The following is a 47,051-nucleotide window of genomic DNA, read 5'->3' on the forward strand; positions in this document are numbered from 1 at the left end:
GCAGGCTGGATCTGGCCGAATTCGACGAACGCAGTGCGGCGGTATCGACAGCCACCACCAAGACTGAGCTCGCCGAGTTGTTTGCCGATCTCCCTGGCAGTATGCCGCCGCCCGCACCCGCCCCGGTGCCGAACCCGCTGCGGACGCTCGTCGTGACCGCCGGGGCGATCGCCGCCTTCGTCCTTGTCCTCGCCCTCGTCACCGGCGATTGGTGGTGGCTGCTCGTGGCCCTCGGCGCTCCAGCGCTTTTCGTGCTCGCCCGACGAAAAGGCGTGCTGCGCACCTAGAACCGGGTCTGCGGCCGGACGTGGTTGGCCAGATCGACCAGCCGGTACCGATGCAAGCGGTGTGGTGCGATGCGCGCCAGCGCCCGCAGGCTCGTTTCCAGCCCGCCCTGCAAGCCCAGCTCCGTGAGCGGAAACCCGAGGACCGTCGAATCGGGGCCCGCCGGTTGCCCACCCGCACGGAGCCACTCCAGCGCCGCCCCGACGACGATCACCTGTAGTTGCAGGGCCCTCGGCTCGTCCGGTGCGGCATCCAACCTGGTGGCCGCCTCGGTGAGATCGCCCTCGGTGATGTCGGCGACCGGCCGCGACACCAGCAGCAGACAGCCGGTCATGCGCGCCACGCTGTGATACCGCGATGCCTCAGGGACCTGGTCGAGTACCGCGACGGCTTCGAGCAATGCACCGTCGGCCGCGAGCCTGCGGGCCAGGCCGAATGCCGCACTCACCATACCGTGATTGGTCTTCCACACCGTCCCGTAGTAGTCCGCCGCGACCCGATGCCAGCGCTGGGCATCGGCGGGCGTTTCGAGGTGCTGCAGTGCGAGTTCCGCGGTGGCGGCCAGCGCGAGGGCGGGGGCGAGCTCACCGGGCAGCATGCTGTGCACGAGGTCGAAGTATTCGTAGGCCCGCGAGTACTGACCGTCCAGCAAGGCGGCGGCGGCGGAGTACCAGTCCAGGCGCCAGTCGGCGTTGTAGTTCGGTCGCAAGTCGGCAAGCCGGTCGGAGGCCAGCACCACATCACCCAGGTCGAGATGGGCGCGGATCGCGGTCAACGTCCCCTCCAGCTCGAACGACTCCGGTTCCGGGATCGTCCCGGACACGATGCGGTCGGCAGCGCGTCGCAGCGCGTCGAGGGCGTGCCTCGGGTCGCCGTGCAACAGCGTGGACAGCAGCTCGGCACTCGGGTCCTCGTTGTCCATCATCGGAACCGGTAGCGCCGCAACCACACTCGGCGCGTCGAGGGCCGGTAGGCGGTGTCGGCCGTCGGTCATGCCGTCGGTCTGCCCGATGAGCGTTTCGATGCCGAAATCGCCACGCATGGACCCGAATTCGATCGATGCCTGCGGGTGCTCCAGACCGGTTTCGGCCGCCAGCACCATCCGGAGCACGCCTGCGAGCTGGCTGTACATCGAATAGGCAGAAGGAAAGCGACGCTGCGGATCCAGATCGGTGGCCCGCTGCAACAACCGGTACAGCGCCGGGTTGCGCCGCAGCAAGGGCTGCTCCTCCGGGGTCGGCAGGCCAGGCAGGTAGTGGCCCTCGCGATCCTTGGGAAGTTCGAGTATCAGCGCGGCCAATGTTCGTCCGACCGTGTAGATGTCGGAGGCCACGGTGGGGCCGGTCTCGGTGATCTCGGGCGCCTGGTATCCGGGGGTTCCGTAGATGCTTCCGTAGGACTCCATCGCGGCGACCGCACCGAGGTCGATCAGTTTGACCTCGTCCTCGCTGACCATGATGTTGTCGGGCTTGAGGTCGTTGTAGGCCAGTCCGAACGAGTGCAGATAGTCGAGCGCGGGCAGGATCTCCATCATGAAGGCGATGGCGTCCGGAACCGAAATACGTTCCGGGGCACGCAGATCGAGCATCTTCTTCAGTGATCGTCCGCCGACGTACTCCATGACGATGTAGCCGTCGGCGACGTCGCGCGTCGACCGGTGCTTGACGAAGTTGTGGATCTTGACGATCCCGGGATAGGCCACCTCGGAAAGGAATTGGCGTTCGGCAAGGGCGACGACATGCGCCTCGAAGTCGAGCGGGTTCTGCAGCCCCTTCAACACCACCCAGCGATCGCTCACATTGCGATCGATGGCGAGGTAGATCCAGCCGAGTCCACCGTGTGCGAGGCTCCCCTGCACCTCGTACTGGCCCGCCACCATCTCCCCCGGCTGCAGCGCCGGTCGAAAGTTGAACGGCGAAGCGCAGCGGTCACATTCGCCGACCACCGCACCCGGCCCGGCCTCGGTGGTTCGGCCGACCGGTTGCTGACACTTCCAGCAGAACCGCTTGTGCTCGGGCACTTCCGGACGCTCGAGCACCGAGGTCCGCGGATCGAGCGGGCTCACCTGCGGCATGGCGACCAACCCGTCGCCGAGCCGTCGCACGCTCGGCCGCGACCGTGCGCTGCGGCCCGAAGCGGGTTCGTCGAGCTGGGCGAGTAGCGCACGCTCGGAGTCGGTCGTGCGCTGAGAGGCCGAGGTACGCGAAACCGTATCGGGCGAAACGTCATTCGGGATCGGCTCGGGCTGCGGACGACTCCGAGGTTTCGACCAAGGGTGCAACAGGACGGGCACCTCGGTCTTGGACGGTCGACGAGACGCCCATGGGTGCGGCATCCGCCGCGGCACTTCGGTGCCGCGCATCCGCCGATTCGCCCATGGGTGTGGTATCGGACGGTCGGATGCGCCAAGGTGCTCCGGCATGCGAACCTCTCAAACCCACCGTGCAAACGGGGTTTCATTCTGGTCCGCCACCTGTCGATGCGCGCAAGCATTGTTCTCAACATTGGGAATAGGTCCGCCCCGGGCGTGTCGCCCGGGGCGGATACTGGCTTACTCTTCGTCGGGCTTATCGAGAATTACCACGGTGTCGTTGTGCGAACGACTGGCAGGACGCTCGGCGAGCACCGGGAACTGACCGGTGTAACCCTCCCGGATCGTCGCGATGCGCAACACCTGCTTGCGAGCGAGGAACCAGCCACCCACCATCGCGGGAACCACGATGACGACCATGGCGATCACCGCGCCGCGCTGCAACTCGTCATCGCTGAATGCCATCAGCGCGACCACCGTCGCGAGGAAGACCAGCGTCGCGTAGCTCGTGTACGGCGCGCCGATCAGCCGGAAGGACGGCCGCTCCACCTTGCCCTCTTGCGACCAGCGGTACAGCTTGAGCTGGCAGACCACGATCGCGGTCCACGCGACGATGGTGCCGAGAGCCGACATGTTCAGCACGATCTCGAAGGCCTTCTCGGGCACCATCGCGTTCAAGCCGACACCGAACAGCGCGATCGCACCGGTCGCCAGAATCCCGACGTAGGGCACACCGCCCTTCGACATCCGCGACGCGATCGTGGGCGCGCTGCCGTTCATCGACATCGACCGCAAGATCCGGCCGGTCGAGTACAAACCGGCGTTCAGGCTGGAGAACGCCGCGGTCAACACGACCATATTCATGACCGAGCCGGCGCCGTCGATACCGACGCGCGAGAAGAAGGTGACGAAGGGGCTCTCACCGGACTTGAAAGCGGTGTAGGGCAGCAGCAGACCGAGCAGCACGAGCGATCCGACATAGAACAGCGCGATGCGGGCGATGACGGAGTTGATCGCGCGCGGCATGATCTTCTCGGGATTCTCTGCCTCGCCTGCCGCTGTGCCGACCAGTTCGACTGCGGCATAGGCGAATACGACACCGGTGGTGACGAGCACCAGCGGCAGGATGCCGCTCGGGAACAGTCCGCCGTTGTCGGAGATCACGCTGGGGCCGGTGGCCTGGCCGTCGATCTTGAACCGGCCACCGAGGAAGACGACGCCGACAATCAGGAAGGCGACCAGCGCGACAACCTTGATCATCGCGGCCCAGAACTCCAACTCACCGAACCACTTGACCGACACCATATTGATGGCGACCACGATGGCCAGCGCGATCAGCGCGATCAGCCACTGCGGAATCGCCTCGAAGGCTCCCCAGAAGTGGACATAGGTGGCGATGGCCGTGATGTCTACGATCCCGGTCATGCACCAGTGGAAGAAGTACATCCACCCGACGGCGAAGGCCAGCTTCTCACCGTAGAACTCACGGGCATAGGAGACGAACGACCCCGAGGAGGGGCGATGCAGCACCAGCTCGCCGAGCGCACGCAGGATGAAGAAGACGAAGACGCCACAGATGGCGTACACCAGAAACAGCCCGGGTCCCGCGTGGGCCAGCCTGCCGCCCGCGCCGAGGAACAGGCCGGTGCCGATGGCGCCGCCGATCGCGATCATCTGCAGCTGGCGAGGGCGCAGCGACTTGTGATAGCCCGCGTCCTCGTCGTGGAGCGAGTCCGCCGGAGCGGCCTGCTCCGAGGGAGGTCGAACTGTGGTCATGGCGACGGCCTTTCAAGTGACGGCGATCATATCTGCGATCAATGTACCGTTAAGTAGCGGCACGTTCAATAGCGGACACTCGACGTAACATGATGGCAACTGGGAACTTTCGCGGGAATGCCCGCTAAGCAGGGAAAATCGTCGCAAACATCATTGAGCGAGCCGCTATATATCGGTACGCTCAGTAGAAAAATCGGCTGATGGAGCGGACATGGCGTGGTTCGAAAGGGAGTTCATTGCGGTCCCCGAGGACCGCAAGAACCAATTGGTCTACAAGTGGCCGGACGTCAACATCCGCCGCTACAGCCGGGTAATCGTCAACGCGGACGAGATGGCGCTGTTCGTCAAGTCCGGACAGGTAATGGCTGCCATGGGCCCTGGCCGCCACCGTGTCGACGCGGATGAGCTGCCGGTACTCGGCGCCCTCGTCGATCGGGCCACAGGCGGGAACTTCTATCGCGCCGAGCTGTATTTCGTGTCCACCAGGGAGGCCCCCGGCATCAAGTTCGGCGGTCGGCTGGCCGACATCTTCGACCCGGTCAGCGAGCAAGTGGTGACCCTGCGTGCTTTCGGCGAGTTCGCGCTTTCGGTGCGCGATCCCCGCGAAATGCTCACCTCCTTGACCGGCACCGCCGATCTCACGGATCCAGCCAGGGTGCAGAGCTGGAGTGGCGACCTGCTGCTCAAGTCCATGAAAGTTGCTGTCACCCAGGGCATTTCAGCGGGCAACTGGCAAGTTCTCGGGTTGTCGGCGCAGCTGCAGCCGATCGAGTCCGCCGTCATGAAGCAGACCAATGTCGCGCTCTACGAATACGGACTGCGGATCCCGAGGATGGGCAATTTCGACATCTCCCTCGACCCGGAAGACGCCGAGCGCATCAAGCGACTTGCCAAGGACGTCAAGTACATTCAGCTGGCCGGCGACTTTCAACGTTATGCCGCAGGTGAACTCGCACTCGGCGCGAGCCAGGGGTTCGCGCACGGCGGACACGGCGGTCACGGCGGTCACGGCATGGACGGCGGATTCCTCGGGGCCGCACTGGGTTTGGGAGCCATCCAGCAGCAGACGGGCGCCCACACGAGTCCCTGGCAACGGCCGTCATCCGCCGCGACTCCCGCCGAGCTGCCGGCCGCCGCCGATGCGCAGCCGGTGTGCGCCCACTGCCACACCACCAATCCGGTGGGTGCTCGATTCTGCACGAACTGCGGCAACCCGCTGACGCCGCCGGCGCCGCGGCACTGCGCCAACTGCGGCGCGGAAACCGCGCCCGCGGCGAAGTTCTGCGGCAGCTGCGGAACGCAAGTGTCCGGAGGCTGACGCGCTCGCGTCGAACCTCCGGACACTCGTGGCGATGTCAGCCGGTGACGGTCGGTGCGACCGCGGTGGACTCGCCACCGCTCACCATGCTGCGTACCTGCCGCGCCGCCACCGACAGCGTCGCGAGGTCATAGCTGCCGACGTCGAAGATCTGCCCGAGCGAGGTGCTCGCCCTGGCCAGGCGGGACCGGTTGGTTGATTCCCAGTACGCGATCTTCTCCGCGGCACTCTCGTCCGGTTCGGTGGCGCTCAGCACATCCAATGTCAGTGAGCGCAGCGAATCGTACAGATCATCGCGGACCGCGAGCCTGGCCAGCGTGCGCCACCGGTCGCCGCGCTCGAGGTTGCCGACCGCGGTCAGCAGCCGCTCGATCTCGAAGTGTTCGTTGAGCGCGGAGTGCAGCACCCCGACCTCCACCGCGTCACGCTCGGTGATATCGGCGATGTCGATCACGTCGAGCAGCGGGAACAGGTGGATGAGGCCGAACGCCTCCTCGGCCAGATCCTGCGGTGCGCCGCGTTCGATCGTGCCGTGCGAGCGCGCGATGAGATCGTCGGCGAGGTAGCCGGTCAGCCAGGCGGGCGCCTTGCCCGTGAGGGCGCGGACACCGTCACGGTAGCGGGCGATATCCGCACCGATCGCGATCGGCTGCGGCCGGTTGGCCAGCAGCCACCTGGAGGCCCGGTCCAGGGTGCGCTTGGTCTCGAGTTCGAGCTCGTTGCGCACCGCGGTAGCCATCGGAGTGGTCCGGATCCGCTGCCACAGCCCGTGCAGATCGAAGATCTCGACCGCGGCGGTGAAGGCGCGCACCGCATCGTCGGTGGTGGCGCCGGCCTCCTCGGCAAGGCGGAACGCGTAGGTGATCCCGCCGTAGTCGACCACATCGTTGATCACCACGGTCGCCACGATCTCCCGACGCAGCGGGTGCCTGCGAATTGCGGTGGCGAACCGCTCGCGCAGCGGTGACGGGAAGTAGTTCGGCAGCACCGAGGCAAAGGCCGGACTATCGGGAAGGTCACCGGCAAGCAGATCGGCCTTGAGCGAAAGCTTCACGTGCGCCATGAGATTCGCCAACTCCGGCGAGGTCAGCCCACGCCCCTCCGCGGCACGCTGTTCCAGCTCCGCGTCCGTCGGCAATGCTTCGAGCCTGCGGTCGAGACCACGGCGTGCTTCGAGATCGGCAAGCAACCTGCGGTGCACACCCGACATCGCCACCGCGTCGGCACGCGACATGCCCATGCGGAAGTTCTGCGAGATGTTGTCGCGCAGTACCAGTTCGGAGACCTCGTCGGTCATGGAGGCGAGCAGCGGATTGCGCTCGGCTACCGCGAGATCTCCGCTGGAGACGAGGGCGTCCAACAGCACCTTGATGTTGACCTCGTGGTCGGAGCAGTCGACGCCCGCCGAGTTGTCCATCGCGTCGGTATTCATCCGGCCACCGCCGCGGCTGTACTCGATGCGGCCGAGCGCGGTCGCGCCGAGGTTACCGCCCTCGCCGATCACCTTGACCCGCAGGGCATTCGCGTTGACTCGGACCGCGTCGTTGGACTTGTCGCCCACCTCGGCGTCGGTCTCGGAGGCAGCCTTGATGTAGGTGCCGATGCCGCCGTTCCACAGCAGATCGACCGGTGCGAGCAGGATGGCCTTGATGATCTCCGGCGGCGACAACTTGGTCACCTCCGGTGCGAGACCGAGCGCCGCACGGACCTCCGGGCTGACCGGAACGGCCTTGGCGGACCGGTCGTAGACGCCGCCGCCCTTACTGATCAGGGATGCGTCGTAGTCGGCCCATGAAGAGCGCGGCAGCGCGAACATCCGCTGCCTTTCCCGGAATGACCTGGCTGCGACGGGATTCGGGTCGAGGAAGATGTGCCGGTGGTCGAACGCGGCGACCAGGCGGATGTGCTTGGACAGCAGCATGCCGTTACCGAACACATCACCGCTCATGTCACCGACACCGACGACGGTGAATTCCTGTGTCTGGGTGTCGACGTTCAGTTCGGCGAAGTGGCGCTTGACACTCTCCCATGCGCCCTTCGCGGTGATGCCCATCGCCTTGTGGTCATAACCCGCCGAACCACCGGACGCGAAGGCATCGCCCAACCAGAAACCGTACTGCTGGGCAACACCATTGGCGATATCGGAGAACGTCGCGGTGCCCTTATCCGCGGCAACCACCAGATACGTGTCGTCGCCATCGCGGCGCACCACCCGTACGGGCGGCACCACGGCGCCGGTGGTGTGCTCGACGTTGTCGGTGAGGTCGAGCAGGCCGGAGATGAAAGTGCGATAGCAGGCCACGCCCTCGGCAAGCATCGCCTGGCGGTCCACACCGGGATCACCGGTTGCCGCGGGCGACTGCTTCACCACGAAACCACCCTTCGCGCCGACCGGGACGATGACAGCGTTCTTCACCGCCTGCGCCTTCACCAGGCCGAGGATCTCGGTGCGGAAATCCTCCAGGCGGTCCGACCAGCGCAACCCGCCGCGCGCGACCGCGCCGAAGCGCAGATGCACGCCCTCGACCCGAGGCGAGTACACGAAGATCTCGAACTGCGGCCTCGGCTTGGGCAATTCGGCGATGGCGTGTGGATTCAGCTTGAAAGACAAGTATTGCAGCGGGTTGCCCGCATCGTCGCGACGGTAGTAGTTGGTGCGCAAGGTCGCCTGGATCAGACCGAGGAACGCGCGCAGAATCCGGTCGGTGTCCAGGCTGACGACGGCGTCGATCTCGGCCTGCACCCGATCCGCGATACCCGCGGCCAGCACCTCGGCCTCCGGGCCGGTGCCCTCGGGATCGAAGTAGGCGCCGAACAATTCGGTGCACGAGCGCGCCGTCGCCGGATGGCTCAGCAGTACTCTCGTGATGTTGCCCAGGGTGTAGGCGAAGCCGGCCTGCTGCAAGTACTTCGCGTAGGCCCGCAGCATCGCGATCTGCCGCCAGTGCAGGCCCGCGCGCAGCACCAGCTCGTTGAGTCCGTCGACCTCGGCGTTGCCGAACCACATCGCGGCGACGGCCTCCGGAAAGCGCTTGCGCACACTGGTTTCCGGCAGCGACTCGATATCGGCGGACGCCGCCAGATCGGCCTCGATATCGGAGTCGAGCGAACCGCGCAGCAGCGCGGCCGGGACCCGAAGCCCGAAATCGTAGATCCAGCGCTGCGCGCCGTCCCACAGGGTAATGCGGTAGGGCTGCTCGTCGACCACTTCCACACCGAGGCTGTGCACGACCGGAAGCACCCGACTCAGGGACACCCCGTCACCAGCCACATAGAGGGTGAAACGCCACTCCCCCGAAGGTGATTCGGGGTTCCGGTACAGATTGGTATCGATGGCGCCATCGGTCAGTCGTTCGAGCCGCTGCACATCCGCGAGGGCGCGGGCGGGCTGGTACTCCTGCTGATAGCTCGCCGGAAACGCGGATGCGTAATCCTGTGCGACCGTTGGCGATACATCGGCCACACCCGCGGCCTCGGCCACCAGGCGGTCGGCCCAGGTCCGTGTCGTCGCGAACAGCAGCTCCTGAATGCGCTCTCGATTGGATTCGGAGATGTCGGCCGGTTCCGCATCGGGCTTGCGGTGCACCGTGAAGTACACGACGGCCAGCTCCGATTCGGTGGCGCGGGCCGAGTACGCGAGTTGCTCGGCATCGAACTCCGTCCGCAGCAACTCACCCATCTGCACCCGAACCTCGGTCGAGTAGCGATCGCGCGGCATGTAGACCAGGCAATAGACCGTGCCGCTTCGGGTATCGCGGCGGAGGAAGAGGCGGACCTGGCGTCGCACGCCCAGATTCATTACGCCGGAGACGGTTTCGAACAGCCTGCGCGCGTCGGTGGAGAACAGTTCGACCCGGGGGAAGGACTGCATCATCTCGAGCATCGCCTGGCCGGAGAAGGAATTCAGCGCGAACCCGGACCACTCGATGACCTGGAGTACGCGCCGCGAGATGACCGGGATGTCGAGGATGTTCTCGTGCAGACCCGTCACCGTGAACGTGCCGACGAACACATGCTCGCCCTTGACCATGGCGACGGTGGCTCCGGCAGGACCCGCGCTGTTCGCATGGCCGGTGCCGTAGTCGGCGACACTGACGTAGTAGAGGTCGCGCGAGCCGGGCAGCAGGGAATCCACCGAGCCGTTGGCCAGGCGCAGCACGGGCCGTTTCGCGCCGAGCACGGGGGCGCTGACGTCGGCGACCGATCCGTTGTGGAGTACGCCGAGACCGGTTCCGGGGATCTGCCACGGTTCCATGGGGGCATCGGGGCGCGGGGCGGAGCGGCGGAAACGGTAGTAGCCGTAGCCGAGGGTGGTGAAGTGGCCGTCGGCCATCCAGCGCAAAAGGTCTGCGGCTTCGGGGATTTCGGGATCGCCCGCCCACTGCGCGGCGTTCTCGAGCCCGTCCGCGACCGTGTTCATCGCACCGACCATGGTGGACGTGTCGTCCGCGACGCGGCGCAGATCGTTCAGCAGCGGCTCGAGCGCCTGTTCGATCCGATCCACCTGCTCATCGGCGAGGCCATGGCCGAACTGAACGTGGATCCACGATTCGGCGACCGCCGCGGGCCCGGGGTCCGCCTCACCGTCCCGAGCGACAATGGTCAGGATCCTGCCGTCCGCATCACGGGTGACGTCGAAGACCGGATGGATGACCTCGGTGACTGTGGCACCGAGTCGGCGCAAGGCGGCGGTAACCGAATCGACCAGCAGCGGCATATCGTCATTGACGATTTGGACGGCGGCCCCAAGCCCACTGCTGTCGTCGGGCCGGTACACCTTGGTCGTCGCCGACCCCGCAGCGCGGACCGCAGCCAGCTCTAAATGCTGACGGAAGATCCGCTCGGCCCGATCCGTGATCGCCGACGCCGACGCGCCCGGTTGGATCCAGCGGAAGTAGGCCGCCTCCAGATCGGTCGGATCGTTGCGGACCCGCCCCGAAGTAATCGTCTGCTGCGTGGTTGCCACCATGGAACCGCTGCCTTCCCGAGAACTGACCTCGTAACGTACGGTTTCCATACGTTACCTGATTAACGTACCGTTGTATAGCGGTACATTCAACGATGCGACATGGATGTATGTCGCGTGTACTGCAGATTTGATCCGGATCAGAACCTTGCCGACTCGGATAGCTGAACCGTCAACGGACCAGACCGGCTCGCGTCAAGAAGGTCTGGGCGGCCGCCTTGCCGGTGAAAGTTCCGGTTTCCAGGCGTAGGCCCGACCGAGTGTCGGCGTACCAGACGGTTGCCGAAGGGCCGATCGCGGTGAAAACGGGGCCGTCCGCCAGGACAGTGGTTCCGCCCGCGGCCCGCCATCGTCTTATGGTGTCGCTCAAGCTCGCAGGCAAGGACACTTGCGTGGAGAACGTCAACTCCTTGCCGCCGGCGATTCCGCCGGCCAGCAGTGGATGACTGGCCCCGATGACACACTTCTGGCCCATCTCCGTGGCGCTGAGTTGTGCACAGGATGCGCCGGAGCGCAGTGCCTCGGGCAGCGCGCTGACGGCGGTCTGCTCCGGCACCACGGAGAACGACGGCAACGACGACACCGAACACGAGCGGGCCACCACGACTCCGAGTCCGACCACAACCGCGATGAGCACGCCGAGGGCTCGCCATTGCCAGCGCGGAAACCCCGCAACAACTTTGACCGCGGTCTCCGCCGCCCCTGCTGTCTTCTCCACCACGTGCGCGGTGGATTCGACGGCCGCCGACGCCTTGTGCACAGCAGCACGCAACGGCGCTCCGCAGTGGGTACAGCGCGAGATCGCGCCGCCGATATTGCGGTGCGAACAGTACTGGCAGATCAACTCGGACATCGCGCTCAACGTCCGGTGATCACAACCGAGGAGATGGCGGTGACGTTGATCGTGGGATCGCCTTTCGATTCCAAGACCGTCAGCACGATCTTGGACGCGCTCACCGGTGGCTCGATCTTGGTGACCACCATGGTGCGCTGATCCAGGGTCGGCTGCGTGTACACAGTCGTGTTGCCGTCGTTGAACTGATACGAAACTCGGCTGACCGTACGGTACTTGGCCCACTGATCGGTGCCATCAGCACCGATGTTGTCCCAGCCGGGGACGATGCCGATCGAGTCGATCTGATAGGTCTTGCCGAGATCGATGGTCAGGATCTGGCCATCGACTTTGTAGGCGCGGACACATGACCACGCCTTGCCGGGCTGCCCGCCGAAGGCGTCCATCGCCGAGGTGCTTCCGGGCGGGCATTTCGACTGCGCCGACTTCACCTGGATGACACTGCTCGCGACGACAGGTATGCCGGTCGTCGTCGGCGCGACCGCGGTCTGCGACGGAGTGACGACGAGCACCCGCTCCTGTGGATTGTCCCCACCACCGCTTGTGGTGACGAGCAACAGGACGAGCAACACTGCGACGACGGCACCGACCGCCAACGCCACCTTGGGCTTTCGCAGCTGTTGCAGGACGTCATTTCCGACGGTCCGAGCGGGTGCAAGCCGGCTCGACGCAGCCGAATTCGACCGGTTGTCGGGTGGTGATTGCGGCGGGTCCACATCCTCGTCAGGAGTGTGGAGCGGCGCGGGCATCGCCGCATAGTCCGACGCGTAATCCGCCGACGACGTGGATCCCTGCGACTCGCCGTTCAACAGCGCGAGGATTCGCTCGCTCGCCTTCGGCCCTTCGGAAGGCCGACGCCGTTCGACCGGAGCAGACGGCTCCGATTCGAACTCGGGTAGAGCGGTCGCGAACTCGACAGGGCCGGATTGTCCGCCTACATCGGGGCCGACGTCGGCGAATGACGGATCCGACAACACCGCCTCGAGAAGGGCACCTCGATGGCGAAGAAAGACGTCACCGGAGTCCTCGTCGGGCATGATCCGGATCGTATCCGGGTCAGCCACCACTCGAGACCGAGGCTATTCCCGCTGGCGAGAACAGCTGGCGAGCGCAATCAGCGCCTCTTTTCCTCGGTCACGAAATATTCTGGCGGCACGTCGAACACCCGAGCCAATGCGATAACCAGATCCAGTCTCGGTATCGCGTCACCGTGAATCAGCCGGTACAGACCGGACTGCGAAACCGGTACGTCCGGGTAGGCCAATTCCAGGTGCTGCGCCAACGAATACAAAGTCAATGATCGCGTAGAACCATCTTCGGTCGACACGACCGATTCTGCGATCAGACCCGACAATCGGCTCGAAAAAATCGCCGCCGCGGCTTGTCGGGGAGTGAGTGCGTCCCCACCGTCCAGCTGAGGAAGATCACCGCCATCGGGTTGGGAATCCACTGCCACGCTAATAGACATTACCGGCCCCTGTCAGCTCACCCGACGGCCACCGGGTGGCCCCGATACCGGAACCGCGGATCCATTGGCCGCACCAATAGCAGGCGGGCCGTCGGCAGAATCGAAATAGCGAGTCTCTCCTCTCGGCTCGATCAGATCTACCCGGACCGTGCGCATCGGGATACTCACATCCACGGTGGCAGCACCGACCTGATTGATCGTGAGATCGACAGAGCGCCGACGCGGACCGCCGGGCTCACTGATGGTGACTGTCGTGTGCGCGCTGGACGCCTGCGGCGGGAGGTGATCGAAGACGGCGATAGTCGCGTGCGAATCCGCATCCGACTCCGAGTTCGATCCTGCCACGAGGTTATCCGCGACCAGGCGCAACGAGCTGGTATCGCCGACCGCGGCGACGAGTTGACGCCAACTGTTCGGGCGCGACGAATGAATCTCCACGTCGGCACCGACGACCATGGCGCGCAGCACGATCTGCTGAGCGACAGGCAGCATCGCATGCACATCGATCGTGCGCCGCCGCGGGTTGTAGCGTGCCGGGTCGAACAGCGGAAGTGCGAGCGTATGTCGCGGTTGTCCGCTGATGGAACCGAGGATCTGCCCATTGGGGCCGATCGCAATCGCGAGATCGGCGAGGAGTTCCTCGGGTGCGACATCGGCACCGGTCTCGTCGGCGGGCAGGGCGCGGACCGAGATCCCCGTGGGCAACGAGGCCATCAGCGCCGTCGATTGGGAGCCCTTGAGCAGCCGCAGGTAGTCCGGCGGCTCGGTCGTCACGGCAGGGCCGATGAACCTGACGAGCGCGCGCGGACCCGATTCACCATCGCTCAGGTTGACCACCAACGTCGTGCGGCCGCGGTTCCATGACCAGCAATCGTCCAACCCGACGCCGTCGAGTTTGGACCAGTCGATCACGAAGCTCGTCACACAGCGACCGGGCGCGGACGATTCCAAACGGGTCCAGGTCTCGCGCAGATCGGAAAGCTCGACCCCCGCATGCAGGAGTCGAGTCGCGTCACGGAGCGCATCGGAAGGTAGTGCGTGGGCAGCGAAGCCGCGTTCTCGTAGCCGCCCCGCAATGCGGTGCGCCGCACTGGCGAGCGCTTTGGGCGCCGCCACCTCACATGGACCGCGCCGAGCCAGCGCGGCGAGGTTGCGTTCCTGATCCAGCCGCACCACCAGCCAGGTCAGCCGATCGCCGACGACAGGATGGGAGCCGATCAGTTGGTCGTACAGCATGCTGTAGCTGCCGGTCGAGCGGACCCGCTGGCCGGTCGTCACGATGTCGATGTCGACAGCGATGCCGAAATGGTCGAGCATCGGAAGCAGCACGTCGACCGGGATCGTGTCCTCGGTGTACAGGGTTCGTTCGGCGATGACCGTCGGCAGGTCCAGGTCGGGGGCGAGCTGGATCATGGCGACCAGCGTGGTACCCGCCGTGTGGATACCGCATATGCCGGCGGCGACCTCGACATCTCGGATGTCGGCGGACCGCGCGCGTACCCGTGCCCTTGCGGTGCGGCCGTATCGATACCCGGCCCAGTCCATCAGCCAACGCACAGTGGTGCGCCCATTGACCCGCACGGTCACCGTCACCATTAGCACGGTGACCACCGTCGCGCCGACCCACCACGGAGTCTTCGCGGAAAGGCCGACAAGCAACGGGCTGCCGACGACCACGATCGCGGCGAAAGGACCACGTTCTACGCCGGCGGCCCGAATACTCGGAAAGCTCACCGACGCCTCCGCAGCACCGAATTCGTGTAGCTCGCACCGGCTCCGAGCAGGACCGCGGCGAGAATGACGATCGTCGCGATGATGCTGGGGCGCGCGTCCTTGGCCCGAGGCGGGGCAGGCATGGTCAATACCGAGGTTCCGAATAGCTCGGCGGGGCGCTTGGGCGCCGTGCGGAAACTCAAGGCGGCCAACGGGTCGATCATGCCCGCACCGACCGTGTTGTCGATACCACGCGCCGGAGCGTGCGCGCTGACCTGCAAGCGAGCGGCGATGTCACCCGGGGTCTCGTTGGGGTATCGCGAGCGGAGCAGCGCGGCCACACCACTGACGTAGGCAGCCGCGAACGACGCCCCGCCAACCGGAACCAGCTTGTCCGGCGCGCCGACACCGTTGATCAGACCGCCGCCACCGGGACCGAGCGACTCGATGCCCGTGCCGGGCGCTGCTACCGAAATCCACGGTCCTGTCAACGAATCCGGCAGCGTCGCGCCGGTCGCGGTGGTGAACCCGACGGCAAGCACGTCGGGCGCGAACCATCCCGGCGTGGAGATCGTCTGTACGTCGCGCCAGTTCCGCGGATCGGCGGGTCTGGTCGGGTCGGGTGGTGGATTGGTCGTGCAGCCCGAAGCGCCACTGCTACCCGCGCCGGCGACGACGAGCGCGCCACGGATGCGCACGGCGTATCCGATGGCCGCCGAAAGTATCGATTGATCCAACCGCATCTCCACGGGCACACAGATCGGCAGCGGCACAGTGATCACGCCGGCCCCTTGGTTCGCCGCGTGCGTGATCGCGCGCGCGAGCGTGCGGATCTCGACGGCACGTCGCTGCGCCGGTTCGGTGGAACTCGGCCGCTCTTCGCGGAACGCCTCGGACCGGGTGCGGATAGAGATGATCCGAGCGTCGGGAGCGACACCGGTGAATCCATCCGTGGGATCGGATGTGGCCCCGATGATTCCGGCGATCAAGGTGCCGTGCGCATCGCAATCGGACAGGCCGTCTCCCCCGGCCATGACATAGTCACCGCCGCCGACAAGATTGGGCAGGCGCGGATTGGGTTGTACACCGGTGTCGATGACCGCGACGGTGACCCCCGCTCCCGTGCTCAGCGGTCGGACCCGACGCAGTTCGAGTGCCAGCTCCGGCGGGGGCGTGCGCGTCAGGTCGCTGTCGCGCAGCACACCGGCGGACAAGCAACCCTTGTCCTGCTTCGTCGGCTGTTCCGGCCCCGGTGGATCGTCCGCTGGTGGTGATCCGATCACCACTTGGGGCGGTTCGAGTGCACTCACCGGCGCGGCGGTTACGGCCAGCACCACACCGGCCAGCATCATGACAGTGGCCCTGCCGAACCCCATCAGATCGCTCGCATCGCGGTGTACACGCCCATGATCCAGAAGGCGATGACCGGGATGACGAGAACGAGCGCGTACTCGACCAGGTCGATGGACCTGCGGGTCACCGGCGACAGTCTCTTTCCCGGCAGCCGTACCGCCGCAAGACATCCCGCCCCGGCTGCGAGGGCGACAAACAGCACGACAACCAGTCGCGGGATCGGAGTTTCGTAAGCGGTCACCAAGACGAAACAGACACCGGACACGGTGACCGCGGCAGCGGAGATCAGCGCGATTGCCTGAACCCGGTCCGGGTACCAGCGCGCCCGCATAGCGAGGACACCCGCGACCGCCGCCGCCATGACGATCTCCCGGATGCCGCCCGGACTGACCGCAGCCGTCGTCACCGTCGCGACCGAGAGCAGGACCGAGATCGCGGCAATCAGGCCGCGCAGGCTGGTCACCGCCAGCCTGGCCCGGCCTTCGATGCCGACTTCGGCTCGCCTGAGCTGTCGTTCGTTGTCCTCGGTCTGCTCGTGCCCCTCGCGGGCAGTTTCCGCATCGAAGATATCGGTCAGCGTGGCCGGTGCGACCTCGTTACCGGGGTCCGGGAGGTCCGGTGGCCGAATCCGCGCGATAACCACGGCAAGTCGCGGCGCGATGTTGAGCAGCACCAAGGCGACGAATACCGTGCCACCAGCGACCTGGCCGAGTGATAAATCCAGGTACGCCAAGGGCAATGCCGCGACAGTCACACAAATACCGAGCACCGTCACTGCCATCAGCGTCGCGATGCCCAGTCCGGTCAACCGCATCATGGTGGCGGCCGCGACCGCGGCAACGACCGCGCCAGCGGCCCAGTTGGCCGCGGCGAACGCGCCCGGCTGTCCATAGGCCGGTGGCACCAGCATCGCGCCACCGGCGAACAGCAGCGGAGTCGCCGCCAACGCGAGGCCGAGACAGATAACGGCCGAGGCGTTGCGTCGGCGCGCCGACATGGCCGCGCCCAAACCCAACACGCCGAGGAAGAGGGCGGGCAAGCCACACCAACCCAGCGAACCGGTTTCGGTCCACGCCCACGCCAGCATCGCGGCGATCGCGGTCGCCCCGACACCGAGCGTGGCCAAGCCGACGACAACCGCTGTGTCCTTGTCGAATTCGGCGAACTCGCGCTGATTGATCAGTGCGAGCGCATCGGTGATGTCCTCGACGACCGGTGTGAAGATCTCCACTGATTCGACGACCGACAACATCAGCACGGCGCCGTCGGCGATCTCGTGGTCGGCGAGACTGCGCCACCGCGGGATCGGCAGTTGCCCGGGACGGGCCAGGCTCCACTGCCCCTGCGGCGGCGCGAAGTCGATTTCCGCGTCGTCGATGGCCGAGGCGAGCACGCCGACCAGATCATCGATGAAGGTCTCGATGGTGAACTTGGTCGGCACTACGACATCGACCTGATAGGTCGACACCATCACAGCGATCCTGGCCCGTGCGACCTCTGCCGATGGCTGTGTCCCTGCGGGCGCGGGTGCGACGGCAGTGCTCACAGCCACCCTCCTCGGTCACCGGAGTCAGCGCCTGCGCCGCTCAGATATCCCGGGAAACTGTCGGAAAGCCAGGCCGCGAGTTCTTCGAATGCCAAGAGTGTGTCCTTGTCCAACAAGCGCAGATCAATCTCGCCGCCCTCGGCCAGATGCTCGTCGTAGGGTACGACACACGTCGGCCGCTGCGCGGTGGCGAACAGCTTCTCGATCGCCTCGACGTCGACGGTCGGCTTGGCAGGCTGGTGGTGGGTGATCGCGACGATCGACTTGGCGATCAGGTGTTGCAGACCATGCGAGCTCAACCAGTTGAGTGTGGCGACCGCACCGGTCACCCCACCGACCGTGGCCGGGGTGACCACGACGACGGCATCGCTGGTCTGCAACACCGCGGCAGTCGCGGAATCGAGAACCCCTGTCCCACAGTCGACAAGGAGCAAGTTGTAATGCTTGCGCAATACCTCGACGGCGGTGGCGTATTCACGACCCGACAGCGCCTCGTTGGCCTCTGTCGTCCATGGTGACGCGATGACAGCGAGGTCGGCGTCGTTGATCGAAGTGAACGACTGGACCGCGGAGAATGCCTCGAGGTTCGTTGACTGCGCGAGGTCACGCAGGGTAAGTCCGAAGGGATGGCGGCTGGTGCGGGTGGCGAGGTCGCCGAAGTCCGGGTTCGCATCGATGGCGACCACCCGGTCGGGACGCAGGCTCGCGAAGGTCGAGCCGAGAGTCGCGGCGGCAGTCGTCCTGCCGACGCCGCCTTTCACGCTGACAACCGCTATCTGATAGGTGGTGGTGAGCTGGCGGCGGATTCGCGTACGGCGATCCTCGGCGCGCTGCTCGGCGGGCGAGAGCCCGAGCTTGAATCCCACCTTGTTCAACGCGCCGCGCATACCGGCTTGGGAACGCAGTTGCGCTCGCCTGGCCGCCGAGATGTCGGCGAGCAAGTCGATCGAGGTGAGGGTGGCGGGCAAGACCTCGACCCGCGGCGTGGCCTCGTAGGAGGTGCGGTCGATGCGATCGGGAACCCATTGCGCCGTCTGCGCGGCGGGCTGCCATACCTGGCCGGCGCCCGAGGTGTCGGGTACCGCTTCCGAACGGGTAACAGCCTGCGAGTACGACTCGGTGTTCGTCGATTCGGTCGAGGTCGACGTGGTAGGAGCCGACTGAGCGGGCGCAGCCTCCCGCGCCGGTGTCGGTGGTGTCGACGGAACTGCTTGGCGCGGTTGCGCACTCGTCGCGGAGGGCGGCGTGACCGCGCCATGCGCACGGTCATCCGCGGCAGCCGAAGTCGACTCCTGCGGTTGTTGCGGCGCTCCGACTACGGGATCAGCGAAGTTGCCGTACTTGAACGCTTCCTGGCTCGCCGAGCCGTCGACCGTCGGCCCCGGCGTGGGAGGCGGCGCCGTGAGCTCGCCGGTTTGCGAGAAGTAGGCGTCGTACCCGCCGCGCCCCCGGACGGATTCGGTCGAATGCCCATTGGTGCTCGGTGCTCGGTTCATTTCCGTCGTCCTCTCGACAAACACAGTGCGACGTTCAGCCGATTCGGCTGGTATCGAACCAACTTCGGCCGGGAAGCAGGTCGACGAGGGCCCGGATACCCGCATGCAAGGTCGAATCGTCGCCTGGCGAGTACGTCGACCAGATGGCACCGTCCATTGCTTTGCTCGGTGTGACAGCGATTCGCCCCGACACGGTGTCGAGGACACTCAAGCACAGTTCCGGTTGCACCGAGACTCCGTCCTGATGCTCGATCATGACGACCTCGGCGCGCCGGACAACCTCGGTCAGCACCCGGCTCAGCAGACTCGCGGCGTGCGGGTCGGCACCGAGCTCCAGCAACGCCTGCTTTCGCTCGACGGGATCGGACGGCACCTCCCCGAAGTCCTCGGAAGACGCCGTCAGAGGCGTGAAGTTCAGCGCTTGGGCGGGGCCCAACGCCGCGATCAAGGCCGCCGAGACACTCTCGATATCCCGGCCATCCTGGAACACCGGCTGGATGACGACGTTGTCGTCGCAGCGCACCGCTAGTACGTGGCTGTCGCCGCGGCGCACCAATGACATCCGGAGCATGCCCTCCGGCTCGCCATCCAGACCGGTATCCATGATCCGTACCACCAGTTCCACATCGGGCCGGTACAGACAGTGCAACCAGTGTTCGACCGTCGGGTCCACGCGATCGCCCTCGATGATGCCCACCTCGGCGAGCTCCTTCGCGACCACCGCGCGCACCCGATCCCGATCCGCGATATGGTAGATATTCGGCATCAATGCGAGCACAAGTGGATAGGATTCGATACCAACCATATCCTTCAAGAGCAGTGCCGCATCGACATTGAGATCGATCGCTACCGGATCCGTTTCAAACACCCTTCATCAAATAGACGCGGTCAGTGGAAGGAAGCGCCCACGGACTTGTCCGTGACGTCCATGTCACCGCCGTCGACGGAGGTCCTGATGACTTCTCCGTTCAGTTTTCCAAGGCTCCGCTCGTAGGCGTCCAGCTTGGCCTGGAGTATGTTCGTGACCTCCGTGTACCCGCCTGCGGCCGCACCCTTGAATTCGGTCAGAAGGGTTTCCTTCAGTTGCTTGATTTCCTCGATGTTCGTCCGCATGCCGTCGACGATCACCGAGACGCGGTCGGTGGTTCCCCTTGCCTGGGTGAAATTGAACTGAATGGGGCTGCTCATTTTATTTCAGCTTTCTCGAATGAGTTAGTCGGTGAGATATATTTCCTGACCTAGAACGCGGTGCTGACCTTGCCCGTGGCAACTTCCTGAGCGCCATTCGCCCAGGACCCGCCTGCGCCACCGGTGTCGACATTCCCGTCGTTACCCATGGATGCGAGGACTCGCTGCTTGGCATCGAAATCCGCACTTTCCATCTTCACTTTGGCATTTGCCAGCTTTTCACGAATGTCGTCGAGGAAACGGGCCAGTTCGGTACCTTTTTCGTGGGCATTACCGAGCGTAATGTAGATCGCCGTTCCGGTTTCACCCTTGATCGCGGCATGCAGTTCATCCTGGCAAGAAGCCAAACCCTTCAGGTGGCTCTCGAGCGTACCGAGCGCCAGGCTTGTCTTACCGCCGGCAGTGTTCATCGCACTGCCGTCGACGATTGTGAGTCCGGCAACGGTCGGGTCTTCTATAGCCATTTTTGTTCCTCTCGTGGATTTGCACTCGGCCTCGGTGTGACTTACCGGGGACGTTCTGAGATGGCCAATGCGAGTTCGTCGTCTTCGCGCTCGATGACACCGACCAACACGGACTGTTCGTCCGCGGACTCATCCGGGCGTTCACTGTCGGCGTACTCGATGACACCGATCACGGGTGGCTGTTCGAGCACTGGCACTTCTTCTGGTTCACCGGGTACGAACACCTTCGACTTGCCACGTTCCTCGTCGCGGCGTCGGCGGCGCATATTCGCCTTCGGCGCCGTCGCACCACGCGGCGGTGTATTCCGCGACGCCGGACCGGAGGACATGTTGTTCTGGGCGGCGCCGAAAGGCGTGCCACGCCCCGGCGCCCAATTGGCCGGCATACGGAACCCTGTCGAGGCGCCCGGCATGGAACCGAGTCCGCCGCGCAGCATTCCCAAGGTGACGGCGCTTCCGACACCACCGTTCAATCCCATCAAAGTGGGCGAGTACGGCGAAGTCCCGTAGAAGCCGTGCTGGTCGGGAGAACCTCCGTCGACCGACGAATCGCCGAGCGAGTCGGTCATGGAGGACAGTGCGTTGTTGACATCTTGTGCGGCCTGCGGGCCCTCCCCCACCGGCTGCGACGGATCCGGGCCGGGATTGGTGTCGCCCGGGTTGGGTGTGGTGTCGCCGGGGTCCGGCCTCGTCGGGTCATTGTTCCCGTTCCCATTTCCGTTGCCGTCCCCATTGCCATTGGGTTTTGTAGTATCGGGCGCCTTATCGTCCGAGGACGGAGGGGTGGGACCAGTCTCTTTGACCGCGACCGGAGATCTCTTCGATACCATGTCGTCGCCCAGGCCGCCGCTGAGGATAGGCGGGGCATCGATCGGCGCCGGCAGCGCCGCCAATGCCGTGAACGCTTTGGCCTGATAGACCACCATCGCGGTCGTGGCTTCTAACCACATAATGGCGTAGATGCCCTCCAAGATGGCAACCGCAGGGAGGGTCGTCATCGAGGTGTCAGCCTTCGCCGCTTCCTTCGCGACGCGCACCGCTAGGACGTCCCATAGCTTCGGCATGCTGGCAAACGCCTGTAGATACGCCTCCCCCGCACTCATCGCGATAGCCGCGGTCTTGTCGGCGACAACGGACTGTCGCCGCTGCCAATCCGCGTGCCTGTCGAACGCCGCCTGGGCTTTGTCCGACGAATCGCCGTTCCACCCTCCGCCCATGAACTTGACAGCGCCGTCCGATGCGCCCGCAGAACCCTTCAAAGCCTGGGCCGTGGTCGCATAAGCGGCGGCGGTACCGAAAACGGGCGGAATGGGCGAGATGGGAATCAAACGCGCCGAATTGACTTCCGGAGGCAGTGCCAGGAAGTCGAAGGTTTGTGGAAGCTTGGCTAACGTTTGGACCTTATCGACGACGTCAACCAGCTCGCCGAGCATGGCAAGGTCATGCATAATTCCCTGGATCAGTGAGTCCATGATCCGCTCCCCGATGCGTCTTACTTGGTACGGAAGTTCGCGTCGTGACTGTTGACCATGGCGCCGCCGAAGACGTCGACACCCATGTACCTGGCCATCACGACGGGCAGATGCTTGGCAGCGTCGAAATGCTTCCCCGAGCCGGCGAAGCCCTCGATCGTCTTGCCGCAGAACCTAGGCGCGAGGCTTCGGAAGACATCGGCGACCGCGAGGCTGACCGGGTCTATCGCACAAGGTACGGGGGCCATCGCCGGCGCACACGTGCCGACCACGCCGGTTGCGGCGACACCCGTCTCGACGAGTGCTCCGCTGGTAGCCATGAAATGCTCCGAAGTAGCTTTGAGATCAGCCATCGAAATCTCCTTACGAGTGGTGCCGACTCTTATCGAGCGGTACAGAAAGAACGCTAAGCCATTCCCAACCTTGGGAACGTGACTGGATCCACAGCCCGACCACGCCTTCAGTCCGTCGGCGGCGTCCACGCGGACTGGACGAGATCCTTACGGGAATGCAGTGGTTCGACGAAGATCCCGCGGCCGACCGGCTGCTTCGACGCCTTCACATCGCCGATGAGGATGCCATCCAATCTGGAACCGTCCATGATCAAACCGGACGAGTTCAAGTTCTTGATCTGGCCGAGCACGCTGTCGTACAGCGCCGTGTCGGCTTGCGCGATATTGCGCGCGACGATGAGGTGCAGGCCCGTGTCCCTGCCGTCGATGATGATGTCCTTCAGCAGTTCCAGCGGATTGCGCCCGCCGCGCGGGGCGATCATGTGGTAGTCGTCGACGACGACGAAGATTTCCGGCCCGCTCCACCATGAGCGTTCTTTGAGTTGCTGGGGGGTCACATCGTCCGGGGCGCGGCGACTGCGCATCTTCTCGACGAATGCCGGCAGGCCCTCCAAGACGTCACGCTCGCTGGTCAGATAACCGATCAGCTGCTCGTCCGGAATCGCCTCCATGTGCTGGCGGCGGTAGTCGACCAGCAGCACCCGAGCCTGATCCTTGGTGAACTGCCGACTGATCGAGTCGAGCAGCGAGGCGAGCACTGTCGACTTCCCCGACCCTGAGGAGCCGACCACGATCATGTGGGTGGAGACGCCGAAATCGATCGCGGCGGCAGTGAGGTTGGACTCGCGCACACCGAACGGCACTCGAAGGCGCTGGGCCAGCGTGGTCGGCTGCGGCAGGCCCGCATACACCTCGTCCATGGTGATCTGACTCGGCAACAGTCGCACTTCCGGCGCTCTGCGTCCGACGAGCGACCGGCTCAACTGCTCGACCGCGGCCGCGAGGCCGACGCCGGCCGACTCGGCCTCGCCAACGCCGTCGACCCGTGGCAGCGCGGTCAGCATGTGCAGCCCGTCGGCCGAGATGCAGCGACCAGGACGATCCGGCGGGATCATCGAGATCACGTTCCTGTGCATGCCGAACACGGTGTCGGTGAGGTCGCCGAGTCGCATCTCCAACCGCGTCTGGACCATGTCCTTGATGTTGGGGCGGACAGCGGCCCACCTGGAGCTACTGAGAACCAGGTGGATGCCATAGTTCAGGCCTTGCAGCGCAATGGATTCCATCACCGGCATGTAGTCGTCGTAGTAGGGCCCGGTGACGGCGAATCCGATGTCCCAGCCGTCGACGACCACGAAGACGTCACCGTGCTCATCCCCGCGCGCGGTGAGTTCGGCCGACTCTCGCGGTGAGTTCCGGCGCCGCCGGAACTCACGCATCGTGTCGATGCCGAGATCGCTGAACAACGACTGCCTGATCGCGATGATATTGCTGAGCAACGCGAAGGTACGCCGAATGCGATCGCCATCGCGCGGCGTCGCGACCGACCCCACATGGGGCAGCGTGCGCAGCCCGGATAGACCGCCGGAGAAGTCGAGGCAGTAGAACTGCACTTGCTCCGGGGTGTGGGTCAGCGCCGCCGACATGATCAATGTCTGCAGCACAGTCGACTTGCCCGTCTGCGGGCCACCGACCACTGCCATATGCCCGCCCGCACCGGACAGATCCACCGACCAGACGTCCTGCCGCTGCAAACGTGGCCTGTCCACCAGCGCAATCGGCACCTGCAACGCTCCAGGCTCCGCGATGCGCACGAGTTGGTCGAGAGTTGACGGCACGGTGAGCGGCGGCAGCCACATGGCATGTGCCTGTCTGCCATGACCGGCGAGCTGCTGCAGCACCGTCTCCATCACGGTCACCGGCTCACCGTCAGCAGCGTCCGTCTCGGGAGCGATCGGCTGTGGTTCGAGGGCCGGAACAGGCCGCACTTCGACGATGTGGGCGGCGGTGAACCGCTGCGGCGGCCGGTACCCACCGCCCGGCCGGCGCACCCGCTGCGCGGTGGCCGTCGCGGCCTGGGTAGGCGCCGTGTACGGCGAGCCGACGTAGGCCGCCTGGAACCGCTGCAGATCGCCCGAACCGACCCGGAGGTAACCGGAGCCTGGCTTCTTCGGCAAGTGATAGGCATCCGCGGTACCGATGGCGTCACGTGAATCACTAGTCTGGTTGGTGCGCAACGCAATTCGATAGGACAGATGCGCCTCCAGCTCACCCATCCGGTTGGTCGGCACCTTCTGAGAGGCGAGCAGCAGGTGGATACGCAATGATCGACCGAGCCTGCCGATGGCGACGAACAGTTTCGAGAAGCCGGGATGCTGCTCGAGCAATTCGGCGAACTCGTCGAGAATGATCAACAGAGTGGGCAGCGGCGCGAGGTCGGCGCCTTGTTCGCGAGCTCGTTCGTAGTCCGCGACGTTGGCGAAGTTGCCCGCGTCACGCAGAATCCTTTGGCGCCTGCCCATTTCGCCATTGATCACGTCCTCCATACGAGTGACGAGATCGGACTCTTCCTCCATGTTGGTCACGACGGCCGTCACATGGGACAGCCGATCGAATCCGAGGAAGGTCGCGCCGCCCTTGAAGTCGACGAGCAGCAGGTTCAGGGTGTCGGGCGAGTGCGTCGCAACCGCCGAAAGCACAAGGGTACGAAGGAATTCCGACTTACCGGACCCGGTGGCGCCGATGCACATACCGTGCGGGCCCATGCCCTCCTCGGCGGATTCCTTGATGTCGATATAGGCAACGCCGCCGGCCGGGTCGTACCCGAACGGGATGTTCAATCTCGCCCGATCGCTGTCGCGGCGACGCGGCCAGGTCCGTTCGGGCCGAATATCGCCGGGATCGGTGACTCCGATCAGTTCCTCCCAGGAAGTACCGCCGCTCGCCTGCTCGGCAGCCACCGCCTCCACCACAGTGGACAATCGGTACGGCGAAATGTTGCGCGCCAGTGCTGTCATCGCGGACGCCGACATCGCATCGGCTATCCCGACCCGCCGCAACCCGCGCGCACCTACTTCGCTCAGTGTTCGATCGTCGGACACCACGAACTTCAGCGCCCTCGGCAAGCTCTGCTCTGCCGGGCCGAGCCGCAACCAGGTGCAGCCGTCGATGCCCGAGATATCGCGTTCGGTGGCAGGCCCACCCACGTCGACGATCAACAGGAAATGCGTTCGGTCCAGTGTGGGTTGCGAATTCGCGGAGAACGGTCCGCGATTGAGACCGGCCAACACCTTCGTTCGCAGTTCGGCGACGGTGCGATAAACCATCCGGCTCGACCCGATCGCGTCGGTCTCGGTGGGGTGCTGGGTGTGCGGCAACCACTTCAGCCAGGACCATTCCGGACCGTCCGGGTCCGACAGCACCGCGGCGATCGCAACCTGGTCCGCTCCGTGTAGGACCACTACCTCGGCGATCATCGCGCGCACCAGGTCGACAGTGGTCTGCACGTCGCCGTCGATGCCGACCTGCGGCGCCGAGAGCAGGTTGATCGCGACGGGCATGCCACCGACGGTGGAATATGCTTTCGCGAATCGGGTCAGCTCGACCACACCGACCGGATCGAGGTCGGTGGTGGGAGCCGCCTCCGGCACGATCACGCGAACCTGGTTGGCGATTCGGCCACGACCGACCCGCACCCGCAGGAACTGTGGACTGGCGACCTGCACCTCCCACATCCGCTGAGTGCCGATCAGGCGGGAGACCTCCTCGGGACCGGGGTGGGTGTAGCGCAAGAAGGCATATAGTTCCGCTTCGGCCCCGTGCACGGTCTTGCGGTTATCGGTGATGCTGCGCAGATAGTCCTTGCGCTCCTCATTGAGTCCCGCGGCCCCACCGCCCCCGTTGCCCCCCATCCCGCCGCCCATCATGCCGAACATCGACACCAGCATCATGGCCGGGAACATCATCATCATCGGCGACATGGCAGCGCCGCCGCCGCGGAACATCATGACCATCATTCCGCCCATGGCCGCGACCATGACGACCGGCATGATCATCTTGAGTCTGGAGGGCGGGACCGGCTTGGGCAGCTCGGTCGGCGGCTGCAGTCGCAGCTCGGTCACGGCGGGCGCTTTGGGACCGCGCACCATCCGGGCCGGCCGAACGAATCGACGAGTACTGGTCATGATCCACCACCTAGCCCGGCGACTGTCTGGTTCGGCGGGAGGCCGTCATGCTGAATCCGGGCATCGCCCGGCGACAACGCGGGCCCGACCGCGAACAGCGAGACCACGCTCCACGGCGCGAGCACAGGCGCCCGTAGGCCGAGCGCTCGCATGGTCGGATCATCTCCGGCCTCGCTCTGCTTTGCGACGATGCCGTAGCGAACGCCGCTGTCGGAGATCCAGAACAGCGATTCACGCAGTGCCGAACCCGGCTCCGCGCCGGTCACCTGTACGAAACGGCCGGTGTCACGTGGCATGTACGCCGAATCGGCCGTACTGCCACGGGAAGCGTCCGAGTTCACCAGATCGACGGCTCGACTCTGCTCATCCTTTTTCAGCGGAAGTTGCCTGCCGACCAACAGTTCGGTGGCGGCATTGGGGTCGGCGCCGGTGCGCGACCAGTGATAGCAGGTCACTTCCGACCGCGCCGGGTCGACAATCCGGATCGGACGTGCGGGATAGGTCGCCGTGCCCGGCCAGGTGCCGGAGCGCAGGTTGGCCGCGATGACAGCGGGCCCGACGGTTCGGGTGGACGGCGCGCCCGAGACATCGGCGTTGCGGATCATCGAGGCCAACACGGCCGTCACCCGGACCACCCCGGACTGCGAGACGACATAGTAGGACGCGCCCTGATCGGGAGTCGACATCGTCAGCACCGAACCGACGAGGACGGTGAGCCCCGTGCTCAACGTCACCGACTGGCCCGCGCCGGGCACGTCAGGCACCCGGAGCGGCGGCACCTCGGGGATCGCGTTGATCAGTCCCTTGGACACCGCCATCACCGAGCTGGTCGCATCGATACCCAACGCCAGCGAGACCGGGGAATTCGACAGGTCGATCGCCGCGCGCACGACACCCTTCTCGCTATCGGTGTACACCAACCAGGTGGTGGTGTCATCGCGCAGCAACCTGGCCTCGCCGTCCATCAGCGGCCGGTTGGCGTCACCGTCGATCGAGAGCGGACCGCCGATCACGGTGGTCCGTATCGCGGACCACCGCAGTGTCGGCAGACCGGTCTGCGGGTTCAGCGGCGCCGCGGCACCTGTCTTCGCGGTATCGCACACGGTCCAGGAGGAATCCCGTTCGTCGGCGTCGACGATGCTGCCCGGCGCACCGGGGATGCCGACCCATGGGCCACGCGGATACTTCGACAGTTCGTCGCGCGTGACAGGCACCGGCTTGTCGGGAGAGCCGATGATAAGCCGTGCCGAGGTCAGATTGAGCGCCGGATACAACCGATTGTTGACGTTCACGAACAACGCGCCGCTGTCCTTCTCGGACAGAATCTTCGAGTTGCCGATCTTCTTGGCGGGCTTGAAGAACGCCATCACCGCCGACCCCGCGATGGCAACACAGACGATGGCGATACCGATCGCCAACGCGGTCGACCGACCCCGCTGCGGGTCGTCGACCATCGACGCGTCCCGGCGGACCAGCGCATGTTCGATCCGGCGGAGGAGAAACCGCCAACCGGATATCTGGTGTTTGGTTACCACCCGGAAGCGTGCCACCGGTATTTGTTCCTTCCGCCGACCTGCGAACAAACGTTAGTCGCGGGTTTCCGCGCAAACGTCAAGTGGCTTCCCATAATTGGGAAGTACCGACGTCTCCACAGCGACGCCTCGCCAGAGCACGGATCCGCCTTATGGCGACATCAGACGTCCGACGGCGAGCCGATCTCTGTCACGCGAACCGCGGCGGGCGACGTCGCGGGCTCCGTCCACCGGGCGGGCACAGCCGACGGCGCAGGCTTCGATGCCTGGCGCCTGCGGACGGAGTGCCACCGTACCGGCGTTTCCGAGCTCATGATCGAGCTCGTACTCCGCCGGACCGGCTGCGGCGTCATACCCGCGCGGACGGTGCCAAACCATCCAAAGCGGCCGTAATGTCGAAGGCGTCGATCGTCATCAACTCTTCGTCGGTCATCGAAAGGATATCCGCGTTGTCCCTTGTGAAGCGGTAGTCGCGTTCGGCCTCGGCGGATTCGACCACGTTGCGCACGAAGCGGCCGTTGCCTGCCAGGTCGATCAGTCGCCTGCCGTTCTTGGTTTGCGCGGCCAGTTGCTCACAACGTGCGCGCAGCACCTCGCGCGCGTCCTCGGAGAGGATCGAATCCTTTTTGCCCGCAATATGATCGGCGATCTGCACCAGCTCGTCCGCGCCATAACTGGCGAATCGGATGCGCTTGGTGAACCGGGAGGCGAGACCGTCGTTGGACGCGAGGAATCGGTCGATCTGATCCTCGTATCCGGCGATGATCACGACCAGCTTGTCCCGGTCGTTCTCCATTCGGGCCAGCAGCGTGTCGACCGCTTCCTTGCCGAATGCGTCACCGCCGGAAAGGCCTTCCTGAATCAGCGTGTACGCCTCGTCGATGAACAACACCCCGCCGAGCGCGGAATCTATCAGCGCGTTGGTCTTCGGTGCGGTGTGGCCGAGGTGCGTACCGACCATGTCGTTGCGGGAAACCTCGATCACATCGGCATTTTCGACGACACCGAGTCCGGCGAAGATCTTGGCGATGACTCGGGCGATCGTGGTCTTACCCGTACCGGGCGGACCGGAGAAGATCAGGTGCTGCGACCGCGAATCCACTGCGAGTCCCCGCTTGGCGCGGACTTGGTCCATCAACACACCGGACTTGAGCCGGTCGACCTGCTCCTTGACCGAGTCCATACCGATCTGCGCCTGCAGCAACTCGGAGGCCTCGGCCAGTTGCGCGTCTCGTGCCGCTCGCGCGACGGACGCCGCGGCTTCGGCAGGATCGTCGCCGGAGGTCGGATCCCATTCGTTGGTGCGGGACGCGATGACATCCGGCGTGGCGACCTCGAGCTTGTAGGTCTTGTCCCGAACCGCGCGCTGCCATTCCTCGCGCTCCTGCCACAGGCCGGACCCTTGCAGACCCTTGAGGATCTTGTCCGCGGCCTCATGATCACTGTTTTGCCGCAGCAACATCCCGAGCAGGAAGTGCGCATCCGCCCACAGGTAGGAAAGGTTTCCCGAGGAACTGTCCTCGACGATGCGCTGGGCACGCGGCATGGCCTCACCGAATCGCCCGAGATGCGCCAGCGACTGAGCCGCCATGAGTTCGGCCGCGATATCGAGCAACCCGTCTTCCAGCGAGGGGCGCGCACTTCTGGCCGAGAGCACGTCCGACCACCGCTTCGTTCGGAAGAACAGCGACATCCGTACGAAGTGGGAGACGTCGTCGCTGGGCACCTCGTCGAGAATCGCGACGGCTTCCTGCCATTCGCCGCCCTGGGCATACGAACACGCCTGCGCTATCGCGATCTGATCACGGTCCGCCATGGCGACCCGCAGCCCATACATGCCGATCTCGACCTGACACCACAGCGCACGGTCGACAAGGCCGGCGCGCTGCTGGTCGCGGTAGAGATTGTGCACCGAGCGGTAGGCGCCGTAGATCACCTCCGAGGTGACCTCACCTGCCATCGCGCGCCCGAGCCAGGCATCGCACATATCCGGATCGAGGTCGGTGGCCGCCCGGAACGCCGCGGACGCATGCTGGTCATTGCGCACACCCCCGGCGACCAGCGCCAAACTTTGAACCCCTGTGTAGAACGCGTCCTCGGCCGCTGACAATTCGGGCTTCCCTTCCGCCGATCTCGCCTGACCGAACGATAGTTACTGTCGGCCATGATCAGGTTCCCACTATTCCCATTGCAGGGAAGCTCGGGTCGGAGCGCTCCGGGTGGCGGCGCATCCACCTATAGAACAGTTTTGAACGTGCCGTCACTTGACGGTACGGTTCGCCGCAGGTCGCCAGATACCCTTCCGGCGGCCCGCTTCCGACGGTGGCTGACGGCCGCGATCCGGCCCGTCAGCCACTGCGAAGCACTCCGGGTGGAGTCGAGGATTTCTTGCCGTCAATTGAGTGCACGCTATTGAACGTTCCGTCATCTTAGGGTAACGTTGAACACAGGTCGTCGGTCCCTCATCCCGCACGATCTCGCCAATAGCAACGGCCGGTAGCGCCGGCACGCCACCGGCCGTTGCTGGGCACATTCCCCCGAATCGCGAGCTGATCTCGACGGTTCGTTCTCATACTCTTCCCGAGCCCCGGTAGCTGCGCTCCCCACCGACGAGAAGCCTCGTCGGTGGCGGCGGCTCGTCCCGCGCACCCGGTAGCTCTCAGGCGAAACCTCGACACGCACCGCACGTACTCACCGTGGCGTCGGTCCCTTCTCGGCATCGGGCGCGGTGACGGTGGGCGCGATGACAGGGGGCGCGGTGACAGCGGGCACTGCCACAGGTGGCGGCCCGGAAGCTCCACTCGGCGGACCCGGTGTCACTTCGGCATGAGTGGCGGCGTCCGCAGCGACCGCCGCGTCACTGTTGCCTTCGGCAGTCTGCTCCGGACGACGGCGCGACGGCGCCGCGGTGACAGCGGGCGCGAAAACCCCTGGCACGACCTCGGACTTGCGACGAGCCTTGGACCACGGCGTTTTGCCCGTACTCCCAGCGACCAGCGGCGCAGCACCCGAGGAAGGAAGAGCCTTCGACGGCAGCGACTTCGAGGACTTCGAGGACTTCGGAGATTTCGAGGATTTCGAGCGCTTCGCGCGACCCCACGGCGTCGCGGGACCCGAACCTCGGCCGGCCTGAGGCCGAGGGGGGGCGCTGCCACCGGCCGGCTCCGACGCGGAAACCGGTTGGTGGTCTCCGATTCCGACAACCGGCTGCCCAGATGCCGCGGTCGGAGCATTCGGCGCCTCCGCCGCCATGGAAACCTGCGCACCGGGCCGGCTTCCGAACCGAGTCCCATCGTCCTGGCCACCGGCTGCCGCGGCGACCGCGTTCTCACGACCGAGACCCCTTTTCTCACTACCGCTGTCACCCCGGTTCTCGCTACCGATGTCGCCGCGGCTCGCCGCGTCACCCGCGCGTGCCTGCGGACCGCCCGCCGCTTTATCGGACTGTCCCGGGGCATCATTGGGGCGATCTGCCGAAATCGAGGGCGGTGCCGAGGAACCCGAGGGCTGCGTCGCCCCGGCAGCCGGTCGGCCCGATGACTCGGCGCGGTGTTCGGAAGACCCGGCCGACTGCCGACCATCGAATGGCCTGCCCATGTCACCGCCTCGGCGATCGGCACCGGCGGAGGGGCGATCGGTCAGCTGTGGCTGGGCGATCCCGCGGGGCGATTCGGACGGATATCTCTGTCCGACAGGCGATCCGCCGTCGACACGCGGCGGCAAGGAGGCACCGCTCGGTCCGCCGCCGTCCCTTGGTGGCGCGGAGTCGAAGGTGCCGGCGTCCCACCGCACCGGAGTGGTGAAATCCAGCGGCGCCACATTGGCGGCGAATGTCGCGGCATGATCGAGGATGGCGTCGGCATGATCGTCCAGCACCTTGGCATACCGCCGAACCTCGTCGGGTTCGATACGCAGTGTCGGCGAGCTCGTACTGTCCGGCACACCAAGGGCATTGCGCGCGGCTTCGTAGACAACGCCGTTGATCATCTGCTCGATGGTGTGTTCCAGCGGTTCGATGGCTTTCCCGATGACCTCGGCGATGATGTAGGCCACCAGCATCTGCGTCATCTGGTCACACAACCGCCGCGCGGCAGTGGCCACGGTCGGCCCGGCCATAGCCATCCCGGGCGTGGCCATGACTGTCAGGTAGGTCACCGCAAGCACAGCGAGCTCGGCAAGCACCGCGACCTTGACAACGGTGATCACCTCCGCCGCGATATCCAGCGCCTTCGCCACGAAGCGGCATGCTCGATCGAGGTCAGCCATGTGCGTCGTGCTCATAGCCGCCCACGACACGACCAACTGCTCGTAGGAGTAGCCCGAATAGACCGAGCCCATTTCCTTGACCGCACCGGTCGCCGACTGGTGCGTATCCGCCACGCTGGTGGCGAAGGTACGCACGTGCTCGGCGAGAGCTCGGACATCGTCCTCGTTGATGTCCGGATACGGGACACCGACCATGTTGAGGAAGAAGACAACCTCGCTCGGAATCTCTATGGCCACGCGATGGTCTCCGTCACGACAGCCGACTCAAAGCACCCGCACGACGACGGCATCGCTGGACATGCGTGAATATTTAACCGTCGAACCGGAGTAGGGAGCCTCGATAACCATGCCGTTGCCCGCGGCGAGCTGGACGTGCTCCGGCCCCCGACTACTGAACGAAGTACCGGGGAACACCAGGTCGCCTGGTTGAACATCGTTGGGGTGCACACGAACTCCGCTATAGATCTGATCGTAGGTGGTGCGCGGCAGCACGACTTCACCATTGGTGGCCTGCGCGATCGCGTACTGGGTGAGACCGGAGCAGTCGAAGCCGCCTCCGCTCGGACCACCCGCGCCGCCGCCACCCCAGATATACGGGGCCCCCAGCCAGGATTTCGCGGCGCTGACCGCGCTGCCGCCCTTCGTCCCGTCCGACGGCGCCATGCTTCGGCGCTGCAAGCGGGACGACGACCGTGAGCGGCTCCGACCACGACGGCGCGCTGTTGTTCCGCGCTGACGACGCCTCGGCTGCGGCATGGGGGGTGGCATGATTCGCGCAGCCTGCTGCTGCGCCGCAGCGACATCGGCATTCACCCGTTTGGTGGCATTGACAAGGGTCGACTGTGCGGCATCGAGCAAGGCAGGACCGCTGAATCGCGTGTCGCCGACCGAGGAGATCGCCTGAACCCGCGCCTGCAGATCCGCGATCTGATTGTTCAACCGGTGACGGCCGTTGACCGTCCCCTCGCCGGATTCCGCGACGGCCTTGTGCGTGACACCATCCTTGCCCGCATGTGTCTCGGCCACCGATGTGTGCATGCCGCGCGCGTCGGTGTAGCCGACAACGCTTTTTCCCTGATGACTGTTCAAATCAGCAGCGATCATCTGGTACGTCGCGTTCCGACCTGCTTCGGGCGAGCCTTCGCCATAGAGCCCGAGTAGCAATTGCATGACCCCGTACAGGTCGCCCGTCAGTTCCGGTGCCATTCGACCGACTCGCCTTCGCGCATCACCGACCGCCTTTCCTGTTCTGCTCGGACATCATGTCGGCGACCCGCATCCGGCACCTTCCCCATCGAAAGGATTTCGCATTCAACTATGCGGACTTCCCAACCATGGGAAGCCCGGACAATAGGGGGGACTCGTGAGAGGTGGTGGTCACATGGCGACAGAGGTGAAAGCCGTCGACAATAGCGCGAAGGTGCGGACGGCTGCCACACCGCTGTCGACCCTCGCCGCGGGCAAGAACTACTGGCCTGTGGAACTGGTCCGTCCGCCGGGCGTATCGGAAGGTGTGACTGCCTACATCACGCTGGCCGAAGGCGCTATTCAGAACGCGGTCGACCTGCTCGGCAGAGGAGTGCCGAAACCACCGCCCGACGTCAAAGAACTCCTGCAACCGTCGGTGTACGAGATCGTCGGCAAAGGCGAGGCGACGGACGCATACCAGCAGATCATCGACACCGTCGAGGCCACGCAGACGTGGTTGTTGATGGAGGACAGCAAGGTCATCAAGACGTCCGTGAAGGTGGCCGCCGAACAGAATATGACGTTACGCGGCATCCAGCGTATCGTCACAGAACTCAACACCAAGCTGAAGGCCGTTGGAACTGCCAAGCTGAAGCCCGCGCAGGAGACCGCCCTGCTGAAGCTGATCGTCAATGCCATCGAGGCGGTGTACAAGAAAGTCACGGCAGTCGCCGAGCTCAACGAGGATATCGCCAACGGCGGCGAGAAGCCGAACCCGAACAAACCCGCACCTATCCCGCCGGGCGGGAACAACGGCGGCGGAGGCGGAGGCGGCGGCGGTCCGAGCATCCTCGAGCAGTTGATGCCGATGCTCGGGATGGTCCCGATGATGGCGATGCCGTTGGTACAGATGATTCCGGAGCTGCTCAAGAAGGACGAGCCCGCCGAGGACGACCGTGGTCGCGAGGAACCGGTCGGCCAGACACCGCCCCCCGCTGCGGCCGCACCGCCGCCGGGCGATCCCAACGCGCAGCCGCCGGGCGATCCCAACGCGCCGCCGCCTGCCGAGAGCAACGGTGCTCCCCCCGCCGGCGCTCCCGCGACTCCGGTTTCGGCGATGATGAGACCTGCGGCCCGCTCCCGCCGACGGACTGACGAGCAAGCCGGTTCAGCAGTCGGCACCACGCCGCAAGACGAGGATATCGAGGAGGACGACGCGGAAGCGCCGCCCGAGGTGGTCGATATCTAGCGGTACGCGACATCGGTCGACTGATGCGCTGCTAGTGACCCCGGATCGGTCGGTAGCGTCCGTGGCACCGCCGAAGGACGCAATGGGCACCGATGTGCGCGCATCAGCCCTATTGGGTTGAAGCAACGAGGAATGCCGCCCTCGCGAACAACGCACCGTCGGCTCGACGCCAGCACGGCCGCAAAGCATTCGACGCGGACTGCCGCAGCAGGTGGCACGAGGACTTCTCAGGTGCCGGTCGGCGTGGTGATGGCCGGCGGACTCGGCGGCGAGGCAACCGCAGGCGGCGCGACGGGCGTCTGCCCGGAAGTGTCGAGGTCGGTGCCACTCGGGTGCGCGAATCGCACGATTGCCTGCCACGTAGCCGAATCTCCGCGCGTGCCATGGTATGCGGCCGCGCGGTCGTTCATCGCCTTCTGCACCGCTTCGGCAACCGCCGACGATGCCTTCCGGGACGGTGCACCCTCCAGCTTCGAATTCACCATGGCGTTCGGTCTACTCACCGGGTGGCGGGGGTGCCGCCAGATCGGTCGTATTTTATAGAGGCTGGCCGGCTTCGAATCGGAGACGTCAGCCATTGGTTCACCTCACACCCGTTCGACGAGGTCTCGATCGTCAGCCGGCCGATGCGTTGCGGCATCGGCCGTTTCACTCCTGCAGCAGACCTCAGGGCTGCTCGGGGGCGATACCGGGCAATACAACGGGAGGCGGTGTTGTCGGCGCGACCACAGCGCCCGCGGGCGGCCCCGACTCGACAGCTGGAGCGGTGACCGCACTGGGCGTGACGACAGGACGGCCGACGCGTTCGGGGGCGGCGGTCGAAACCGCAGCAGGGGTCTCCACGAATTGTGGATGCTCCACGATCTGCTCGTGCGCGTATACGGCGTCACGCAGACGCTGCCTTGTCGACTCCTCCGCGAGCAATAGCACCAGCTCGTTGCAGCGTCGGTCGAACACCATGTCGCGCAACCCGGCGACTTCTGTGTCGACCCGCAACTGTCCGAGCTCCACCCGGCCGACATCGACCCGCTGCGACAGCATCGATGCCGCCAAGAGGTCGTCGGCGTCACGCAATTCGTCCCACAGCTGTCGCGGCACCGTCTCACCCGACTGCACCGCGGACAGGATCCGTTCCCGCAGTCGTCGCGACTCGAGCGCCTGGGCAGGCGCGCTCCCCGACCGTTGCACTCGGGTATGCGCGTCCGCCGCCAGTTCGACGCAACGCGCGCTGAGCCGCGATTCGTCGACTGCGGCAACGTGCTCCAGTGCCGAAACCGAGCCGGTCAGCCCGAGACGATCGGCGGTATCCGGCGTGAAGTCGCGCAGATCGACGTCATAGGCCGGACCGACGAGCCCGTCCATCGCGACATTGCTGAACCGGGATCGCAAGCCGGGGTCGATCGGTCCTGACGACACGAGTGCCGACAGCTCGGCGTTGGCCTTCGCGCCCCAGGCAAGTCCGAACTCCGCAAGCACTCGTGCCGGGTCGGATACACCTTCCCATGGCGTGGCATTACCTGCCGTGTCCTCGCCGAGCAGCTCATCCCACAGCCATGGCGTGGACACTTCACGAGGCAGGAACAGTTTCGCGGGCATCCATCCGCGGCCTTCGTTCGACGTGATGAATATGCCGGCCCCGGCCGGACCCCGCATCACCGAGACCGCCCAGGCCATTCCGACCGGCGATTCCACCGCCGCCAGCACACTGGCCAGCAGAGTCCGAGCGAGTACAAGGTCGTCGTTCACCTGGTCTCCGACGACGTACGCAGGTTCGGCCTCCTTCGCCTTCGCGGCGGCGAACGCGGCGCCGAATGGCGTCATCATCGGCACCGGCATCGGCGGCTGGCCGTCGGAGCGGGCGGCCGTGCCGCTCGACGATGTCGGCGGCATCGGACCCTCGCCCGACCCGAAGACCGGAGCGGCGGTCGTCGGGGGGATCCCGACGGTCGACGATGGCGTCACGCTGGTGGTCGGCGGTCCCGATGGGCCGCCTCCGGCTCCCGGAGTACTCGAGGTTCCCGCATGGTCGGTGTTGGGCATGGTCACGCCGGGCGCGCCGGAAGGCCCGGCGCCCGACGCCGGGCCACCCGGTTGCACAGCGGCGGGGTCCTGGCCGGACCCCGGAGCAATCGTCTGTGGGGTTTCGGTCCCATCGGGCTGGGTACCGGCGGGGCCGCCGGGCACGGGGCCGCCGGGGACCGGGCCGCCGAGCGGAGGCGGCGTCGGATCGGTCTCGACCGGCGGCCCGGTGGGGCGGTCGTGCAGATCGGCGGCGTTCCGAATCCGCGAAGCGAATTCCTGGTCGCCCCGTTCGAAGGCGAGCGCTGCGTCGCGCAGCTTCCTCGCGGTTTCGTCGTGCTCGCTGGCAAGGGCTTCGCCCGCCCGTTCCCGCGCCGAGTAGTAGTTGTTCAGCGCTTTGTAGACCGGGTCAGCGATCGCACCATAGGTTGCCGGGAAGCTGGCAAGCCAGTCGGCGGGTGGCTTCGACCATTCACGGGTGTCTGCGGCGACTCGTTCGTGTTGAAGTGCCAACTGACGCAGCACCGCGGGGTCGATATCCACGTAATTCGGCATGAACGACCAGATCCCTTCCACCCAAGACCTCATCATTGTCGATTCTCCCCACTGCTGGGGATATCGACCGGCTCATCCGATACTCACCGGCAAGTCGGATCGGACTGCACCGCAGACCTTCTGGCGACGGCTCGCGATCAGCGACCGGGCCCGGCCGTGATATTCGGCCGACGAGACATCTGGTCGGCAGCCGCCGCACCTCCGGACGCGGGTGCCACGAAGGACGGGTGCCCGACGAGTTGCGCGTGCGCATAGATCCCATCGCGCAGGTACTGCCGCGTCGGCGCGTTCTCCAGTAGCAGCACGAGTTCGTTGCACCGCCGCTCGAACACCATCGCACGCAAGGCGCCCATCTCCGAGGCCGATCGGCCGTCGGACTGCTCGGATCGCAACTCGCCCAATGCGACCCGGGATACATCGGCCCGTCGCGACAGCATCGACGCCGCCAACAGGTCGTCGGTGTCACGCAGCTCTTCCCACCAGTCCTGCGCTACCGGTTGCCCTTGGCGCACAGCGGCGAGGATCCGCGCACGCAGTGCGGGTCCATCGAGCGCGTGCGGAGATCCGAGCCCAGCCTTGGTGATTCGAACGTGTGCGTCCGAGGCCAGGTCCACACATCGTGCGCCGATGTCCGATTCCGGCGTAGCTACGGCTCGATCGAGCAGTGCGGGCGCCCCGACCAGCCCGAGACGGTCGACGAGACCTGCTCGCGGGGCACTCAAATCCATCGCCGACGACGGTCCGACCTCCCCTTCCGACGGCACCTCCCCCAACTGTCCGCGCAAATTCGGCTCGATCGGCTCCGACGATACGACGGCCGTCAGGCGAGCCCCGGACTTGCGCCCCCAGGCCAAGCCGAATTCGGCAAGGACACGTGCCGGATCCGAAACGCCCTCCCAGGCGAACCCGTCGGAAACCTCCCATACCCAGGGTGTGGACACCTCGCGTGGCAGATACACACCAGCGGGAAGCCACCCGCGGCCCTCGTTCGACGTGACGAATGCGCTGATGCCACCGGGGTGCCGCATCACCGACACCGACCATCCCAATCCGACCACCGACGAACCGACCGCAGCGAGCACGCCGCCGAGTATCGTGCGCGCCAGCACCAGATCGCCGTCTACGCGGCTTCCGAGCACGAAGGCAGGGGCGGCGGCGGATGCCATGGCGGCACCGACCACGTCACGGACCAATTCGTTACTGCCTCCCGCATCGTCGGCCTTCCCATCCTTGTCCGGGACGTCGCTGTTCGGAGGCTGCGATTTGATGCCGGGAGCCGAGGGGTTCGGCACGGACGCACCGGAGCCGGCCGAGACCTTGGGCATCGCGGTCGGTCCTCGCGATTCGGTGGACGCCATCGTTGGGCGGATCTGATTCGGCGACTGCGCCGACGCCGCGGAGGCGGCGGACGCAGCGGACGCACTGGAACCGGCCGAGGTCGCGGATACACCGGGGGTAGCGGAGGTATTGACTATGGGCCCACCATTCGTGGCAGGCATGACCGATGGCGACATGACCATCGGTACCGAAGGCATCATGGCCGGATCGCTCATGGACCCGGTCGCCGCCATCGACGAATCGAGCTCGGATTCGCCTGTCGATTCGGAAGTGGTTGCCGCGACCGACTTCTCGTCGGCACCGGACTCGGCGGCGGCACTGCGCGAACCCGGCTCGGTGTCGTTCTCGGCCACACTGCGCCCACTGTCGGCGGGGCTCTCGCCCGCCGACGAGGGACGCGACGCCCCGACGCCGGGCGCGACGCCTGGATGGTCGTCCAGCCCGGCCACCGGCGCGTAGACCGGTGCTGCCGTCGGACCACCGCCTGTCGAGGAGGTGAACGGTGCTTCCGCCGTCGACGGCGGAAGCACGGAGATCTCCTCCGCAGGACCGCGGCCGGATCTTTCCCAGGATTCGCCGGTCGGGTCGGTGATCTGCGCGGGCGGACCATCATCGTCCGACGGCGGACCGCCGACGCTGTCCGGCCACGGGATCAAGGGCAAGCCATGGTCCTTGCCAGAGCCGGTGGGCAGCTCGCCCTTATGACCAGGACCGGAGTGATCCTTCGCCGGCCGATGCCCCGGCCGGCGACCGGTCGGTGTCGGATCTCCGGTACCCCATGGACCTGGCAACCCCAAGGAGCGGGCGATGTCGTCCAGGCTGGGCAGGCCGTGTGGGCTGATCGACTGGAGCGCGCTGCGTACTACGTCTTCGACCTCGTCTTTGGCCGAGTCGATGATGGCGGCATTCCGCGCCTGGATCGACTCGGCATCGGATTCTTCCTTTTGTTCGGCAGCGTCGCGTGGCACGGGCTGAATCCGCGCGGTGGCTCGATCGACGATGTCCAGAATGTGGTTCCGGGTCCGATACACCAGATCGGCGAAATCCCCGTAGGTGTCGGCCGCCGCGTTCAAAGCGTCCGCGAATGCCTGCGCGGTACCCCTCCTGCGGAACATCTCGTCCTTGATCGGCCGCAAGCCCGCACTGGCTGGCACCTGATCGTCGAATGCGCGGCGCTTGCGTTCCGCGTCGACCAGGTCCAGCGCGGCGGCACCCTCGCGCGCTGTCCGTTCGAGTGTGCGCCAATCGCCAGGGGAGATCGCCGGCCAGTTGTCGCCGACGATCTCTTTCCAGTGCGGGCTACTGCGGTCCGGCTCCATCAGGCTTCGTGTCGGCGGATCTTGGCGCCGCCGATAATGTCCTGTGTCTGGAGTTCGTTCACCGCGTACTTGGTCCGCCCCTCGATTTCCGGCGTATGACGGACAAGGGCACCGATCGCCTCGACGAACTTCGACACGATCGCGTCATCATGCGTCGCGGTGAGCTGACGGTCGAGTTCCGAGTCTCGGCGGCGCGGTAGCGATTCGTTCAGTCGTTCGGCGGTCCCGGCAACCTGGCCGATGACCGTGGCGAGGGCGCCGGCGAAGGCGGCGGCCGCCGCCTTGACCTCATGTGGCTCACCTATATGCAGCATGTCGGTGTCCTGTCTCGGCGTGACGGTGATCTGATTCAGGAGGTGGTTCTGCCGAACACCTCGTCCTCCATGGCCCGATAGGCAGCTTCGGTGGGGAGGTCGAACGAGTCGATCGTGTACGACTGGGTGCCTTTGTACGCCATCTCGGCCCGCAGCCCGACCCGTGACTTCGCGTGTGCCAGCCGGGCGCATCGGAGGATTTCGGCCGCCAGCCAGGTGTCGCCGTTATCGCGTGCGTCGTCGGTGATGTGCATACCGACAACCTCACCATCCCGGTCGCAGGCAACACCTACGGTGTTGTCGGGATTGAGTACCTCGTAGACCATGCTGCGCCAGTCCGGCTCGTCGGTGTCGACATTGTCGAGGTCGTCCGCGTCGATCGGGTATACGTCTTTCATCGGCTGCTCTCCGAGATTCGTTCTGCGGGTTGGGATCTGTACATGTGGTCGGAATCGGACCCGTGCGGAGCTCCGGCGGGATCGTTGGCAGGGTCTTCCAGTTGCGCCGCGAGTGCGGACCACGCGTCGTCCTTGATGGTCATGACGTGACGCAGGGGCCAGAAACTCGCACCCAGGTACATCTCCCCCGTGCCGTCGCCCCCGACGTCGAGGTAGTCGGTTCCGTCGCTCGTCGCATTGAGAGTGACCGACGTGAGCGGCGGGCGGGTGTCGTCGACATTGAGTACCGTCGCGCCGCCGCCGGGTATAAAGCTCTGCCGCAGCCGCGGACTGGTGCCGATCGCGACATCAGCACTGTTGGTGGTGATCGTGATCTCGGGATTCAACATCAGCTGGATCGCCCAGGATCTGGCCGCCTCCGCCGGACGGTCGGCGTTGATCGCAATCGTGAGAGTGGCCGCGAGATCGACGACAAGCAGCGCATGCGAGGTCGTGACGCCGACGATCACCAACCGCTTGGCGGTGCCGATCGGATGGGGCAGGTCATCCGCGGCGAAGGACGTGACGTCCGCGCCCCCACCACCGGAACCGGTCGCGGGATGCGCATTGACGGTCCCCGTCGCCACTTCGATCGTGTAGGCGGCGATGGTCTCGGATGCTCTGTCGGCCACCCCGGCCAGCCGCATGAGACCTTCCTCCTGCAGCCATCGCACAGTATCGGCGACAGTAACGTCGGGGACCCCTGCCATCGCACTCGGCGTGGTCATTACGCCTGGCTCGATGCCGTGGTGGACGCAGCAGATTCGGCCTCGGACGGCTCGGGCAGCGTGTTCACGACGACCTGATACTGCCGCCCGGCGTCCGCGGTGCTTTCGCGGATGGCAGCCATGATCTCCGCGACCAGCTCCGCGCTGGTGAGACGCGCGGCGGTGCCCGGTGCGAGATAGAGATCAGTGAGTCTGCCCATGGCATCGACCTCGGGGATGATCGCACCGCTCGGCGAAGGGCGCCGGGCTCGAATGCTATCGATCCGCTCGCGCATGTCGGCGATCCGGTGTCGAAGGTCGCGGGCGGCGTCCAGCGCCGCCTGCACGTCAGGATGGATGGAATTCATGCATTACCTCCGGGTTGGGACGAGTTCTGGTTGCCGGCGCCCGGTGTCGGTGGCGTGACCGTCGGTGCGATGGTCGGGCGCTCGCCGATCACCGCCTCGGTGTGTGGTGTGTCGTCGACATACATCAGGCGGTCAGGATGCCACGCCACCACCCTGTTGCGGTCGTTGTTGTTGCCCGCGCCACCACCGCCCATCCCCGGCGCCATCGGCATGTAGGGCATCATCGGCGCACCGGCCGCACCGCGAGCCGCTCCGGAAGCGGCGGTGCTGAGCGGATCTATCACCCCGGCGCGTGGCATCGCCGCTCCGCCAGCGAGGTTGCCCGAGATCGCAGGCAACGCGCTCGCGGCGAAGGTCTTGATCTGCGGAGCATCTATCGCGCCGGCGACGCCGGGCATCCCGCCACCGCCGCCACCGCCGCCACCGAGGCCGCTCGGAATCCCGAGATCCCCGTAATCGTCGTAGCCGTAGTCCCCAAGGTCGTCGAAGGACTCGGCCGGGTCCTGCGCGTTCTGCCCGAGCCCGGACATCGCGCTCATCAAGGCAGGCAACATCGAGCTGAGCGCGCTGCTGTCGCCACCGCTACCACTATTGTCGCCGCCGCCGTTGTTGCCGTTGCCGTTGCCGCCCGAACCATCGTCCTCGGGAGCCTTGGCCTCCACCTCGGCAACGTATTTCGTCGCCGTCTCGGCTGAGCGCGCGTTTAATTCTTCGAACTTGGCGAGCGCCTTCTGAATCGCGAGCTGATTCTTCGACCGGATCGCAGCGACGAGTTCCTTGCGCGCGGCCTTGATCTCCTCCGGCGTCGGGTGTTTTGCCTTCGCGTTCCGAAACGCGTTGCTGTAGGTGTCGGCGTCGGCGGCCAGCTTCTGCATGCCGGTGCCGAGCTGAGTCAGCTTGCCCCTGCTGCGGTCGAGCTCGGCGGCCGCCTTGGTGCCGACCGGCCGCCAGCTCTCCATCATCCGCGCCGCACCGTCGACGAACCCGAGGGCAGCGGCGAAGGGGCCGCCTGCGAACGCCCGCACGGAGTCGGCGAACTTGGCTGCGGATCCAGGACCGGGGCCTGCGCGTAGTTGCTCGGCGAATGTCAACGGGTCGACAGATCCACCGCCCGTCGGGAAGGACAGCTTCGGCGGCTGTTGCGGTGCGAATTCCTGCACCTCGCCGACCGGATTGGTGACCAGCTCACCACCGCGACCACCCACCCTGCGGGCACCGCGATCATCTTGCGCGCTGTACTCGGCGGCCGCCTCCCCGATCTTGTGCGCAGAGCGCTGAACATCGTTGAGCAGCCCACGAACTCCGTTGGTCAGTTCTGCCCACGTCGCGTTGAGGTCGGGCACGTGCTGGGCCGAGATCTGGTCGGAGCCCGCGGGCACCACCCAGCTACGGGGCAGCGCCATCCCCATGTCCCGCGCCATCTCGGCAAGTTTCGTTGCCTCGATGACGAGTTGACGCACATCTACATCGAGCGCCATCGCCGCCTCCTCTCCCCACCTGTCGCTCGATCAGCCCGCGGCGACGGCCGGCACCATCGCGCTCGCGGACTGATCGGCCGGCGCCGACGTCGCGGGTGTGACGCCGCCGTCCGTCGGCGCGGTCAACTCGATACCGCGCGGATGCGCGAATCCGGTGAACTCGCCGAAGTCCCCGGCACTGACAGGTTCCCCGGATTTGCCGGATTCGCCCAGCTTGCCTGGTTCCCCTGGCGTGCCCGACTCTCCTGGTGCGACGAGCGCCCCAGGAGTGCTCGGTGCCCCGGGAACGCCGGAAACCGCCGCGTCATCGTCGGACATCTGCTGAGCGAACTGCACCAGTTCACCCTTGACGATGGCTTCCAACGTGCCGCCTTCCTCGGCGGGGAACACCACGAGCAACGCCGTGCGGCCACCCCAGACGGCCACGTCGCCCGTCATCAGCTGGTACGGATCGACACGCTCTCCGATCTGCTTGTTGTCTGTCCACTTCGCAGGCGTCTTCGCGTAGGCGGCCTGCGCGTTCGTGGATTTGGCATTGCCGAAGGCGGCATCGAGGGCCTGCGCGACAATCGGCGATACCTTTTGTGTCCGACCGTCTTTGAACGTGTACAGCACGCTTCCGTCTTCGCCAGGAACACGAGCGGGAGGGCCACCGGCCGGCTGGGTGGAACTGGTGCCGGGTGGCTGCGTCGTCGCGGGCGGAGCTGTCGCCGGTGCCGCCGAGGCGGGCGGAGCCGCCACCGCGGGCTGCGCGAGTGCAGGCGCTGGAGGGTTGAGCTCGTCGCGGTAACGGGGATCGAGTTCTTCGCGCCGATTGTTCAGGTCCTGGTCGGCCATTTGCCGTGCCATCGCCTGCTGCATCATCATCGGCAGCATCTGACTCATCATGTCCATACCGGCGCCCCCGGCCCCGGCGCCGGCCGAAGGGTAATTCGCGGGCGAGACCGGAGACGCGGGGATATTGGAGCCAGGCGTACCGCCTGGGTACGAACCGCCTGGCGTGCTGGTGCCCGGGTTCGTCGGGTCGGTGCCAGGGTCGGTCAGGTCGGGCGGGTCGGTACCGAGATCAGGCAACCCAGGAAGGTCGGGATCCGGACTGACGGGAGGTGGAGTCGTCCCCGGCGGTAGCGTAGTCGAGGGCGGATAGACGGGGGGCACGTTCGAAACGCGCTTGAGCTCGTCTTCCAGATTCTTATTGCGGTCGGTGAGGTCCTTTATCTGTTTTTCCATCCCGGCCGTCTTTTTATCGAGGTCGGCAGCCGTTTCCCCGTTGGCCAAACTCGCCGTTCTAATAGCGTTCGCGGCGGCTTCGTGCGCCTTGATCACATAGGACCAGATGTGTTCGTCAATTTTCATCGCTGCGTTGCCGGGTGGAACGGTGGGTGCGGATTCATTGACCATCAGGATCACTTTATTGAGTTCGGTCTGAGCCTTGACACCAACAGCCTCGGTCCGCTCCGTCGCGGGTGGGATCGCCTTGCCCGATTCATAAAGAGTGTCGTATGCGGCTTGGAGCCGAGCCTGCGTGACTCCATAGTTCGTGAAACTACCGGCGTTTCCTTTGACCTGGGGTACTGTTCGCGCCTCCGGGGGCTTCGTCTTGGAGTCTTTGCCGAGACTGTCGTAATAGCCGACGAAATCGCGGTACATATTGATATACATTTCCTGAGTGGCTTCGGCGAAAACCCATTCAGGCGGATAGTCTTTCCCTTGACCCTGCACAACAGCAGCCCTGTCAGGGATCAGCATCCGGTGCATTTTCACGGATTCACTCCTCAGGCCGCCATGGTCTTGGGCGCAGCCGCAGGAGCGATCACATCAACGAACGTGGTCGGCATCTGGGCCTGATAGTTGGGTTTCGGAGTCTCGGCGGGCTTGTCAGCGAACCAGGAGGGGTCATTGGGATTGAAGAATTGGTTGGCCAGCGCAGTACCGACACCAGAAGTAAAAGCGCCGAAACCCGCGCGAGGCATTGATGCTTTCGCCGCATACTCCATCGCTTCGCGTGCAGTCGCAGCCCCACCACGCTTCGCCGCGATCGCGAATCCGATATCTCCGACACTGTGCAGAAGCCCCTTGACCCCACCTCCCGCCATACCTCCCGGTATAGCGCCCGCCAGCCCGCCGATCACGGCGCTCTCGACGCCTGCGGTCATCGCGTCGCCAAAGCCCTTGCCGTTCCCCAAACCCTCGGCGAACCCCCAGATACCGCTCGCGGCGCCACCGAGGAGCGCACCGCCGGCCGGGCCACCGAACGCGAACCCGACCGTGCTCGCCGCACCGGTCACGACAGTCTGAAGGGCGTCCTCGATATCGAAACTAACACCGAACAACTTCATGGGATTGCCTGCCTGACACGGTGCGGATGGCCACGTACGTGCCCAATTGTCGAGGATTCCCAATGATGGGAACCTGGATCTCGGCCACCCCAGCCAGGATGACTAGCGAAGACGTAAACTGACGTGCACGAATTGCCTTGTCCGCCTCACGTTCCCAGCCGCCGACGACGAGGAGTACCGGATGACCCACGTCCGGCGCCTGCCACTCGCACCCGCCGCGCCGCCGGTCGCCGATTTCCGCGTGCAGCGAACACCGCACGGTGAATCATGACCAGTACCGAGATGTCTTCACCCGGAACCGAATTCGAGATCGTCGAAGACGACGGCAAAGAGGGCGATCCACACTCCGCCCCGTCGACTCCGTGGTCGCAGAACAAGCGGGCTCGCCCCGGTGCCGGGGCGCCCGGTCAGCCGAATGGGTCCGGGGCGCCGCCCGCGTCGGCTCCGGGTCAGAATGGTGTGACCGCCCCTGGTCAGCACGGTGCGACTCCGCCGGCGCCGGCAAAGCCCGGAGTCGCGCCCGCTACCGGCGCGACTCCGGGCGCGGTCGCTCCGGGCCAGGCCACCCCCGCTGGGACGGCCCCGGTCCAGGCCCCGCCTGGTACGGCATCGCCGCCACCGGTGGTGCCGCAGGCGCGCCACGAGCCGGCGCCCGAACCGTTGATCGACCCGGACCTGGTCGAGAAAGCCCTGCCGGTCGCGGCGATGGCCGGAACCATGGCCATGACCGCGCTGCCCATGATCGCCTCCGCACTGGCCGGCCTGTTCAGCGGCGGCGGCAACGGCAGCGGGGGCACCGCACCCACCGAAGGCGCCACCACCGAGGGACAACTCTCACCGGAATCCCAACGCGCAATGGAAGTCCTGAAACTCCTCGCCAAAGTCTACGGAGACGACGAGACCACCGACCCCGAAGTCAACGCCATCCGCAAAGAACTCGGTGTCACCCCCAAAACCCGCACCGGCACCGGGAAAACCTCGGTCTCCATCAAAGCCCGCCGCCTGTACCAAGCCACCGCCGCCACCGCATTCAACAACCTCGACAACCAACTCGCCAACTACGTCACCAAACTCGCCGGCACCAACAAAGTCGACAAAAAAGCCGTCCTCGGACTCATCCGCGAAGTCAACGTCGCACTCGCCGAACTCGGAACACAGGCCTACACCAAACAAGGCCAACAAAAAGTCCGCCAAATCCTCACCGCCGCACTACAAAAAGCACAATCCATCGTCTCCGGCGGCAACACCAACGCCAC

General features: G+C 65.7%; 34 protein-coding genes (1 of these 34 running past the window's edge). 4 read left to right on the forward strand and 30 right to left on the reverse strand.

The features are described from left to right. Positions 1–287: the 3' portion of a DUF1707 domain-containing protein gene (locus ACFQZZ_RS24240; RefSeq protein ID WP_378684956.1), read on the forward strand. The gene continues 76 nt to the left of window position 1, outside the view; the window shows 287 of its 363 coding nt (coding positions 77–363); its start codon lies off the left edge, out of view; it ends in the stop codon at positions 285–287. Here ACFQZZ_RS24240 and ACFQZZ_RS24245 read toward each other — a convergent pair. After that, entirely contained in the window at positions 284–2,647 is a 2,364-nt protein-coding gene (locus tag ACFQZZ_RS24245) for a tetratricopeptide repeat protein (protein ID WP_378684959.1), read from the reverse strand. The genes ACFQZZ_RS24240 and ACFQZZ_RS24245 overlap by 4 nt on opposite strands. A gap of 189 nt (positions 2,648–2,836) precedes the next feature. Further along, positions 2,837–4,372 carry an amino acid permease gene (locus ACFQZZ_RS24250; RefSeq protein ID WP_378684961.1) on the reverse strand — a complete coding sequence of 512 codons (1,536 nt, stop codon included), beginning with the start codon at positions 4,370–4,372 and terminating at the stop codon, positions 2,837–2,839. 211 nt (positions 4,373–4,583) lie between these two features. Between ACFQZZ_RS24250 and ACFQZZ_RS24255 the strand changes: the two genes are divergently transcribed. Continuing rightward, positions 4,584–5,690, forward strand: a complete 1,107-nt coding sequence (locus tag ACFQZZ_RS24255; protein ID WP_378684963.1) for an SPFH domain-containing protein — start codon at positions 4,584–4,586, stop codon at positions 5,688–5,690. 37 nt (positions 5,691–5,727) lie between these two features. Here ACFQZZ_RS24255 and ACFQZZ_RS24260 read toward each other — a convergent pair whose 3' ends face one another. The 18 genes from ACFQZZ_RS24260 to ACFQZZ_RS24345 all read right to left on the reverse strand — a co-directional run bounded on the left by ACFQZZ_RS24260 (position 5,728) and on the right by ACFQZZ_RS24345 (position 33,690). After that, positions 5,728–10,659 (reverse strand): NAD-glutamate dehydrogenase, encoded by a 4,932-nt coding sequence (locus ACFQZZ_RS24260; RefSeq protein ID WP_378685129.1) that lies wholly within the window; start codon positions 10,657–10,659, stop codon positions 5,728–5,730. 169 nt (positions 10,660–10,828) lie between these two features. Next, complete coding sequence (locus ACFQZZ_RS24265; RefSeq protein ID WP_378684966.1) at positions 10,829–11,509, reverse strand: hypothetical protein; 681 nt, start codon at positions 11,507–11,509, stop codon at positions 10,829–10,831. 5 nt (positions 11,510–11,514) lie between these two features. Next, on the reverse strand, positions 11,515–12,546 hold the full coding sequence (locus tag ACFQZZ_RS24270; protein WP_378684968.1) for a discoidin domain-containing protein: 1,032 nt from the start codon (positions 12,544–12,546) through the stop codon (positions 11,515–11,517). 77 nt (positions 12,547–12,623) lie between these two features. After that, positions 12,624–12,806 carry a helix-turn-helix domain-containing protein gene (locus ACFQZZ_RS24275; protein WP_378684970.1) on the reverse strand — a complete coding sequence of 61 codons (183 nt, stop codon included), beginning with the start codon at positions 12,804–12,806 and terminating at the stop codon, positions 12,624–12,626. A gap of 183 nt (positions 12,807–12,989) precedes the next feature. Next, positions 12,990–14,711, reverse strand: coding sequence for a type VII secretion protein EccE (gene eccE / locus ACFQZZ_RS24280; protein WP_378684972.1), 1,722 nt, complete (start codon positions 14,709–14,711; stop codon positions 12,990–12,992). Continuing rightward, the gene (gene mycP / locus ACFQZZ_RS24285) at positions 14,708–16,066 is read right to left on the reverse strand and encodes a type VII secretion-associated serine protease mycosin (protein ID WP_378684975.1); all 1,359 of its coding nucleotides are present in this window, start codon (positions 16,064–16,066) and stop codon (positions 14,708–14,710) included. The genes eccE and mycP overlap by 4 nt, the downstream gene beginning before the upstream one ends. Then, positions 16,066–17,589 carry a type VII secretion integral membrane protein EccD gene (eccD, locus tag ACFQZZ_RS24290; RefSeq protein WP_378684978.1) on the reverse strand — a complete coding sequence of 508 codons (1,524 nt, stop codon included), beginning with the start codon at positions 17,587–17,589 and terminating at the stop codon, positions 16,066–16,068. The genes mycP and eccD overlap by 1 nt, the downstream gene beginning before the upstream one ends. Further along, positions 17,586–19,085, reverse strand: coding sequence for an AAA family ATPase (locus ACFQZZ_RS24295; protein ID WP_378684981.1), 1,500 nt, complete (start codon positions 19,083–19,085; stop codon positions 17,586–17,588). Before ACFQZZ_RS24295 ends, eccD begins: the two co-directional genes overlap by 4 nt. 34 nt (positions 19,086–19,119) lie before the next feature. Continuing rightward, complete coding sequence (locus tag ACFQZZ_RS24300) at positions 19,120–19,953, reverse strand: ESX secretion-associated protein EspG (protein ID WP_378684984.1); 834 nt, start codon at positions 19,951–19,953, stop codon at positions 19,120–19,122. A 20-nt stretch (positions 19,954–19,973) separates the two neighbouring features. Continuing rightward, positions 19,974–20,273, reverse strand: coding sequence for a hypothetical protein (locus tag ACFQZZ_RS24305; RefSeq protein ID WP_378684987.1), 300 nt, complete (start codon positions 20,271–20,273; stop codon positions 19,974–19,976). Between the two features lie 50 nt (positions 20,274–20,323). Beyond that, complete coding sequence (locus tag ACFQZZ_RS24310) at positions 20,324–20,737, reverse strand: WXG100 family type VII secretion target (RefSeq protein WP_378684990.1); 414 nt, start codon at positions 20,735–20,737, stop codon at positions 20,324–20,326. A gap of 41 nt (positions 20,738–20,778) precedes the next feature. After that, positions 20,779–22,209, reverse strand: a complete 1,431-nt coding sequence (locus ACFQZZ_RS24315) for a PPE domain-containing protein (protein WP_378684993.1) — start codon at positions 22,207–22,209, stop codon at positions 20,779–20,781. A gap of 20 nt (positions 22,210–22,229) precedes the next feature. Continuing rightward, positions 22,230–22,562: a hypothetical protein gene (locus ACFQZZ_RS24320; protein WP_378684995.1), complete on the reverse strand. Its 333-nt coding sequence runs from the start codon at positions 22,560–22,562 to the stop codon at positions 22,230–22,232. A 107-nt stretch (positions 22,563–22,669) separates the two neighbouring features. Next, positions 22,670–26,686 (reverse strand): type VII secretion protein EccCa, encoded by a 4,017-nt coding sequence (gene eccCa / locus ACFQZZ_RS24325; protein ID WP_378684998.1) that lies wholly within the window; start codon positions 26,684–26,686, stop codon positions 22,670–22,672. Next, positions 26,683–28,236, reverse strand: coding sequence for a type VII secretion protein EccB (gene eccB / locus ACFQZZ_RS24330; RefSeq protein ID WP_378685001.1), 1,554 nt, complete (start codon positions 28,234–28,236; stop codon positions 26,683–26,685). Before eccB ends, eccCa begins: the two co-directional genes overlap by 4 nt. Before the next feature lie 331 nt (positions 28,237–28,567). Beyond that, positions 28,568–30,328: a type VII secretion AAA-ATPase EccA gene (gene eccA / locus ACFQZZ_RS24335; protein WP_378685003.1), complete on the reverse strand. Its 1,761-nt coding sequence runs from the start codon at positions 30,326–30,328 to the stop codon at positions 28,568–28,570. A 581-nt stretch (positions 30,329–30,909) separates the two neighbouring features. Continuing rightward, positions 30,910–32,721 carry a hypothetical protein gene (locus ACFQZZ_RS24340; protein ID WP_378685005.1) on the reverse strand — a complete coding sequence of 604 codons (1,812 nt, stop codon included), beginning with the start codon at positions 32,719–32,721 and terminating at the stop codon, positions 30,910–30,912. A 27-nt stretch (positions 32,722–32,748) separates the two neighbouring features. After that, entirely contained in the window at positions 32,749–33,690 is a 942-nt protein-coding gene (locus ACFQZZ_RS24345; RefSeq protein ID WP_378685007.1) for a C40 family peptidase, read from the reverse strand. A gap of 175 nt (positions 33,691–33,865) precedes the next feature. On the opposite strand from ACFQZZ_RS24345, the gene ACFQZZ_RS24350 reads away from it, so the two are divergent. Next, a complete protein-coding gene (locus tag ACFQZZ_RS24350; protein WP_378685010.1) occupies positions 33,866–34,921 on the forward strand; it encodes a hypothetical protein in 1,056 nt (351 codons plus the stop codon). 227 nt (positions 34,922–35,148) lie between these two features. Here ACFQZZ_RS24350 and ACFQZZ_RS24355 read toward each other — a convergent pair whose 3' ends face one another. The 10 genes from ACFQZZ_RS24355 to ACFQZZ_RS24400 form a co-directional block, all read right to left on the reverse strand. Then, positions 35,149–35,406, reverse strand: a complete 258-nt coding sequence (locus tag ACFQZZ_RS24355; RefSeq protein WP_378685013.1) for a hypothetical protein — start codon at positions 35,404–35,406, stop codon at positions 35,149–35,151. 181 nt (positions 35,407–35,587) lie between these two features. Then, positions 35,588–37,531, reverse strand: a complete 1,944-nt coding sequence (locus ACFQZZ_RS24360; protein ID WP_378685016.1) for a type VII secretion target — start codon at positions 37,529–37,531, stop codon at positions 35,588–35,590. A 101-nt stretch (positions 37,532–37,632) separates the two neighbouring features. Then, entirely contained in the window at positions 37,633–40,152 is a 2,520-nt protein-coding gene (locus ACFQZZ_RS24365; RefSeq protein WP_378685019.1) for a hypothetical protein, read from the reverse strand. After that, on the reverse strand, positions 40,152–40,466 hold the full coding sequence (locus tag ACFQZZ_RS24370) for a hypothetical protein (protein WP_378685021.1): 315 nt from the start codon (positions 40,464–40,466) through the stop codon (positions 40,152–40,154). The genes ACFQZZ_RS24365 and ACFQZZ_RS24370 overlap by 1 nt, the downstream gene beginning before the upstream one ends. A 35-nt stretch (positions 40,467–40,501) precedes the next feature. Continuing rightward, positions 40,502–40,864, reverse strand: coding sequence for a hypothetical protein (locus tag ACFQZZ_RS24375; RefSeq protein WP_378685024.1), 363 nt, complete (start codon positions 40,862–40,864; stop codon positions 40,502–40,504). Next, complete coding sequence (locus ACFQZZ_RS24380) at positions 40,861–41,631, reverse strand: hypothetical protein (RefSeq protein WP_378685026.1); 771 nt, start codon at positions 41,629–41,631, stop codon at positions 40,861–40,863. The genes ACFQZZ_RS24375 and ACFQZZ_RS24380 overlap by 4 nt, the downstream gene beginning before the upstream one ends. Further along, positions 41,631–41,978 carry a hypothetical protein gene (locus ACFQZZ_RS24385; protein ID WP_378685028.1) on the reverse strand — a complete coding sequence of 116 codons (348 nt, stop codon included), beginning with the start codon at positions 41,976–41,978 and terminating at the stop codon, positions 41,631–41,633. The genes ACFQZZ_RS24380 and ACFQZZ_RS24385 overlap by 1 nt, the downstream gene beginning before the upstream one ends. Beyond that, positions 41,975–43,456, reverse strand: coding sequence for a PPE domain-containing protein (locus ACFQZZ_RS24390; protein ID WP_378685031.1), 1,482 nt, complete (start codon positions 43,454–43,456; stop codon positions 41,975–41,977). The genes ACFQZZ_RS24385 and ACFQZZ_RS24390 overlap by 4 nt, the downstream gene beginning before the upstream one ends. Before the next feature lie 30 nt (positions 43,457–43,486). Beyond that, positions 43,487–45,220 (reverse strand): hypothetical protein, encoded by a 1,734-nt coding sequence (locus ACFQZZ_RS24395; RefSeq protein ID WP_378685034.1) that lies wholly within the window; start codon positions 45,218–45,220, stop codon positions 43,487–43,489. 11 nt (positions 45,221–45,231) lie between these two features. Beyond that, positions 45,232–45,795, reverse strand: coding sequence for a hypothetical protein (locus ACFQZZ_RS24400; protein ID WP_378685037.1), 564 nt, complete (start codon positions 45,793–45,795; stop codon positions 45,232–45,234). 267 nt (positions 45,796–46,062) lie between these two features. Here ACFQZZ_RS24400 and ACFQZZ_RS24405 point away from each other — a divergent pair. Continuing rightward, positions 46,063–47,051 (forward strand): DUF4226 domain-containing protein (locus ACFQZZ_RS24405; protein ID WP_378685040.1); only part of this gene is annotated, 989 nt, incomplete at its 3' end.

This window comes from Nocardia sp. GCM10030253, assembly GCF_042675075.1.
Taxonomy (GTDB): Bacteria; Actinomycetota; Actinomycetes; order Mycobacteriales; family Mycobacteriaceae; genus Nocardia.

What these genes read in the sequence shown, in the direction of transcription:
- ACFQZZ_RS24245 (WP_378684959.1), bottom strand. Translation starts at nt 2,647, where the DNA reads ATGCGCGGCACCGAAGTGCCGCGGCGGATGCCGCACCCATGGGCGTCT.
- ACFQZZ_RS24250 (WP_378684961.1), bottom strand. Translation starts at nt 4,372, where the DNA reads ATGACCACAGTTCGACCTCCCTCGGAGCAGGCCGCTCCGGCGGACTCG.
- ACFQZZ_RS24255 (WP_378684963.1), top strand. Translation starts at nt 4,584, where the DNA reads ATGGCGTGGTTCGAAAGGGAGTTCATTGCGGTCCCCGAGGACCGCAAG.
- ACFQZZ_RS24260 (WP_378685129.1), bottom strand. Translation starts at nt 10,659, where the DNA reads ATGGTGGCAACCACGCAGCAGACGATTACTTCGGGGCGGGTCCGCAAC.
- ACFQZZ_RS24265 (WP_378684966.1), bottom strand. Translation starts at nt 11,509, where the DNA reads ATGTCCGAGTTGATCTGCCAGTACTGTTCGCACCGCAATATCGGCGGC.
- ACFQZZ_RS24270 (WP_378684968.1), bottom strand. Translation starts at nt 12,546, where the DNA reads ATGCCCGACGAGGACTCCGGTGACGTCTTTCTTCGCCATCGAGGTGCC.
- mycP (WP_378684975.1), bottom strand. Translation starts at nt 16,066, where the DNA reads ATGGGGTTCGGCAGGGCCACTGTCATGATGCTGGCCGGTGTGGTGCTG.
- ACFQZZ_RS24295 (WP_378684981.1), bottom strand. Translation starts at nt 19,085, where the DNA reads ATGAACCGAGCACCGAGCACCAATGGGCATTCGACCGAATCCGTCCGG.
- ACFQZZ_RS24305 (WP_378684987.1), bottom strand. Translation starts at nt 20,273, where the DNA reads ATGAGCAGCCCCATTCAGTTCAATTTCACCCAGGCAAGGGGAACCACC.
- ACFQZZ_RS24310 (WP_378684990.1), bottom strand. Translation starts at nt 20,737, where the DNA reads ATGGCTATAGAAGACCCGACCGTTGCCGGACTCACAATCGTCGACGGC.
- ACFQZZ_RS24315 (WP_378684993.1), bottom strand. Translation starts at nt 22,209, where the DNA reads ATGGACTCACTGATCCAGGGAATTATGCATGACCTTGCCATGCTCGGC.
- ACFQZZ_RS24320 (WP_378684995.1), bottom strand. Translation starts at nt 22,562, where the DNA reads ATGGCTGATCTCAAAGCTACTTCGGAGCATTTCATGGCTACCAGCGGA.
- eccCa (WP_378684998.1), bottom strand. Translation starts at nt 26,686, where the DNA reads ATGACCAGTACTCGTCGATTCGTTCGGCCGGCCCGGATGGTGCGCGGT.
- ACFQZZ_RS24345 (WP_378685007.1), bottom strand. Translation starts at nt 33,690, where the DNA reads ATGGCACCGGAACTGACGGGCGACCTGTACGGGGTCATGCAATTGCTA.
- ACFQZZ_RS24350 (WP_378685010.1), top strand. Translation starts at nt 33,866, where the DNA reads ATGGCGACAGAGGTGAAAGCCGTCGACAATAGCGCGAAGGTGCGGACG.
- ACFQZZ_RS24355 (WP_378685013.1), bottom strand. Translation starts at nt 35,406, where the DNA reads ATGGTGAATTCGAAGCTGGAGGGTGCACCGTCCCGGAAGGCATCGTCG.
- ACFQZZ_RS24360 (WP_378685016.1), bottom strand. Translation starts at nt 37,531, where the DNA reads ATGATGAGGTCTTGGGTGGAAGGGATCTGGTCGTTCATGCCGAATTAC.
- ACFQZZ_RS24365 (WP_378685019.1), bottom strand. Translation starts at nt 40,152, where the DNA reads ATGGAGCCGGACCGCAGTAGCCCGCACTGGAAAGAGATCGTCGGCGAC.
- ACFQZZ_RS24370 (WP_378685021.1), bottom strand. Translation starts at nt 40,466, where the DNA reads ATGCTGCATATAGGTGAGCCACATGAGGTCAAGGCGGCGGCCGCCGCC.
- ACFQZZ_RS24375 (WP_378685024.1), bottom strand. Translation starts at nt 40,864, where the DNA reads ATGAAAGACGTATACCCGATCGACGCGGACGACCTCGACAATGTCGAC.
- ACFQZZ_RS24380 (WP_378685026.1), bottom strand. Translation starts at nt 41,631, where the DNA reads ATGACCACGCCGAGTGCGATGGCAGGGGTCCCCGACGTTACTGTCGCC.
- ACFQZZ_RS24385 (WP_378685028.1), bottom strand. Translation starts at nt 41,978, where the DNA reads ATGAATTCCATCCATCCTGACGTGCAGGCGGCGCTGGACGCCGCCCGC.
- ACFQZZ_RS24390 (WP_378685031.1), bottom strand. Translation starts at nt 43,456, where the DNA reads ATGGCGCTCGATGTAGATGTGCGTCAACTCGTCATCGAGGCAACGAAA.
- ACFQZZ_RS24400 (WP_378685037.1), bottom strand. Translation starts at nt 45,795, where the DNA reads ATGAAGTTGTTCGGTGTTAGTTTCGATATCGAGGACGCCCTTCAGACT.